Here is a 57,671-nt window from a genome sequence, read left to right on the forward strand (position 1 = left end):
CTGTTGCCGAGGAGGACCCCGGTGTAACCCGCAACCATGAGCCCGCCAAGGGCGGTCGCCAAGTGAGCCGGTTTGGCAGATGCACGGTCTCCCTGCAGGAGGGCTAAGGTCGCCACCATGCCGGTCCCGGCAAGGGACCACGAGCCTACGCTCATGGGCGAAGACGGCCGAAAAACGCGCAGCATGTTCAGAAAACGGCTCATCCTGCCGAGGTCATAGGTCAATAGGGCAGGACCGACGGTGGTTCCGAGAAAGGCTAGGACACGGCACCAGGCCGCCAAGCGGCGTAGCGGCCTCTTTCCATGCAGCGCCGCAGCTAGGACGGCCCCACCGCCCGCCACGCCCCCCACATAGAAATACGCCGGGACGGACCAGATCCAGACCGGCTCCTTCAGAAGCGCCAGCCCATAGTAGTCACCTGCCTGGGCCGGCAACGACGGCACCTCGTGCCAGAGCGGCACGACACCGCCGGCATCTGGTTCCGCCTGTTTCAAGCGCTGCCCGGCGGCCTCGCCCGTCAACACCGCGTATTCCTCACCCATCTCCCTTCCCGTCGTTTCCTTTCGCGCATGGATCATCTCTTTTCTCCTCCCGCCCGCGATGCGGCTACCGCCACCGCGACCATCCCCGCGAGCCCCAGCGCCATGGCTCCCCATGAGCCTCCTACTCCCCTGGTCGGCACCGAGGGCGCCGGAGGGAGGTTGTAAGCCTCGGGACGGTCCAACAGCAGAAAGAAGGCATGCAGCCCTTCCGTTCCCGGCTGGTCTTCATCATTCATCCCATAGAGATAAGCCTCGGTGACTCCGCGCCGGTGCAACTCCTCCAGCCTCTTCTTCGCCTTTTCCTTTAACTCTTCGAGGGGACCGAAGGTGATGGAATCGGTCGGACAGGTCTTGGCGCAGGCCGGCTCCATACCCTCCTTCTGTCGGTCGTAGCAGAGCGTGCATTTCCAGGCACGGCCGTCGTCCTCGCGCCGGTTGATGACCACGAAGGGACAGCAGACCACGCAGTATCCGCATCCGTTGCAGACGTCGGGCTGGACGTAGACGCTGCCGAACTCGGTCCGCACGATGGCGCCGGTCGGGCAGGCTTCGAGACATCCTGCGCGTTCGCAGTGCTTGCAGACGTCAGACATGAGAAGCCAGGAAAATGGTCGCGCCGTGCTCTGCCCGGAAAGGGAAACGCCGCGTTCCACAAAGGCGACGTGGCGCCAGGTGGTCGCTTCGAGATGAATGGTGTTGTCGTAGGAACGGCCGCTGAAAAAGTCGCCGTCGGCAGGAAGTTGGTTCCACTGCTTGCAGGCAACCTCACATGCCTTGCAGCCGATGCAGACGCTCGTATCGGTGAAGAATCCCGTAATTGTCGTGGTCATGCTTCCTCCGTGAGTTCCGTCTTTCCCGCATGCAGGCCGTGCTTGCCGGCAGGTTTCTCCCGCACTTCCGGCTGGTCGCGCTCAGGCCCTTCAACCTCGCGGTCGACCAAAGGCCCGGATGCTGCCGCTCGCCTTTTGCGCGATCTTCTCCCAGCCACGATCTGTACGGAAAATGCCTTGGATTCCTCGATGCTCACGTTCGGGTCTGCGACGAAGGCCGTCAGCTCGTTCGCCGCGTCACCGGTGGAACGGCCGATCCAACTCCAGTGATAGGGGATGCCGACGGTATGGAGCGTCCTCCCCTGCTGGACGAAAGAATGCATCCGCTCGGTCACGAGCACCCGCGCCTCGATCTCACCCCGCACCGTGCTGACCGTCGCCCATCCGCCGTTTTCCAGCCCGCGCAGCGCTGCCAGTTCCGGCGAAACCTCGACGAACATCTCCGGCTGAAGCTCGCAAAGCCATGGTACCCAACGGGTCATGCCCCCGGCGGTATGGTGCTCGGTCAGTCGATACGTGGTTGCGATGAAGGGGTAGTCGGTGTCACCCCAGGCCTTGTGATAGGGATTTTCCTTCCGGATCCACTCCATGCGCGCCGGGTTGCACTGCTGTCCGTAGAGCGGGTTCTTGAGCACCGACTCCTCGGGCTCGTAATGCGTCGGCAGGGGTCCGTCCAGAAGACCGTTCGGGTCGTAGAGCCAGGCCTTTCCCTCGGCCTGCATGATGAAGGGGTCGATGCCGGAGAGGGTGTCTATCCCCTTCGCCTCCGGTCCGGGGCGGTAATCGGGGGAGCGGTCTACGATGAAATCAGGGTTATCGACGCCGGTCCACTTCTTCTCTCCCGCGTCCCACCAGACGTACTTCTTGCGCTCCGACCAAGGCCGTCCCTGCGGGTCCGCCGAGGCACGGTTGTAGAGAAGGCGACGGTTCGCGGGCCAGGCCCAGCCCCATTCCGGCGCCACCCAGCTCTGCTCGCTAGCAGGTTTGCGGCGCGCCGCCTGGTTCGTCCCGTCCTTGTAGCACCCGCAGTAGATCCAGCAGCCACAGACGGTGCCGCCGTCGTTTTTGAGTTCTTTGTAGCCGGAGAGACTCTTCTTGTCGCCGAGCGTGTAACCGCCGATTTCTGCAAGTACCTCTTCGGCGTCCGGCTCCTCTATCGCACCGATGCTGCGGTAATCCCAGGTGAGGTCCCTGATCGCACGGTCTTTCGGCGCGCTGGACGCGCGATACAGCTCTTTGAGGCGCCTCCCCAGGTGCCAGGCGAAATGGAGTTCGGAGCGGCAGTCGCCCGGGGGCTCCACAGCCTTGTGGTGCCACTGCAAAAGACGCTGTGTATTCGTGAAGCTGCCGTCCTTTTCCGTGTGGGCCGCGCAGGGGAAAAAGAAGACTTCGGTCCCGATATCCTCGGTGCGTACCTGGCCTGACACGACCTCGGGTGCGTTGTGCCAGAACTCGGCCGTCTCCGTCGGTGCGAAGTCACGCACCACGAGCCACTTGAGGTTGCGAAGCCCCTTGCGCTGCAGTGCGCAGTTCATCGAGCCTACCGCCGGGTTTTCACCCATGACGAAATACCCCTGGATGAGCGCGTCTGCCATCGCGGCTACCGTCACCATGTGGGAGTGGTCGCCGGTTATGTGCGGCAGATAGTCGTAGCACCAGTCGTTCTGCAGGGTAGCGGCAGGCCCGTACCATGCTTTCAGGAGCGAAACCATGTATTTCGGGAACTCGCTCCACCAGCCTGAAGCGGACTCGTTGTACTCGATGTACTTCTGGAGGTCGGTGTCGTAGGAAGCCTTCGGCATGGGAAGGTACCCAGGGAGCATGTTGTAGAGGGTCGGGATATCCGTTGAGCCCTGGATCGAAGCGTGTCCTCGCAAGGCCATGATGCCGCCGCCGGGCCTGCCGATATTGCCCAAAAGAAGCTGTACTATCGCCGCGGTACGGATGTACTGCACCCCTACCGAGTGCTGCGTCCAACCGACCGCGTAGCAGAACGCACCGGTGCGCTCCGGTCCGGAATTCTCGCAAAGGGCGCGAGCCACCTTCTCGAAGAGCTCACGCGGCACACCGCACGCCTCCTCGACCATCTCCGGCGTGTAACGCGAGTAATGCCTCTTTATGATCTGGAAAACGCAGAGCGGGTCGGTCAGCGTGTAATCGTGTTGTTCGGCGCTCACGATGGCGCCGCGTTCCGCCCTTGGTTCGCCGGAAAACATCTCCCGGTGCCCCGCAGCCGGAGTGACGTCCAAACCGCGGTATTGCCAGGAGGAGGGGTCATACTGCCCTTTTTCGTGGTCCCAACCGCTGAATAGACCGTCCAGGTCTTCCGTGTCTTTGTAGTCTTCGGAGACGAGAGCTGCCGCGTTCGTGTAGTTGACTACGTACTCCTTGAACCAGAGGTCGTTGCTGATGATGTAGTTGACGAGGGCGCCGAGAAAAGCGATGTCGCTGCCGGGGCGAATGGGTACGTGGATGTCGGCAACGGCGCTGGTGCGGGTGAAACGGGGATCGACGTGGATGATGGTGGCCCCGCGACGTTTGGCCTCCATGACCCAGCGGAACCCGACGGGGTGGCACTCGGCCATGTTGGAGCCCTGGATTACGATGCAGTCTGAGTTCTGCAGGTCCTGCTGGAAGGTGGTGGCCCCTCCCCTGCCGAACGATATCCCCAGACCGGGGACGGTGGAGGAATGTCATATGCGGGCCTGGTTCTCGACTTGGACGATCCCGAGCGCGGTGAAGAGCTTTTTGATCAGGTAGTTCTCTTCATTATCGAGGGTCGCGCCGCCAAGATGCGCAATGCCGAGCGTGCGCCTGAGCGGATGACCCTTTTCGTGCTGCTCCTCCCATGTCTCGTCCCGCGCCTTTTTGACCCGTTCGGCGACCATGTCCATCGCCTTATCAAGGGGGATCTTTTCCCATTTCCTGCCGTAAGGTCGGCGGTAAAGGACGCTCATAGTGCGGTGCGTCCCGGTGACCAACTGCATGGTCGCAGAACCTTTCGGACAGAGGCATCCCTGGGAAATGGGCGAGTCGTAATCCCCCTCGATGTCCATGATCCTGCCGTCTTTGACGTACACCTTTTGGCCACACCCGACACCGCAAAACGGGCAGACCGAATCCACCACCTTGTCCGCTTCGACGACACGAGGCCTGAGTGTGCGCGTCCTCTCTGTCATGGCGCTTTCCCCAAGCCCAGCCAGGTCCCCAGTCGAAAGCTGCTTCAGTGCCGGCCATCTCAACGCCCATCCGTTTTTTGCCATCGCCAGACTCCTTGACTACCGTCGTAAAAAACATTAGACGGATTTAACATCTATGCCGACGATGTCAATGAACATAAAAAAACACCTGAAGGCAATGAAGCCGACAGGTGTTTTGATTACGTCTTTTGAGCAGCAGCTAACTACTTGAAAGTGGCAAGGATGTACTTGGCTATGGCCTTAGCCTCGGCATCGGGCACCGCCTTGGCGTCGAACTTGGTCATGCCAGGACCGGGGTTGCGCATCTTGGCAACGATGTCCTTCTCGGACTTGACGCCGTTCTCGGCAAGGGACTTCTTGCTGAGCGTCTTTTTCGGGTTGATGATGTTGCCACCTTTCGGGTGACAGGCGGCACAGTGCTGATCGAATTTCGCCTTCGCGTCCACCTTCTCTGCAGCAAAGGCGGGAGCGACCATCACAGACATAGACATTACGGCGACAACTGCAACGATAGTTTTCTTCATATGATTCCTCCTTGGATGTTTTCCTGCACCCCACAGTTCACAGCGGTCAAGGCTGTGACTGTAGGGCGGCAAAAGCGGAATCAATGCTAGTCTAGATTTTCCTGTTGTCAATTACCCTGGAGGCTTTGCCTTCGGCCCTAGGGATGCTGTTCGGCTCGACCAGTTTCACCACGGCGCCGACGCCGAGTACCGAGTCGATCTTCTTCTCGACCTTGTCGAGGAAGGCCTTCTGCATCTTCATCTCGTCGAAGAAGATGTTTTCGGTCACCTCGATGCGGATCTCCAGGGTATCGAGCGCCCCCTTGCGGTCGACGACCAGCTGGTAGTGCGGCTGGCACCCTTCGATGGCGAACAGTACGTCCTCGATCTGCGACGGATACACGTTCACCCCCTTGATGATGAGCATGTCGTCGGAGCGCCCCATGGTCTTTTTCATGCGCACGAAGGTCCTGCCGCAGTCGCACTTCGCGTAATCGAGCGAGGTGATGTCGCGGGTCCGGTAGCGTACCATCGGGAACGCTTCCTTGGTGAGCGAGGTGAGCACGAGCTCGCCGGTGCTCCCCGGGGGGAGCACCGCGCCGGTATCGGGATCGATGATCTCGGCGATGAAGTGGTCCTCCGAGATGTGCATGCCGCGCTTGCAGAGGCACTCGCCGGCCACACCCGGGCCGATGACCTCGGATAGACCGTAGTTATCGGTGGCCGTGATGCCGAGACGCTCCTCGATCTCGCGGCGCATCGACTCGGACCAGGGCTCCCCGCCGAAGAGGCCGACCTTGAGGGTGAGGCTTTTCGGGTCGACCCCCATCTTTTCCATGCGCTCGGCGATGGTCACCGCGTAGCTCGGCGTGGAGACGAGCGCGGTGGTGCGGTAGTCCTGCATGATCATGATCTGCTTCTCGGTGTTGCCGGCACCCATCGGGATGACCGAGGCGCCGATCATCTCCGAGCCGTAGTGCAGGCCGAAGGCACCGGTGAAGAGGCCGTAGCCGAAGGCTATCTGGACCACATCGTCGCTGCTTACGCCCGCCGCGGTCATGAATCGTGATACCAGGCCGGACCACACCTTGAGGTCGTGTTTCGTGTACCCAACGACGGTCGGCTTGCCGGTGGTGCCGCTCGAGGAATGGATGCGCACGACCTCGCGCAAAGGCACCGCGAACATGCCGTACGGGTAGTTCAGGCGCAGGTCCTCTTTGGTGGTGAAAGGGAGTTTCGAAAGGTCGGCGAGGGAGCGTACATCCTCGGGGACGATCCCCATCTCCTTGAACCTGTTGCGGTAGCAGGTGACGTTCTTGTAGACGCGGTTCAGAGTAGCCTGGAGTCGTTCCAGTTGAAGCTGCTCGATTTCTTCCCGCGGCATGCACTCGTAATCGGGATCCCAAATCTGCATGTAAAACCTCTCTTCAATTACAGTATCAACGCTCCCAAATTTCCTTCTTATCACGGCCAAGGTAGGCGCGTTGGACATCCTTGTTTTCCAGTAACTCGGATGCCTTTCCTTCAAGAATCACTTTACCCGTCTCGAGGACGTAACCGCGGTCGGCGACCTTCAGGGCGGCACGCGCGTTCTGCTCTACGAGCAGGATGGTGGTTCCCTCCTCGGCTCTCAGACGTTCGATGACCTTGAAGATGTCCTGCACGACCAGGGGTGCGAGCCCCATGGACGGCTCGTCCAGCAGAAGAAGCCTAGGGCGCGCCATCAGTGCCCGGCCTATGGCGAGCATTTGCTGTTCGCCGCCGGAAAGGGTCCCGGCCGCCTGGCGCCTGCGCTCCTTGAGCCTCGGGAACATCAGGAACATCTTCTCCAGGTCCGCGGCGATCTCCCCCTTCTCTCTCCTCGTGCGAAAACGAAGATAAGCGCCGAGCTCGAGGTTCTCCTCGACGGTGAGCGGGTTGAAAACCTGGCGCCCCTCAGGCACCTGTGAAAGCCCAAGCGAAACGATGCGGTCCGCGGTATGCCCCACGACATCCCTTCCCTCCAGCGCGATCTCGCCGCTCGCGGTCGGGATGATGCCGGAAAGGGTGTTGAGGAGCGTCGTCTTCCCCGCACCGTTGGCGCCGATCAGGGTGACTATCTCACCCGGTTTCAGGTGCAGCGACACGTTCTTAAGGGCGTGCACCTTGCCGTAGTAGGCGTTTATGTTCTTGATCTTTAGCATCTCTGTCCTCGCCTACTCTTCCCCGAGGTAAGCCGTGATGACCGCCGGGTTGTCCTGGATCTCGCGCGGCGTCCCTTGCGCCAGCATGGTCCCCAGGTTCAGCACGACGAGATGGTCGCAGATGTCCATGACGAGATCCATGTCGTGCTCGACCAGGGCCACGGTAACGCCCAAGTCGCGGATACGCTTGATCAAATCGCCCAGGTCTGCGGTCTCGCCGCTGTTGAGCCCCGCAGCCGGTTCGTCCATGAGCAAGAGCTTCGGCTCAAGCGCCATGGCGCGTGCGATCTCCAGCAAACGCCCCTTGCCGAACGAGAGCGTTCCCGCCTGCACGTCGGCCAGTTCGGGGATGCCGACGAACTCGAGCAACTCCAGAGCCCGTTCGCGGATGCGGCGTTCCTCCCTCATCTGCCAGGGCATCCTGAAGGAACAGGCGAATAGACCGGAGCCGCTTTGCGTGTGCAGCCCGACCATCACGTTCTCGAGGACAGTCATCTTCCCGAAGAGTTCGATGTTCTGGAAAGTCCGCACGAGACCAAGGCGCGCACGTCCTTCCGGCGGGAGTTTGGAGATGTCTTTCCCCCCGAAAACCACCGCACCACACGAAGGAGGATAGATCCCGGTGGCAACGTTGAAAAGGGTGGTCTTGCCGGCGCCGTTAGGGCCGATGATACCGGTGATGGCACCCTTCCCTACCTCGAAACTGATTCCGTCGAGAGCGGTGAGCCCGCCGAACCTCTTGCCTATGCCGCTAAGGCTAAGCATTGCCCACCTCCGTGCCTTTCTTCGTCGGCATGATGAGCCTGAAAAGCGCAGGGATTCCTTCGACCAGCCCGCCCGGCATGTAGATGGTCATGGTCACGAGCAGCAGACCGTACACGATGATGTCGTAATCCTGGAAGGTGCGCAGCATCTCCGGGAGCAGGGTCAGCAGAAGCGCCCCAAGGATGGAGCCGTAGACGCTCCCGAGGCCGCCGATGACCACCATGGTGAGGATCTCGACGGAAAAGCTGAACCCAAAGGACGTAGGCGAGATGAAGGTCATGACATGGCAGTAAAGGCTCCCCATGATGGCGGACATGACCGCTGAGAGCGTGAAGACCTGTACCTTCATGAGCCTTGCGTTCACGCCCATGACGCGCGCAGCCACCTCGGAATCGTGAATCGCCCTGAGCGCCCTGCCGAAGCGCGAATTAACCAGGTTCAGCGAGAGAAGGATCATGCCGAGCGCGAAGCACCATACGAGGTAGTAGTTCTTGAGGTCCGAGTCGAAGGTGAGCGTGCCGATGGCGAGGTTCGGGATACCGGAAAGCCCGGAGGGGCCGCCGGTGAGGTCAACGGTCTCGTTGAAGGCGATGTTTGCGATGACGCCGACGCCGAGCGTGGCCATGGCGAGGTAGTGCCCCTTCAGGCGCAGTACCGGAAAACCAAGGGCGAAGGCGAAAACGGCAACGGACAGGGCGACCACGACCATCGCCACCCATGGATTGAAGCCGAACTGTGTGGTGAGCACCCCCGAGCCGTAGGCCCCAAGACCGAAGAAGGCTGCCTGCCCGAGCGAGATCTGCCCGGCGTAACCGAGCAGGAGGTTTAGCCCGAGCGCCAGTACGCCGTTGATCCCGACGAAGATGAGGACGTTGGTGAGGTATCCGCCCGACAACGGCAGCGGGAGAAGCAGCACCACAAGGGCGAAAACGATGAATTTAATTCTGTCGGATCTCAAAGTAAAACCTTGTCATTCAGCGTCGTTGTAAAGCGGGAATCGCTCCCGAAGAGAGCGTTACACCCGCTCGGTTTCGCCCTTCTTGAAAAGCCCCTGCGGACGGATGAAGAGGATCAGGAGCAGGATAAAAAACGCGATGGCGTCTTTGTAGCCCGAAGAAATGAGCCCTGCACCGAGGGACTCCAGGGTACCGAGAATCAGCCCGCCAAGCACCGTCCCGAGACCGCTTCCCATACCTCCCATGATCGCGGCGCAAAACCCCTTGAGGCCTAGCATCACCCCGACGTCGTACGCGGTCATGGTGAGCGGCGCGATGATGACGCCCGCCAGAGAGCCGACCGCGGCGCTGATCACGAAGGAAAAGAGCACCATGCGCCCGACACTGATGCCGACGAGGTTTGCGGCGCGGCGGTTGAAGGAGCAGGCGCGCATCGCCTTGCCGCTGATGGTGTGGTTGAAGAAAAGGCGGCAGCCCACGATAACCATCACGGTGACGCCGAAGATCCAGAGATGCTGCGGCAAAAGCGTCGCTCCCGCGACGGTGATGGGGTCGGTCCCGGAAAAGGCGGGTAGCGCCTGGGTGTCTTTTCCCCAAAGGAGCATGACAACGCCGCGGATCAGGATGCTCATGCCGATGGTGATGATGATGAGAGCAAGCGGCGTCGCGTTCTTGAGCGGCCGGATCGCCAGCCGCTCGAAGAGAATGCCTATAACGGTGGTCACCGCGACGGCGACCACGATGGCCGCCGCAAGCGGCAATTGCAGCACGTTCAGCGAAAAGATGGTCAGCACCCCGCCCAGCATGACGAACTCACCCTGGGCGAAGTTGATGATCCCTGTCGAGTTGAAGATGATGGCGAAGCTGAGTCCGATCAGGGCATAGATGGAACCGGTGGCGAGCCCCGATATGACAAACTGCGTTACCTGGTTTAGAAGCTCCATGGATCCTCTTTACTTGACCAAAACCCAGTCTTTCTTCCGTACCTCTACCAGGGTGAAGGCGTCCTTGGTAAGCCCGGCGTGATCCTTGGCCGAGTAGCTGAACACGCCGCCGATACCGGCGAAGTTGCGGGTCGCTTCCAGCGCGTTGCGGATTCCGGCAGGGGTGTCGCCACCCCTCTCGATGGCACCTTTCAGAAGCATCATGGCGTCCCATGCGTGCCCGCCGAAGTGGTCGCCTTCTGCCCTGTAGTGGTTCTGGTAGTCCTTGATGAAGGCGAGGAGAGATCCCTTCTGCTTGTCGCTCTTAGGCAGGAGGTCTGCGACGAGGACTTTCCCGGAAGGAAGCCTGATACCCTCAGCCGCGTCGCCGGCAAGCTCGATGAACTTCTTAGAGGATACGCCGTGGCTCATGTAGAGCGGGATGGCAAGCCCGAGCTGCTTCGCGTTCCTGGCGATGACCGCGGGACCGGGATTGGTGCCCCAGCAGATGATGGCGTCGGGCTTGGCCGACTTGATCTTGGTGAGCTGCGGCGTCATGTCGGTATCTTTCGGACCGTAGGTGTCATCGGAGACGATCTGGATACCGAAATGCTTGGCCAGCGCCTTAAGCTGCTCGCGCCCGGAGGAGCCGAAGGAGTCGGAGACGGTAAGGATGGCGACCTTGCTCTTTTTCTCCTTCTTCAGCTGCTCATAGATGCGCGCGACGGCGAGGGTGTCGTTCTGGGCGGTCTTAAAGACCCACTTCTTCACCGGTTCGGTAATCTTGATGCCGGCCGAGCAGGAGATGAGCGGCACCTGCGCCTTTTCGACGACCGGGATGACCGCCATGGTGTCGCCGGTGGTGCTCGGGCCGATGATGGCGACGACCTGGTCGTTCTTCACCAGCTTGTTGGCGAGCTGAACCGCCTTGGTGGCGTCCCCGCCCGTGTCGTAGGTGATCAGTTCGAGCTTGCGCCCCTTCACGCCGCCGGCCTTGTTGATCTCGTCGACCACCATCTGGGCAGTGTTGCGCTCGGGCTCACCGAGAAACGACGCCGGGCCGGTCACGGCGAAGAGCGCACCGATCTTGATCGGAGGAGCAGCCAGGGCGGCGGTGGACATACAAAACAACGCAAGCGAAGCGAAAGCAGTCGAGACCAGTTTTTTCACGGATCATCCCTCCCCTTAGGTGCGGCAAAGCCGCGATCTTATTTCACGATTACCCAGTCACCCTTGACGATACGCACCATCTCGAAAGCACCGAGGTCGAGCCCGTTGTGGTCGGCCGGGGTCATCTTGAAGATGCCCGACACCCCGACCAGGCGACCGTTTTTCTCGATGCCGTCGCGTATCTGCGCGGGGGTGGTCGCACCCTTTTTCACAGCGGCCAGGATGAGCTGGAAGCCGTCATAGGCATAGCCGCCGAAAGTAGAGGCCTCGACGCCGTAGCTCTTCTTGTATGAGGTGTTGTAGTCCTTGAGCAGTTTCGCCTGCGGGTCGCTGCTTTTCAGCAGGTCGAAGACGGCGAGCTTGCCTGCCGGGAGCATGATCCCTTCGGACGCCTGCGGAGTTGCCAGCTCGATGTACTTCTTCGAAGCAACGCCGTGGCTCTGGTAGACCTGGGTTTTGATGCCGAGTTGCTGGATGTTCCTGGTGATGATGGCGGGGCCGGGGTTCGTTCCCCAGCAGATGATGGCGTCCGGCTTGGCCGCCTTGATCTTGGTGAGCTGCGGCGTCATGTCGGTGTCCTTAGGCGAGTACACCTCGTCGGCCACGATCTTGAAGCCGCGCTTGGCCGCCATCTGCTTCAGCTGCTCGCGTCCGGAAGAGCCGAAGGAATCGGAAACGGTGATGAGCGCGATGTTTTTCTGCTTCAGCTTTTCAGCCTGGATGAGGATCTTTTCGGCCGCGACGTGATCGTTTGCCGGGGTCTTGAAGACCCATTTCTTCACCGGATCGGTGATCTTGATCCCGGCGGCGCAGGAGATGAGCGGTACCTGCTCCTTTTCCGCGATGGGGATGACCGCCATGGACTCGCCGGTTGTGCTGGGGCCTACGATGGCGACGACCTTGTCGTTTTTGATCAGCTTGTTGGCGAGCTGCACCGCCTTGGTGGCATCGCCGCCGGTATCGTAGACGACGACCTCGACCTTGGAGCCGTTGATGCCGCCTTTGGCGTTGAGTTCGTTGGCAAGAAGCTCAAGGGTTTTCTTTTCAGGTTCACCGAGGAAGGAGGCGGGGCCGGTGACGGCGAAGAGTCCGCCGATCTTGATGGTGCCGGCGGCAAAGGCCGCGGTGGCGGTGGTCAGAAGCAGCATGGTGATACTGATTACAGCAAGCATCTTTCTCATCTGTTGCCCCCCTCTTCTTGGTTAACCACATTGAATATGAACAGGTTGTACGAGATCTGTTAACGAAACGGTTCAGGCTGCGGAATAAATTCCTCAGCCGTGATAAAACGCCTCATGTCGATCCGCCGGGACGGTCCATGCTCCTCCCCCTCCAGGGGAGGGAGTTCAAACTACATGCTGTACAGCCTATTCCCCGGCAGCACGTTGAAGTTCTTGGAGGTCAACGTGGTGATCGCCTTTTGCGTCTCGTCGAAGCGGAAGATCATCACCGCGTTTTCGCCGCAGCGCTCGACGAACGCGTACATGTACTCGACGTTGATACCGTCTGCGTCAAGCACCTGGAGGATGTCGGCGAGCCCGCCGGGACGGTCCGGGATCTCGACCGCTACGACCTCGGTCTTGCTGACCGTGAAGCCGCGCTCCTTCAGCACGGTCCTCGCCTTCTCCGTGTCGTTCACAATGAGGCGTAAAATCCCGAAGTCGGAGGTGTCCGCCAGGGAAAGGGTGCGGATGTTCACCCCGGCATCGCCGAGGATGCGGGTCACTTCCGCCAGACGTCCGAACTTGTTTTCGATGAATATGGAGATCTGTTCTACGTGCATGACTTGTCCCCCCTTAGGCCTTGTTCCTGTTGTCGATGACGCGCTTTGCCTTTCCTTCGCTGCGGGTGATGCTCTTCGGTTCCACGAGCCTTACGCGGCAGGTGACGCCGAGCATCTCCTTGATCTGCTTCTCGATTTTCGCCGAGAGCGCCTGCAGATGCTTGATCTCGTCGGAGAAGAGGTTCTCGCCCACTTCAACCTGCACCTCGAGGGTATCCAGGTTGTCCTTTCTTTCCACGATAAGGACGTAGTGCGGCTCGACCCCTTCGACACCCATGAGGATAGCCTCGATCTGCGACGGGAACACGTTGACGCCGCGGATGATGAGCATGTCGTCGCTTCTGCCGCTCATGCGCGCGATGCGGGCATGGGTCCTGCCGCAGACGCACGGCTCGTAGGTGATGGAGGTGATATCGCGGGTCCGGTAGCGGATGAGCGGGATCCCCTCCTTGGTGATGGTGGTGATGACCAGTTCGCCCATCTGTCCCTCGGGAAGCACCTCGCAGGTTTCCGGGTTGATGATCTCGGGAATGAAGTGGTCCTCCCAGATGTGAAGACCCTTCTTCGCCTGGCAGCACTCGATGGCGACTCCCGGTCCCATGATCTCGGATAGACCGTAGATGTCAACGGCGGAGAGGTTCAGCTTCCCTTCGATATCCCGGCGCATCTCCTCGGACCAGGGCTCGGCCCCGAAGATGCCGACCCTCAGTTTCAGGTCGCGGAAGTCGATACCCTCCTCTTTTGCGGCCTCGGCCATGAAAAGCGAGTAGGAAGGGGTGCAGGTGAGGACGGTGGAGCCGAAGTCCTGCATGATCATAATCTGCTTCTTCGTGTTGCCGCCGGACATCGGGATGACCGAGGCACCCAGCCGCTCGGCGCCGTAGTGCGCGCCCAGGCCGCCGGTGAAGAGGCCGTAACCGTAGGAGTTGTGGATGATGTCGCCCTTGTGCACCCCTGCCGCCATGAAGGAGCGCGCCATGAGTTCGCTCCAGGTCTCGATGTCCTTCTTCGTGTAGCCGACGACGGTCGGTTTTCCCGTGGTGCCGGAGGAAGCGTGGATGCGGACGATGTCCTCCATGGGGACCGCGAACAGGTTGTACGGGTAGGAGTCCCGCATGTCCTGCTTGTAGGTGAAGGGGAGCCGCTGCAGATCCTTGAGCGACTGGATCGAATCCGCGGTGACGCCAGCCTTGGCGAGCGCCTCCTTGTAGAAGGGAACCGACTTCTCGACGCGTGCCACCATCGCCTTCAGCCTTTTGAGCTGCAGTGCCTCGAGCGCCTCCCTAGGCAGCGTTTCAAACTCCTCGTTGAAGAACATGACTGACTCCTTGAATCTGACTGACTGCCGAACCTAAAGCCAAAGCTCTAACGCAAAGACGCAAAGCCGCAAAGAAAACCAACAAAAAAACATTAAGGCTTCAGGTTTATACCAGTCTTACCTTCGCGTCTTTGCGCCTTGGCGTCTTTGCGTTGAGGCCTTTTGCCTTTGACCTACTTAAGCCCGCGCCCCATCTGGAACGCCTTCAAGTTCACCTCGAGCGCCTTTTTCGGCACCATCTTCTCGATCGCCTCGATCCAGTACTTCTCCTCGATGTCGAGACGCTTCGATACGGCACCCAGCAGCACGGTGTTAGCGGCGCGCGCGTTGCCCGCCTGTATGGCGAGATTCTGGCCGTCGACGAGCAGGCAGTCCGGGCAGACCTCCTGGATCTTGAGTGCCATGCCAGCCGGGTACTCATCCTGCCCGATCAGCACCGAGGGCGGCGCGATGCAGAGATCGTTCACCACCACGGTGCCGCCCGGCTTCAAAAGGGAAAGGTGACGGTAGCTCTCCATCAGCTCGAAGCCGAAGAGGATGTCGCCGTCCCCTTCCGGCACCATCGGGGAGAAGACCTCCTTGCCGTAACGCACATGCGACACAACGGAGCCGCCGCGCTGGGACATGCCGTGGATCTCGCTCTTCTTTACGTCGAAGCCCGCGAGCATGAAGGTCTCGGAAAGGATCTCGGCGGCGAGCAGGATGCCCTGGCCACCAACGCCCACCAGGACGATATTGGTTACCTTGTCGCTCATTTTGCCTCCTTGATCGCAGAGAACTTGCACAGCTGGCTGCAGACGTCGCATCCGTTGCACAGAAGCGGATCGATGTGTGCCTTACCCTTCTTACCGCTCGACGGGATCCACTCGATGGCGGGGCAACCGATCTTCAAACAGGCGCGGCAACCAGCGCAGGCGTCGTCGACGACTTGCAGCGGTGCGCCCGGCTTGAACACCCCTTCCCTCTTGATGAGGACGCAGGGCTTGTCAGTGATGATCACCGAGGTCTCGGGGCGCTCCATCTCTTCGGCGATGGCGGTACGGCACTCGTCCAGGTCGAGCGGGTTGATGGTGCGCACGTTCTTCACGCCGATCGCCTTGCACAGCAGTTCGAAGTTCACCTCGTTGGTGGGATCGTTCATCAGGGTGTGGCCGGAGCCGGGGTTTTCCTGGCGCCCGGTCATGGCGGTGATCCTGTTGTCCAGGATGATGACCGTCGCGGCCCCCTTGTTGTAGACCATGTCCATGAGGCCGTTGATGCCGGTGTGCAGGAAGGTCGAATCGCCGATCACGGCAACCACCTTCTTCCTCTCCTCGGGGGAGAGCACCTTGGCAGCACCCGTCGCCATGCCGATGGAGGCGCCCATGCATACGCAGGTGTCCATGGCGGAGAGAGGCGGCATGAAGCCCAGTGTGTAGCAGCCGATGTCGCCGGAGACGTAGGCGTTCAGTTGCTTCAGGGTGTAGAAAACGCCGCGGTGCGGGCACCCCGGACACATGTTGGGAGGACGTCCGGGAAGTTTCTCGACGGTGCTAGGCGCGTTCTCTGGGAGACCGAAGGCCTTCCTCACCCTTCCCGGGGTAAGCTCGCCGCAGATCGGGATGATTTCCTTGCCGATGACCGGTATGCCGATCGCCTTGACCTGCTCCTCGATGAACGGATCCAGTTCCTCCACGACGTAGAGCTTGTCAACCTTCGAAGCGAACTCGCGGATCAGATCGAAAGGAAGCGGGTGCACCATGCCGAGCTTCAAAACGGAAGCCTCGGGAAGCGCCTCGCGCACGTGCTGGTAGCTGATCCCGGCGGTGATCACCCCCATCTTGGTGCCGCGCATCTCGACGCGGTTGATGGGGAGAGAGACGCCGTCCTTGGAAAGCTGCAGGATGCGATCCTCGACCACGTAATGACGGCCGCGCGCGTTCCCCGGAAGCATGACGAACTTGGCCGGGTTCCTTTCGAGCTTCGGTTCCTTGACGGCGCCGATGCGCTCGCCAAAGGTCACCACGGACTTACTGTGCGAGATGCGGGTGGTGGTTCTCAGCATCACCGGGGTGTCGTACTTCTCGGAGATCTCGTAGGCGAGCCGGGTGAAGTCGAGGCATTCCTGGGAATCGGAAGGCTCCAGCATCGGGATTTTAACGAACTTGGCGTAGTTGCGGCTGTCCTGCTCGTCCTGGGAGGAATGCAGTTCGGGGTCGTCTGCGCAGACAAGCACCAAGCCGCCGTTAACGCCGGTGTAAGAGAGCGTGAACAGGGGGTCGGCAGCGACGTTGACGCCGACGTGTTTCATGGTGACCAAAGACCTGGCCCCAACGAAAGAAGCGCCAATGCCGACCTCGAGAGCGACTTTCTCGTTGGTGGCCCAAGAAGAGTCGATCTCCTTGTAGCGGACGGTGTTTTCAAGTATCTCGGTGGAAGGGGTGCCCGGGTAAGCGCAGGCGACTTTCACCCCTGCCTCATAGGCACCTCTGGCAATGGCTTCGTTGCCGGATAGTATTTCCTTCATAGATAGACGGTCCTCTTTATTAATGTGAGAGTCGGCGAAATATACTAGAGTATTGGCCGCGCTGTCAACTGCTTTATAGGAACGTGTTAATCGCTAAAATAAGTATTTATGATGAGTTAGATGCCAGCAGAGTCGTTCTTTGAACCATGTTAAAAAGATTTATGACATACTAAAGAAGGCATGTTTACTGTCATAATTAACATCGTTTTGACATGCTCAAACCCGAAGGTGAAATAACAACTTTTATGTGGTCGCAACAGAGTTTCAATTACCCATTGATATCAACTCGCCACGAAGCGCTGGACGAGCCCAAGCGTCCCCCCCCTTTGCGAAGGGGGGCCAGGGGGGATTTGCCTTGATATCCAAAGCAATCAGCTCCAATGGCGCATAGTTGAGAATCTTCACCCCGAGCACATCAATGTTCAGCTTGTGCTCGCAGAGAATCAGGTATAATTTGCGGGTCTTTGGGAAGGATTAAAGGAGGTTCGACGTGGGACTCATCATCAAGTGGTTGTTAAACGGCGTAGCGATTGTCATCACCGCCTATCTTCTGCCGGGCGTTAGCCTTACCGGCTTCGGTGCAGCACTCATCACGGCACTGGTTCTGGGGCTTATCAATACCTTCATCAAGCCGGTACTGATGCTGCTCACCCTCCCCTTGAATATCCTCACTCTGGGGCTGCTAACTTTCGTCATCAACGCCTTGCTCATCATGCTGACCAGCGCGTTGGTGAGCGGTTTCTCGGTGCACGGCTTCGGGTGGGCGCTGCTGTTCAGCCTGGTGCTCTCCATCGTGAGCTACATCCTGAACGTCATCGTCCTCTAGATCGGCTCTCCGATGAGCAGGCGGTTTTTCGGGGTGATGTCACCGGGGATGGTCTGGGTGTAGACCCGGTACCCCTGTGAGCGGAGCCAGGCCGCACGCGTGACGTCGATGGCGAGCGGGCCGTCGAGCCACCCTTTCAGGCTGCCGTCATCACAAGTCAGCAGGTCGTGACAGCACGGAAGCACCGCCACCCGGCAGCGCGCAGCAGCGGCACGCCGCAGCACGAGATCGGTCAGGGCGCCGCAGGCGTGGGCCGAAACGACCAAGTCACTGGAATTCAGCTCTACTTCATTGAGATCCTGCCGCAGGATTTGAAAGCGGGCGGCAGCTGCGGGCCAGTCGGCGGCCACCTCGGCGGCCAGGCGCGCCGCGCTCTCCGGAATGCGAAGGTCGACGGCAACCGCAGACGATATATCGCGATCGAGGATCAGCAGCACCTGCGCCAACAGGCCGTGTCCCGCGGCGAGGTCCACGACCCGTCCGCCACGGAAGCGCCTGTGCACCCTTCGCGCCACCTCCCATGCCTCGTAAAGCTCCTTGCGCGGCAGGCACCCCGCCCGGCACACCGCGCGGGCAATGCGATCAAAAAGGATGTCCCCCGCGAAGTGCGGCAGCATGTGATGGGTGAGACGGTTCTTCGAAGATCGGTCCATCTGCCTTCCTTTACTCCCCTCGCCCGTCGGGAGAGGGGGCGGGGGTGAGGGCTTCGCAATCGGCAATGTCGTCAATCAAGGCAACACCCTCACCCGCCTTCCAGGCACCCTCTTCCCAGAGGGAGAGGGAACGGGGGCGCAGTCGGCGAAGGGCAAAGGTGAGCGTGTCGCACCATCTATCTGAGAAAGAGACCAGCGGAGGCTCCAATGGCGCCAGGCAGAATCCGCATCGGCACCTGCTCCTGGACGGAAAGTAGTCTCATCGAAAGCGGCGCCTTCTATCCGCACGGGGCCGGGACGCCCAAGGCTCGACTAAAGTACTACTCCCACCGCTTCGACACCGTTGAAATCGAAAGCTCCTACTACCAGATCCCCACCATCGAGATGGCCAACGCCTGGGTCAGCCGCACCCCGCCGAACTTTCTCTTTCATGCCAAAGCATTCGGCGCCCTCACCGGCCACAACATCGACCCCAGGAGACTCCCCGCACATTTGCGACGGATGCTGCCCGCAGCCGACCAGGAGAAGGAGGAACTGCACCTTGCCGAGCCCGAATTGCTGAAGGGGGTGGCCCAGGCGATGCTCGAAGCTTTGGTGCCGCTTAGGGAAGCCAGAAAGATGGGGTTCGTCATCTTCCAGTTCCCACCGTGGTTTGGCTTCAGCAAGGCGAACCTCGCCTACCTGGGGTACTGCAGGGAATTGATGACCGGGATACCTATTGCAGTGGAGTTCAGACATGGCAGTTGGTTCACCACGCACCACCGCGACCAGGTCTTCGCATTTCTCCGTGAGCACAAGATAACCTACATTACCTGCGATGAGCCCCAGTACGGCAACCTCACCACCGCCCCTTTTCATCCAGAAGCGACCACCGGCATCGCCTATCTGAGGCTACACGGCAGAAGCGGCGACTCCTGGCACGGCGGCCCGCCCACCGACGAGTACCTGTACCCGGAGCAAGAGTTGGAGGAGATCGCGCAGCACGCCTTGCGCCTGAGCGAGACGTCCCGAACGACCTTCATCATGTTCAACAACTGCCGCTGCGGCTACGCCGCCCAAAATGCCCTGCGCATGCGAGACCGCTACCTCCGCAACTGTGACTAAACGAGGAAGTTTTTTCGGGCACGGGAAATGTAGAATAACCGCATCAACGAAGTGCTGCACGAGCCCTGACGTCCCCCCCCCTTTGCGAAGGGGGGACAGGGGGGATTTGCCTGAGTAGGAGCCCCGTAGTCGAAAGCGTCCCCCAGTTTAAAACCTATTCCTTCCCCGCCTCCAGCAAATCATTCACCACGACCCCCGCCATAGTAAGCCCGAAGATGGAAGGAATAAAGGAGACACTCCCAAGGATCACCCGCCGGTGCTCGCAGGAAAACTTCTGGTCATCCTTGTTCGGGCAGATGCAGTTCCCCTTGCAGCCGCCGTCCTTTCCCACCTGCTCGCGGTATTCCTCCGTCGAGAAGACCACCTTCACGCCGCTCTCGATCCCCTGCTTCTTCAACAGTTTCCGTACCGAGCGTGCCATGCGGCACTTGTGCGTCTGTGAGATGTCGGCGACCCCAATCTTGGTCGGATCGAGCTTCGCGGCCGCTCCCATGCTGGAGATGATCGGAATGTTCCTCTCGCGGCAGGTGCGGATCAGGTGCAGCTTGCTGGTGATATGGTCGATGGCGTCGACCACGTAATCGTAGCCGTCACCCAACAGAAACTCGCTGTTCTCGGCTGAATAGAAGTCCTGGTACGGGACGATCTCCGCCTGCGGGTTGATCAGGCGCATCCTTTCCGCCATGACCATGGCCTTGGCCTTGCCAACGGTGCCGTCCATGGCGTGAAGCTGCCGGTTCACGTTTGTGAGGCAGATCTCGTCGAAGTCGACGATGACCAGGCGCCCGACGCCCGCCCGCACGAGGGCTTCGGCGGCGTAGCTCCCTACCCCGCCCAGTCCGAAGATGGCGACGGTTGCATTTTTGAGGGTGTTGAGTCCAGCAGGTCCAATGAGGAGTTCAGTACGGGAGAAGCGGTGCAGATGTGACATGTTTCCTTTGCCTTAAACGCTATAGCGGTGATGGTGACGGCAAAGTATCGCACAGGTAGGACGTATCTTGGAAGTGAAAGTTTAACCGGCGGCTCAACAACTATCAGCGTCTCGGCAGAGGGTTTCCCGACTCCGTCCGTATCCGTTCGAAGTTTTCTTCCTGGGCAACCTTCTCGTCATAGGTGAAGAAGATGGCGTAGTTGCTCCCTACACCGTGAGGATCGAGCTGGATCCCCTTCTCTTCCCACCTTTTAAAGAGTTGGAGGTTCTCCTCGAAGTTGCAGATCAAGTCGCCGATGGTCCGAGCCCCGACTGCAGTGAACTTGATCTGGTGAACATGCTCGTAGCGCATCCTTTGCATAGACGCCTCCCGGCCTGCATTAGCACCCGCCAAATTCTAGCGTGCTTCAGCCGGGAGGCAATCCATTCCGGACGCATTTGCTATTTCATCTTTTCGTAGAGCGGATCGGCCTGGGTTTCGCTGACCTGCACCCCTTCACGCTCTAGGATTTCCCCGGTCACCCGCCACAGTTGCGTGATCGCGTTGTTGTAATCAACCAGCGCCTGGATCTGGCTCCCCTTCGCGGCCACGAGGTCGTTTTCCACGTCGAACACGTCTTTTGTAGTGGCAAGGCCGACATCGTGGCGTTTCTGGAAGGCACGCAGCCGGTCCTCGGCGTACGCCTTGCCCCGCGCGGTCACCTCGAGCTGTTTGAAGTTTGTGGCAACGAGTCTTATCGCTGCCTTCACATCGCGGTTCACACCCGACTCAAGGTTCTCCAGCTGGGTCCGGGACTGCTCCAGGGCGAGCTTCTTCCTGATGTAGTCGTTTGTCGCGGCGCGGTTACCCAGTGGATACGTGAACTGCACGCCGACTCCCCAGGTAGGCTCGTCGATGGTCGCGGTCTTCTCCAGTCCGCTCAGGAAACCGCGGTCGAAGCCGCCGGTCCCGACCGTCGCGTTCAGGGTCAGATCGGGCAGCGTCTGGTTTTTCGCCACGCGCTGCTGCAGATCGTTGATCCTGATGACGTCGCGTTGGGTCGCAAGCTCCGGGCGGCTCGCCATGGCGCGGGCAAGGGCCTGGTCCTCGGCGACCGTGTAATCGTTGCGGAATGGCTCGTCGGCGAGCACGATCTCGCTGCCCTCGGGAAGCTGCAGCTCGACGCGCAACACGTCCATCTGGTCGCGCACCGCGCGCTCCGCGTCGATGACCTCCTTCTCGCGGGTCGCCACCTGGAATTCCGAGTTCAACAGTTCGTACGCAGGCAGGACCCCCGCCTTCACCCTTCCCCGGTCGTCCTGGAGGATGCGCTGCGCGAGCGCGAGCGAGGTCTTGCGCACCTCGAGGATCTCGCGCAGGTTGTACAGCTTGAAATAGTCGTTGCGCACCTGGACGATGGTATCGCTCAGACGGGTCCTGAATGCGTTCAGGGTCTCCGACTTCGTGAAGCGCGAAACGTTGATGGCAAGCTCGGTGTTCTCGCGACCAAACCCTTTGAGCAGCGGCTGCTGCAGGGTCAGGTCGAGCGCGGTCGAGTAGTAACGCGTAGAGTTGTTCACCCAGCCGCTCGTTACCGTCGCGCCGAGGAGGGTGCCGGTCGGAAGCAGCTGGCTCACCCCTGCGTTAACCGTCACCTGGTCGATCGCCTGCGGCCGGAAGGTCAGGGTGTTGGTGCTATTCGAGCGCTGGTAGTTTGCACCGAGCGTGAGCAGCGGGTCGTAGATGCCGAGGTTGCGCCGGATATCTGCCTCAGCCATCGCCGGGTTGTAGAGCTCCACCTTGAGGTCGAGGTTCTTCTCGAACGCCATGGTGATGGCGTCCTGCAGTTTGAGGTTGACGGTGGGCTGTGCCGAGGCGGTGACTGCTGTACCGAGCACGAGAGTGAGGACACAGGCAACCGCGGTATTTTGGGTTCTCTTCATAGGCGCGATCCTTTCGATCAGCATTGTTGCGGGATTACTCGTATCTCAGGGCATCGATCGGGTTCAGCGACGCGGCCTTGCGCGCCGGATAGAAACCGAAGAAGACCCCCACCCCGGCCGAGAAGCCGAAGGCGATGATGATGGTGTTGACCGAAATCAGGGTGGGCCACCCGATGAGGCTCGCCACGATACGTGCGCCCGCTACGCCTAGCAGCATGCCGATGATCCCGCCGCAGGTGGTCAGAAGCACCGCCTCGGTCAGAAACTGCAGCATGATGTCGCGTTTTTTGGCGCCGATGGCGATGCGGATGCCGATCTCCCTGGTCCTCTCGGTGACGGAAACAAGCATGATGTTCATGATGCCGATCCCCCCCACCACGAGCGAAATGGAGGCGACGGCCCCCAGCAGGATCGACATGACCTTCGAGGACTGCTCGGTGACGGCGAGGAGCTCGGAGAGGTTCCTTATCGTGTAGTCCACTTCGCGGTTCGGACCGATGCGGTGGCGCTGGTTTAGGAGCTCGGTGACCTCTTCCTCTGCCTTGTCGAGCACGTCGGCGTCCTTAGCCTGCACCATGATCGAGCCGACCACGTTGGGGAACTGGCTGCCTAAAAGCTTCCTCTGTGCGGTCCTGAGCGGAACATAGATCACGTCGTCCTGGTCCTGCCCCTGGGGGGATTGCCCCTTGCGGCCGAGAATCCCGACCACGGTGAAGGGAATCTTCTTGATCCTGATGATCTTCCCCATGGGGTCCGTGCCGCCGAAGAGATTATCAACGACGGTCTGCCCGATCAAGCAGTTCTTGGTGGCGCCGTCCACGTCGGATTGGGTGATGTTTCGTCCGGCCACGATGGTCCAGTCGCGCACATGCACCATGTCTGGGGTGACGCCGAAGAGCACGGTGGACCAGTTCTGGTTGCCGTACACCACCTGGCCCGAGCCGCGCACGCTTGGAGCTACAGCCCCGACCGACGGGCATTCCGCCTTTATGGCCCGGGCATCGTCGTAGGTGAGCGTCTGGGTGCCGCCGGCACCGGAACGCATGCCGCCACTCGTCACCGAGCCGGGCAGCACCAAAAGGAGGTTTGAGCCGATGCTGGATATCTGGTCGGAGATCATCTTGCTCGCGCCGGAGCCGATGGCGACCATGGCGATCACCGCGCCGATGCCGATGATGATCCCCAGCATGGTGAGCAGCGCGCGCATCTTGTTCACCCGCAGCGCGCGCAGGGCTATGAGGAGGCTTTGCCACAAGGTCGTCATCGTTTATCCACCTCGGCAGACGGGACAGCGGTTTTTGCCTGGAACTGTTCGTCGGAGATGATCAGGCCGTCACGGAAGATGATGTGCCGGCTGGTGAACTCGGCCACGTCGGGCTCGTGCGTCACCATGATGATGGTGATCCCCTGCCGGTTCAGCTCCTGAAAAATGGCCATGATCTCGATGGTGGTCCTGGAATCGAGGTTGCCGGTCGGCTCGTCCGCCAGTATGATCGACGGGCGGTTCACCAGGGCGCGGGCGATGGCCACGCGCTGCTGCTGTCCGCCGGAGAGCTGGTTCGAGTAATGCCCTTCACGGCTTGCGAGCCCCACCTTCTCCAGTGCCTCGAGGGCGCGGGCCTTGCGCTCCGCCGCAGGGATCTGGGCATAAACAAGGGGCAATTCGACGTTCTGGCGCGCCGTGGTTCGGGCCAGCAGGTTGAATCCCTGGAAGACGAAGCCGAGCTTCTTGTTGCGCACCTCGGCGAGCGCATCGGCCGAGAGCTCACCCACGTTCACGCCGTCCAGCAGGTAACTGCCGCTGGTCGGTACATCCAGGCACCCCAGGATGTTCATGCAGGTGGACTTGCCGCTCCCGGAGGCCCCCATGATGGAGACGAACTCGCCGCGATTCACGGTGAAGGAGACCCCCTTCATCGCCTCTACACGCTCTTCCCCCATCGTGTATATCTTCACTACGTCGTTGAGCCGAACCACTTCGTCCATTTAGAACCTCGGCCCCATCGGCGACCCCATGCCGCCCTTCTTCTTGTCCTGGCCCACCTGCTCGATGATGACGTCGTCCCCTTCTTTCAGGTTCCCACTCACCACCTCGACCATGCCGCCATCCGAGAGACCAGTGCTTATGGATACCGGAACCGCTTTTCCTTCTTTGAGAACGTAGACGGTCTGCCCGCGGTCCTTCCCGCCGGGTTTTCCTCCGGGGCCGGTACCCGCACCGGAACCGCCGCCCGTACCGGTCATGCTCCCAGGGCCCGTCTTCCCTTTGGCGGCCTTATCCTTGCCTGATTTCGGCTTGAAGCGTAGAGCGGCAGCCGGGACCTTGAGCAGGTTGTCCTTTCTCTCCGTCTCGATGGAAACGTTGGCCGTCATGCCAGGCTTCAACTTTAGGTCCTTGTTGTCGACGGCGATCACGGTCACGTAGGTGACGACGTTCTGCGTCACCACCGGGGCGTTGCGGATCTGCACCACCGTCCCTTCAAACTGCTGGTCCGAATAGGCGTCCACGGTAAAGGTAGCCTTCTGCCCCACCTTCAGCTTGCTGATGTCGGACTCGTCGACGCTCGTGTCGATCTGCATCTTGGTCAGGTCCTGTGCGATGGTGAAAAGGGTCGGCGTCTGGAAGGACGCGGCGACGGTCTGGCCGACGTCGACGTTTCTCGACACGACGATGCCGTCCACAGGCGACCTGATCGTCGAGTAGTTCAGGTTCGTTTCAGCCTGCTTCAGGGCCCCACGGGTCTGCAGCACCGCGGCTTCCGCCGCTCTGACGCCGGCGACCGCCGCATCATACGCGGTCTGTGCGGAGTCCATGTCGCTCTGTGCTACGATCCCTTCCTTCAAAAGCTCCTTATTGCGCGCCATGGTCCGTTTGGTATCGGTCACGGTGACGCGCGCCTTGGCGAGGTTGGCCTCGGCGTTAAGCGCGTTGCCACGCGCCTGCTGGACCGCCGAATTGAAGAGCGCCGGGTCGATCTGTGCGATCGGCTGCCCCTTTTTCACCTGGGAGTTGAAGTCGACGTAAAGCTTCGCGATGGTGCCGGAAACCTGGGTGCCAACCTGGACGGTGACCACGGCGTTCAGTGTGCCCGTCGCCGAGACGGATGAGGCGATGGCGCCCCGCTCGACCTTTTGCGTCTTGTACTCGACCTTGGGAGGCTGTTTGAAGTAGAAGAAACCGGCCGTTACCAGAACGGAAAGAATTATGACGGCGCCTATGATTCTTTTCACTGATCCACCTCATTCATGATCATTATCCCTGCAATAGCAACTGAGCCTCGGCTTCGAGGTCAACTGCCCAGTACGGTAAATGCTAAATGTGCAAGAAAGATGAAATGGTTGCATCATTTTCTCAATCCTGCGGCCAAACCAGCACTTTAAACATCCTGCAACAGAGGGTCAACAAAAATTACCTTCCCCTCACCGAACATCCTTGCTTTCGAGGTTATCGCAAGACGTCAACCGGTCGACTCGTCAGAACCGAGGTTCGCGGCAACAGATGCGTCGGAGGATTTGACAGGGCTAATCGTTCCTATACAATTGGGCCGTGTTTTTGCTGGCCGGTAAATCCAACAAAAGGAGACTTAATATGGCGGCGTTCACGGCGAAAGACTTCTCGGAACTGATAGGTATGCCCGGGTTTAGCGAGGCGCTCCTCAACAACCACTTCACGCTGTACCAAGGGTACGTCAAAAACAGCAACACCCTGGACGAGCAGCTCATCCAGCTGCGCAAGGAAGGCAAGGGAACCGATCCGATGTTTGCAGAGATGAAGCGGCGTTTCGGCTGGGAATTCAACGGCATGAGGCTGCACGAGCTCTACTTTGAGAACCTGGGCGGGAACACGCCCATCAACCAGGACGGCAGGCTGGCCGCGCGGCTGCACCAGGACTTCGGCAGTTTTGATGAGTGGGTACAGGACTTCAAATCGGTGGGCGCAATGCGCGGCATCGGGTGGGCGATCCTGTATCAGGACGTGACCAACGGCAGGCTTTTGAACTTCTGGATCAACGAGCATGACACCGGCCATCCTGCCGGCTGCGTCCCCATCCTTGTCATGGATGTCTTCGAGCACGCCTTCATGACCGACTACGGGCTGAAGCGCGCCGACTACATCAACTCCTTCTTCCAGAACATCGAATGGACCAAGACGGAGGAAAGGCTGCAGATGTAGATTCGACTGTCGTTATCCGAAAAGAAAGGGGACTGGCTCCGCAGGTGCCTGTCCCCTTTTTCTTTCGTAGGACGCTTAGCCGTAAAAGTGCTGTAACCCACACCAGAAGCGTTAACGCATTTCCCCGGCTTGCCAAGTGGCGCCCCAGTCCGTCGAACGTGCGAAACTCATTCCGGCGGCGGCCACAACCAATCCCTCTCCATTAGCACAGAGCGCGCTGATCCGTTCCTTGGGGGCGGTAAAGAGGGCCGCTATCGACCAAGTCTCTCCCCGATCGGTGGATCGAATGATACTGTTGTCGACGGCCGTGATCACTACCCCCCTGTCCGTGAAGATCATCGGCGTGGGATCGTAATTAAAGTCGGCGGAGGCATAGCTTGGAACACCGTTGTCGCGCCATGTGCCGCCGCCGTCATCGGAGATGAGGATATTGCCGAATCTTGTCATGGCGACGACCCGGCCTCTGGAGTCCGCTGCGATAGAGATGATGCGGCCAAAGCAGTCGAGCCCGCGCGACCATTTCCAGCTCGCTCCGTCGTCGACCGAATAGAAGACTACGGTTTGCCCGTAATTCCTGTCTTGGCTGTTGTAAGCCAACAGCGAGCCGGCGGGGGTTCGGTACAGTCTCATCGACTGCAGAAAGAATCCATAGGGAGAAACGGCTTCCTGCCAGTTCGCCCCGGCATCCGCCGACCAGTACACCCAGTCCTTAGGTTGCTCTCCGAAAAGATGATCCTTGGCATGGCCGAAGAAGGCCAAGTGTCCCATGCCATCTGATACGATCGGCGAGGCGAACCTGACATCCGGCAAAAGAAGCCGCTGTTCCCATTGGGCGCCGCAATCTGTCGACCGCAACAGGTAAAGCCCCTCGGGGCCTGCTTCGGCGGCGACCAGCGTCCCCATCTCGCCAGCAACCGCTACATCCGGAATTATGCTGTAGCTGCCACTGGGGTTGACGAAAGGCGCTTTACGCTGCGTTTCGTCCCAAGTGCGGCCGCCATCCTTAGAGCACCACCACCGGCTGCCTTCAGGAACGCTGGTGTACCCACCCGCACACAGGGCAGGAACGTTGCCGCAGGGGAATGGTCTAAGCGAAAGCAGCATGTTACTCGGGACAGGAGTGAAAGCGGCTTGCTGCCACGTTGCTCCGCGGTCTTCTGAAAAAAACGCGAAGCTCGATGGAGCGAATCCCCTACCGTGCAGCCCCAGCGCCACTAAGGTGTCATTGCTGTCACAATAGATATCGCTGATAAGCTTGGCCGGGGGCAACTTGCCGCAGCTACAGCATAAAATAACCATCAAAACGGCGACTGTTATGCATGAAAGAATTCTTCGCATGTCATTGCTCCAAGAGCAATTAAAGTCTATCTGCTGTGGAGTTCACTTGTAACTGCGACAAGTCTTTCAGTGTAGTTTACATTCGAAAAAGCAGCATGCCAGTTATCGCTTGCGGCGGTCTTGCAGCATCTTCGCGATCTCCTCTTCGCCGAGAGGGGCCTGCCCCTTCACTCGCAAGCTCTCAGCCTGATAGGCTCCGCCGGATCAAGACCGGCAGGCAGTGCAGTAAGGATCCAAGGTGCCGTCAATGCGGCAGCCGCACGATGCACAGGCGTTATCCCACTCCGGGTGCCCCGCCACTTCCGCCCTCCTCTTTGCCTCCAACCTTTTCACCTCGGCTTCCATCTCCTCGTTGTATTGAGTTTCAAACATCATCAAGCTCCTTAAGCGCGGCGTCTAAATTGAATGGGTTCAATCCTGGGAAACGTATATCAACTTCCTCGTATCAAAGCCTAATGCGGCAGCCTTCGCAACCAGACGTTCTTTTATAGCATTTTCTATCCGGGGCGTTCTGGAAAGAATCCATAGATACCCCCTGTCAGGACCGCAGACGAGGGAATATTGGTAGTTGTCATGGTCCAGGTCGAATATGACATAGGAACCGTAAAACGGTCCGAAGAAGGAAACCTTCAGATAACCCTGGTCCTGCGCCTTAACAAAATAGGCCTTGCCTGTGGCTTCTTTCCAACGTTTTTCCTTCTCTGAATAGCCTCGATTGACGACCTTCAGACCGCCGTCCTCCCGAAGGCTGTAATCCGCGCTAACCCGGGTCAACCCTCTTTCAAAGGAGTGATCAAGCCGTGCTATTTCGTACCACCTGCCGAGGTAGTTCTGGACCTTGAAATCGTGAACCGGTTCCACCCGATCCGGTATTCCAACACAGCCGGTAAACAGCAGTGTTAACAATAACGATATTTTCTTTATGTCTTGTGTGATTGGCATAAGTCCCTACTCAGGCGGTGGTCACCGTTGTCACCACCCTGACGTGCAATGCCTTTTTCATAGTGGCGAAGATGGCGGAGAGATTTTCCATGGTGGGGTTACCGCTAACCGAGAGCATACGATGCAGGCTCTTTGTCGGTTTTTGCACCTCACAGGCCAACTGCTCAAATCCAACTGTGGCATTGATCAGGTCACGGAGGATCAACTTCGCAGTGGCGGAGTCACCATCGAGCAACAAATCGATAGCCTCATGCAATAGCGCCTTGGCAAAATCAGGGTCCTCTTCGACCCTTTTCTTTACGGTTTCTTTGAAATCCCGAGTTAACGCCATATTATTTCCTCCTATTACGCGCCAGATACTCTTTCCATAACAGAAGGCAACGCTCAATGTCCTTTTGTTGCCCTCTTTTGGTGCCGCCACCCAAGAGAATTATCAGCCTGTCGCCTTCGCGCCCGCAGTAAACGCGGTATCCAGGCCCCCAGTCAATGCGATACTCACCAATGCCTCGAAGCCACCTCACATTGGAGAGATTGCCTTGCTCCATTCTCAGTTTAGCGACAGAAAGCTTGGCCGCTGCCTCAGCGTATCCTGGCTCAGGAACCACTCCTCGTACGGGCTCGTTCCATCTTTGCGTAGATATTCTTCGACACGGAATCCACCCATAAAGTAACCTATGTGTTACCGTCTTACAAGGATTTTAGAATCCTCAAGATGTTAACACTCAAGTGGATGGATCGCTGAAGATACAAAAAAAACGGCTTAGCCCTCAAGGGGCCAAGCCATGTCTTGTTTTGTGGTGCCGGAGGTCGGGGGCAAGTGCTCACCGTAAGCTTTTGACTTTTTTGCGTGACTGTCACGGCAACTCTCGCCCTTCAGTGTCCAAAGATGTCATTTTTTGCCTCAGGTTCTGGATCGTGTAAGGCTTGGCCACCGCGCCTCGGAACCCGTAGGCAAGATATTCTGCCATTATGGGGTCGTTGGAGTATCCGCTTGATACGATCAAGTTGGCGTCTGCATCCACGGCGAGAATCCTCTCCGCAGCCTCCTTCCCACCCATTCCCCCCGGTATGGTGAGGTCCATGATCACTGCCGCGAAAGGTGTACCCGCCCGGAAGGCGTCTTCGTACAATTGGACTGCCTCGGCGCCCCCGGCGCAGGTGGTTACCCGGTAGCCCAACTCCACCAGCATCAAGGCCGCCAAATCCCTGATCATGGCCTCATCGTCCATCACGAGAACCACTCCTCCCCCATGCTGATAGCCAGCCGCTTGGGTGGCAGCCTCGGCTGCATGGGCCTGATACGTCTCCCCGATAGAAGGGAGGTGAATGGTGAAGGTGGTTCCCCTACCGAGAGCGGAGGCGACGCCGACATGTCCGCCATGCCTTGTTATTATTGAATGGACGGAAGCCAGCCCCAGTCCGTTTCCTCCCGCTTTGGTGGTGAAGTAAGGATCGAAAATCTTGGCCATCACCTCTTCGGTCATGCCGCACCCCTGGTCGGCCACCGTCAACCTGACGTAGCTTCCTGAAGCGAGGCCTAAATCGTTGTCACCGGCAAGGCTCTCGTTACGGGCGGTCACCGCCAGCGTACCGCCACCTGGCATGGCCTGCGAAGCGTTGATAACTATGTTATGCAGGACCTGGCACATCTGGCCCTCGTCGGCGTCGATCGCATGGATCAGCTCGGGGATATCGATCATCCCCTTCACGTTGGACCCGCTCAAGCCGAGCTCCACCGATTCGTTGACGATGGTAGGCAGGGAAACCACCTTCCTTACCGGCTCCCCTCCACGGGCGAAAGTGAGCAACTGGCGAGCGAGCTCAGTGGCCCGCACCGAGGCCTTTTCCGCCTCCTCCAGCGCCTTGGACGATTTATGGCCCGGATCCAGGAAAAGCTGCGCAATAGAGACGTTACCCATGACGCCGGTCAGAATGTTGTTGAAGTCGTGTGCTATGCCGCCGGCAAGGAGGCCAAGCGATTCTAGTTTTTCTATCCGTAACCGTTCCAGTTGGTGCTTCTTGAGATCAGTCACATCCCGGTAGGACCAGAAGCGACCCACGATCTCGTCACCAATCTTCAAGGGCTGGGTGTAGCGGTCGAAATGGCGTCCATCGACGAGGGCCAGCTGGTCCTGGCCTGAAGCTTCCGGGCGGGCGTAGAGCCCATGCACTTTGGCCAGGAACTCGTCAGCCTTGAGTATCCGGGAGGCGATGAAGGGGTGAATGGGGTCACTCACGCCGGTGACCAGTAGTTCCTCCGGGACATCCCAGAGTTCGGCGAACTTCCGGTTCCAGCGCACGATCTCCATGTTACGGTTGACGACCAGGATCCCATCGGGAGTGGATTCGAGGGCGGCGCTGGTCAGCGAGGTGGCATAGGAGAGGAGTTCCTCCGCCCGTTTTCTCTCGGTTATGTCCTGGGCGATGCCTGTGGTTCCTACCACCCTTTCCAGTTCGTCGAAGAGGGGGGTCTTGAAGGTGGAATGCCATCTGGCCCCAGCCGGGGTCACAATTTGCTCCTCCACGTGCTTGGTCTTTCCAGATGCGCAGACTTCACGGTCATCCGCCACGTAATCGGCGGCCATATCCGCGGGGAAGAGGTCGAAGTCAGTTTTACCAAGGCACTCCTCCACCGTTCGACCGGCGGATCTCGCGTACTTTTCGTTGATCATCTCCAGCCTGCCATCGGTGTTCTTCAGCCAGGCCATCATCGGCAGATTGTCCAAAATGGCCCGCTGGCGCAGCAATAGCCTCGCGTTGGCCAATTCGGCCGCCTTCTGTTTTTCGACCTCCCGTGCCAAATCATCGTTTACCCGCTTAAGCTTTTCATTCGCCTCCGAGAGTTGGCCGGTCCGTTCGGCAACCAGCGCCTCAAGTTGCCGGTTGCGATCTTGCAGATCCTTGAGCGGATAGATCTCCCCCTCGTCGGCGATTCCGAATGAGATAGAGATGCTGCTATGGGAGATCTTCCAGCCGGGCTCCTCCTTTCGGAATATGAGCACGAGGCGGGCAATTTTATTCGACAGTATGTGCTCTTCGATGGGAAGATGAATGACGAAGGTGCTACTGGTCACCGCGATGGTTTCGGCCAGCAACTGGATCGAGAGATCCTTCAGTTCGATGTGTATGGGGTCCTTGACCTGAGCGAAGTCCTGACGGGTGACCGCGACCCATGCCTCACGATCCTTCACGAGATAATCGCCGCTACCGGTTATGCCCGAGAAATCGTCACTGAACCAGGCCGTCAGCAGATCGTCGCGAGTCGAGTACATCCGAATGTAGTTATCGAACAGTTCCCGGATTTCCTGGTAGCTTGAGGCGTCCATGAAAGTGATCCCTTCCCATTATTAAAACGTTGACGGTTGGAATAGCCGGGGTGCAGAAACACAGTGGAGGTTTGCCATACTAATTGTCTGAGACACTATACCAGTAACTAAATGGATTTCATGTCAGAATAAGGAAAGTCTGAGGGGACGCGTCTAAGGGTATGGTTGGCTTTCACTCTCTCAGTGATAGCTGAAGTGATTGTAGCTAAAGGTCAGGATGATCGACTGAAACACAAAAAAAACGGCTTAGCCCTCAATGGGCCAAGCCGTCGTCTTTTTGTATGGTGCCGGAGGTCGGGGTCGAACCGACACGGGGTTGCCCCCGCTGGATTTTGAGTCCAGTGCGTCTACCAATTTCACCACTCCGGCATTTATGAAGCGGTTTCTAATATCTCTTGCGAAAAGAGACCAACCTTATATCAGTAAAAAGAAGACTGGTCAAGTCACTTTGCCAGCAATACCAACTTCTTTTGCTTTCCCTATCCCTCAAAGGGTGTTGAGATACTCAACGGCATCGTCTGCTGAGAGAGGCTTGCTGAAAAGATATCCCTGTATGATGTCGCAGCCGTGTTTCACCAGGAACTCCAGTTGTGCCGCGGTTTCCACCCCTTCCGCGACCACTTTTTTACCCAGAGAATGCGACATGGCGATGGTCGCCGACGCAATCGCCGCATCATCCGGGTCTATCTCGATATCCTTCACGAAGGAACGATCTATCTTCAGCTTGTCGACCGGGAAGAGTTTCAAATAGCTCAGCGATGAATACCCGGTGCCAAAATCATCGATGGCTAGGTCTATCCCCATGCTCTTCAGGACGCCGAGGATCCTGATACTTTCCACCGGACGCTCCATAGTCATACTCTCGGTCACTTCCAGTTCGATCATGCCCGGCTCGACCTCGTACCGCGCCATGATGGTGGCAAGCATCTCGGGAAGGTCCGGCTGCTGCAGTTGCCGCGCAGAAAGGTTGACGCTGATCTTCTCGAACGGCACACCGGCTTTCTTCCATTTCGCAGCCTGCTCGCATGCCATCTCGAAGACATGCCGGCCGATCTCGAGGATGAGGCCGGTTTCCTCGGCGATGGAGATGAAGCGCTCGGGGGAAACAAGTCCCGCCTCCGGGCTCAGCCAGCGCACGAGCGCCTCGAAGCCGACGACCTTACCGGTGGCCGCCTCCACCTGCGGCTGGTAATGCAGCACGAACTCGTCATTGGTGATGGCACTGCGCAGGTTGTTCTCCATGGCAAGTCTCTGCCGCGCGGCGGTGTGCATCTCACGGGTAAACATCTGGTAGGTGTTCCTGCCGGCCGCCTTGGCATGGTACATGGCGATGTCGGCGTTCTTGAAAAGCTCGGAGACCGAGGTGCCGTCGTGCGGGAAGACGCTGATGCCGATGCTTGGGCTCGTGTACACCGTGTTGTTGTCCAGGAAGTAAGGCGCGGAGACCGTCTGCAGGATCTTCTCGGCGAGATGCGCAGGCTCGATCTGGGACCGTATCTGCGGCTGCACCACGACGAACTCGTCGCCGCCGAAACGGGCAACGATGTCTTCCGCGCGCAAGGAGCTCTTGAGCCTTGCGGCCACCTCCTTGAGCAACAGGTCGCCTACATGGTGGCCCAGCGTATCGTTGATGGTCTTAAAGCGGTCCAGGTCTACGAAGAAGACGGCCAGTTGGTGCGTGCCGCGCTTCGCCTGTTCGAGGGCCTGTGAGAGCCTCTCCACCAGGGTGTGCCGGTTCGGAAGCGAGGTGAGCGTATCGGTGTGGGCAAGCTGCTCGATGCGCCGCTCCGCCTCTTTGCGCTGCGTTATGTCGGAGAAGGATGCGAAGTAGTTGGTGATCAGGTTGCCCCGCCCGCGGATCGCTGTGATGGTGAGCCATTTGTGATAAAGGGTGCCGTCCTTGCGCTTGTCCCAGATCTCTCCCTGCCAGTAGTTGGTCTCCAGGATGGAACGCCACATGGTGTCATAGAAGGTCTTGTCCTCCACCCCGGATTTCAGGATCCTCGGGTTCTTGCCGAGAGCCTCATCCCGTACATATCCCGTGAACTGCTCAAACGCCCTGTTGGTCTCGATGATGCGGTTCTCGCTGTCGGTTATAACGATCGCCTCACCGCTTTCATTGAAAATCTTCGCCAGCAGCTTTATCCGTCTCTGCGCCTTCATCTGGTCAGAGGTGTCGCGGATGCACTCGATGGCGCCAATGACCTCGCCCTTACTGTCGCGCAGCACGCAGGCGGAGGAGGTGAGGTAGGCGGCATCGTTACCACGCCCGAGAGCGAAGCACTCGCCGTGTACTATGTCGCCGTTACGGGCGAACCCTTCGTAGTTCTGTTCCTCCACCTCGACGTTGGGGTTAAGAACGAGGTCGACCAGCATCGGCCGCCGCTGACCATAGAAAGGAAGAGCATACTCGAAGTCGCCCTTACCCATCATGGTCTCGGACGGAACGCCGGTGAGTCTCGCGAGTTCCCGGCTCCAGACCAGCACGCGCCCTTCCCTGTCGATGATGAGGGTCGCGTCGGGCATGAAGTCGATGATGTTCAGCAGGTACCGGTGGGAGTTACGCAGTTCGCTCTCGAGGTTCTTTCGCTCGGTTACCTCGGTCTCGAGCTGCAGGTTCTTCTCGCGCACCTGGGCCTCGCGGTCGCAGCGCTCGACTTCGAGAACCATGGTGCGCCGGGTGATGAACCCGATGGCGGTAATCCCCAGAAACCAGAGAGCCGCGTAACTCACCAGGACCCCTTGCGTCTGCGCCCGCGCCGCCGCATAGAACGGCTCAAGCGGAATGGAGACGTCTGTCCCCCCGCGAAGCTCTCCCACCTTGATGCCGGTCCAGGCGTGGCATTTAAGGCATGATTGCTCCATGATCATGGGCTGCATCATGCGCAGGTGCGGCTTCCCATCGATGGCGACGAGACCGTGGTAATCCTCACGAGTCCCCTCAACGATGAACAAGGCGGTCTGCTCCCAGGCGTCCGGGGCGTCCACCGGGTTCAGGTACAGCCGCGAGGTGATCCTGGTCCGCACACCGTAGAGTTGCGGTGCCTCCCCGGTTATCTCGTTCATGATCATGGCGGGATTTTTCAGGGTCAGCCCGTGCCCTTCCGTGCTCTTTATGTCGCGGTCGGGGACGTGGTTTAAAAAGGGGCTGGGGGTGACGAGCGGCCCTTGCAGCAGGTACATGTTGCCGCGCTTGGAGGCCCACTTCCTGAATGCCAGGTCTTTCGCGAGGGAAATCTTGGCCTCGGTCTCCGCGAGCTGGAGCGCCTGCCGACGCGCCTGATGCGCCGTCCAGGTCGCCGCACTCGCTATGAGGATGGTCCATACAACGGCGGTAACCATCCCCCTGATTTTGATGACGTTGGCGTTGCTGGTTCTGAAGAAGAGTATTTGTTGCAGTTGGTTCACCTCAGCCTGTCTCCCGGGTGTTAAGAGTGTTCGGCCGGCAACATGAGAAAGGGTCTGTGGACGACTACTGTTTCACATGGTGGGAATTTGTAGGACCGATGCTAAGCTTGCCAGTCAAAACTATCGCACTACCACGACGCATGCAACCGGCACGTTACCTACTCTTATCGGCAACTCTGGCTGTAACTGTATAGGGAGAATCGAAGCAGCTGGTTCGGAACCCCGCAAAAGCATGTTTGGAGGGGCGGTATTCTTATATAACTTCGAAAAATAGGACGTTGCGTGCATGCCACAACATACAGGGTTCCTAACGAGGAGTTCCAGCGTGAAGCCGCCACCAGAGCGGCTGAACAAGTAATTCTTTTTTGCAACCAGTGGAAAATTATCTATTGACACCCCATGCGCCGTTTGCTATAAACATGGCTCCTTAGATGGGGCTGTAGCTCAGTTGGGAGAGCGCTTGAATGGCATTCAAGAGGTCCGCGGTTCGATCCCGCGTAGCTCCACCATCATTTACAAAGGACCTAGGACTCTCCTAGGTCCTTTTTTCGTTTCAGGACCGTTCGGTCAACACCTCCCATCCCACAAGCTGCAATCATTTCTTTCGCTCGTCTTGGCCTGCGTGCCCCGTATCGCCCTCACCAGTCCGGTAACCCGTCATCTCCAGATAACCTGAACCGTTCGGGCTTCCCTGTAGTCCCTTGATCGCCACGGCCCCTTCCCAATAGCGGAAGCCTGTTCTGAGTTCCTGGTCCGGAAGCCTCGGCACGACCTCCAGTGCGAGGTGCGCCGAGGGAACCCGTAATCTCCAGAGTGCAGGATAGCGCGCACCGCTTTCCGGGCTGGTCCACCAGGATGCGACTTCAAGCCGCACATCTTCCCGCTTAAGCGTCCTGGTGCCGCCATTGGCCGCCACAAGCGTGCCGCCGGAGAAAGGATCGCTGCTGCCGTCGCGGCGCCTTAACTGGTAAAACATAAGGTCCCGGCCGTCATCAAGGTGCAGGGCGAACCAGTCCCACCCTACCTGTCCCGATTCAAGCGCCGAGGTGCTCCACTCCCGGTCCAGCCAGGAAAGCCCGTTCACCGTGAAGCGCTCCCCGCCTACGCGGATGACGCCGGCAGTAGACAGTCTCGGGACCGAGTAGTAATACGAGGCGTTGCCCGGGGAGGCGCTCTTCCTGCTGAGCCCCCCTTCCCCGTTCAAGATCTCATGTTTAACGGCGGTGAGATCGAGGTCTATGGCCATGTCGCGGTCCGCGGCGCTAAGGCGCACGCCCCACGGGCCCGCCTTGAATTGCCGTGCGCTCCAGTCCTCCAGATGCACGGCAAAGGGGTCACCGGCGGCACCGGCAAGCCCGAGCGCGGCACGACTGAAGCGCTCGGCAAAATGAAAGCGTTTCCCGTTGACGTCGGTGACCGCAAAGTGGGCCATGAAAACGTCGTCGGCACCCCAGGCTGATTCCCTTTTTGCGGCATGTGGGGTGAGGGCGGTGGAGAAAAAGGTGAGCTGGTAACCGAAACGGCGTCCGTCGGCTCCGGTCAGGTTGCCGGTGAAGTACCACCACTCGTTTCGAAAGCCCGGATGCGGCCCGTGGTCCGCCGGGAACGTGAAGCGCCGCGGTTTCTCAGCTCTTAAGTAACCGGGATCGGCACTCCCCCCGAGCGCCTGGCTCACGCTGAGCCCACCTTCCTCAAGAGCGCCCCTGGTCCGATTCTGGAACTGACGAAGGACAAGAAGCGCCACAAGCACGAGGAGAGCGGCGCAAAAGGCGCCCTTCCACCAGACCTTGAATCTTCCGGCGTCACGGCGCATGTCAGTCCTCCTCCTTGAGTGCAAGCGCGGGAGAAGTGCGCGCGATCCTTAAGGATGGGTAGATGCCGGCGATAAGAGCGGCGCTCAGGGATAGCAGTAGCGCTTCCGCGAGTTCGCCAGGCGTCACGGCGAACTGCATGGTCCATCCGAAGGAACGCAGGTTAATCACGTAGATGAGCACCAGCGCCTCTATGATCCCAAGCGGCAACGATAAAACACCGGCGATGGTGCCGATGATGGCGGTTTCGCCGCAAATCACCCCCCAGACCTGCCCCGGAGTGAGCCCCACCGCACGCATCACGGCCAGCTCCCTCGCCCGCTCCACCTGCATCGCCATGAGGGCCGAGAGTATCCCCACGAAGGCGACCAGCATGGTGAGCATGCGCAAGACGCCCGTGATGGCGAAGGTGCGGTCGAAAATCTCCACTGTCGCCCGGCGGAGCTCGCCGTTGGAGATCACGGTCACCTCCTCCCCCCGTACCTGTTCAAGCACAATGGTCCGCAGCTGCTCCGGTTGCATCCCGTTCAACGCGGTAAAGGACATGCCGTCCACGCTTTCGTCATTGAAGTTATCCACGTAGGCGCGCCGGCTCATGATGACGATGCCCGCATCGCTTCCGTAATCGTAGATGATGCCGGCGATCGGAAAGCGCTTCGGACCGCGGGCGGTGCGCAGGGTGACGCTGTCTCCGGGTCCCACGTGATGACGGTAGCTGTAGGGCTCGGAAACGAGCACCGTCTCCCCGCGGCTGTAGCGCCCCCATATCTGTGCAGGGTCCCCTTTCTTGAAGGGATAGCGCGCGAAGGTGCGCTCCGGCGCATCGACCGAGAAGATCTCGGTGCCCCCTTGCGCCCCCTCGATCAGTACGCGCCGCGATAGGGTCACCTGGGCCTTGTCCCTAAGCGACAGGAGGCGGCGCACCAATGCGGGATCAAGCGGTGGGCGGTAACGCCCGCCGCCGCGGTCGGTGGAGGTGAGGTAGATATCGGCCTGCAGCCAATCTTGCAACCAGTTTTGCACGGTGAGGCGGAAGCCCCCCACCATGATGCCGACGCCAATACCGGCCGCGACCGCCACAACCAGCGCTGCCGTCGCAACCCCGGTTCGGGAAAGAGAAGCCGCCACGCCGCGTGCAGCCATCCTGCCGATAGAGCCGAGAAAGGGGGTGACGACAGGGAGAAGCAGCGAGGTGATGAGCAGTACGGCGGCGGGAACGAGCAGTGTGTACCCGATGATGAGGACGAAGAGCCCGGCGAAGCCGCCGACGATACCCCCACGCTCGAAAAGAAGAAGAGCACCGCCGACGAGGAGCAAAAAGGCCCCGAAGGCGGCCGCACGCGGCACCCTTTTTCTTTGACGCGACTCGACCACGGAACGGGAAAGCACGGCGCGCGGCGGCGCGGAAGTCGCTTCCAGCGCTGCCGGGACGGCCGCGGCAAGCGTTGCGACCACGCCAAGCAGGGCGCCCTTGACGAGCGTGCCTGGCAGAAGCGGCGCACCGCGCACCTCGGTAACGAAGTAGAGGTCGTTGATGGTCCTGGTGACGAGCCTCGTGAGCTCCGAGCCGAGCAGAAAACCGGCGAAGAGGCCGACCAGAGTACCGGCGACGCCTATGATAAGCGCCTCCACGCAGATCATGGTGAAGACCTCGGCGCGGCTCACGCCCAAGGCCCGCAGCATCCCGATCAGGCGCCGCCTGCGGATCACCGAGAAGGTCATCGTGTTGTAGATCAGGAACATCCCGACGACAAGGGCGAGGAGGCTCATCGCGGTCAAGTTGAGCCGGAAGGCACGCGTCAGCCGGTCCAGGGCACCGGCCTTCGCACCGGCGGGGACGATCCCCGCCCCGGCCGGGAGCACGGAGCGCACCTGCCCGAGGACCAGCTCGCCCCCCTCCCCTTCCGGAACCACCAGGTCGATGCGGGTGAGGCGTCCCACTTGCCCCAAAAGTTCCTGGGCGGTGGCGATGTCGCAGACCAGCACCGAGGCGAGCGCTGCGCGACTCACCCTATCGGGAGGCTCCAGGAACCCGGCGAGGTGGAGCTCCCGCCTAACCCCGGCGACCGCGGCAGGAACGCTGGCGCCGCGCGTCAGGTGGTGTTGCGCAGCGGTCTCGCGCAGCATGAGCACCGCGCCGGGCCTCGTCATCAGGTCCGTGAGGACGCCTTTGTCGGTGAAGCGCGAGGAGAAGGAGCGGATGGGCGGTTCAAAAAAGGGATCGATACCGATTAGTTGGAAGGTGACGCCGGAGAGCTGCAGGTGACCGGTCACGACAGGAGCCGCACCGCGCAAACGAAGCTCGACGCGGATGCGACGGTAGAGCTCCTCGGGAAGCCCGGTCGGGCCGCCGACGATCTGGTGCGTCGCCCGCCCGGCGACGGTCTCGGCGGCGATGCGGAAGGCGCGCTGGGCGGACTCGTTGGCGCGATCCACCGCGGTGACTACGGCGACGCCGAGGGCGACCCCGAGCACGGCGAGGACGGCAAGCCAGGGGTGCCGCATGACGTTGCGCATCCCGGCACGCCAAAGGATCATGACCGGGCCCCTGCCTCTACCTCTACCAGTACCCCGTTTCTGATGGTGAGCACGCGGTCGGCAAGTGAGGCCACCTCGCCGCTGTGCGTCACAAGGACGAGCGTGGTGCCGGACGGCCTGAGCAGACGCTGGAAAAGGTCGAGCACCTGACGCCCCGTGTCCGCGTCCAGGTTTCCAGTCGGTTCATCCGCAAGCACCAGTTTCGGCTCGTGCACGAGGGCACGGGCCACGGCGACGCGCTGCTGCTCTCCGCCGGAGAGACGATCCGGGAAGGCGCCCGCGCGGTCGGCAAGGCCTACGGCGTCAAGGAGCTCGCGGGCACGGGTCCTGTGCAAATCGGTGAGCTGACCGGAAAGTTCAAGGGGAAGGAGGATGTTCTCAAGCACGGTGAGGGTCGGGATCAGGTTGTAGAACTGGAAAACGAAGCCGATATGGTAGCGGCGAAAAAGGGTGCGTTCCCGCTCGCTCATGCGGTTCAGCGCACGCCCCTCGATCAGGACCTCGCCGCGGTCGGGGAGATCGATGCCGCTTAAGAGGTTTAAGAGGGTGGATTTCCCGGAACCGCTCCGCCCCAGTAGAAACACCCACTCGCCAGGCGTGATGGCGAGCGCGGCGTCGCGAAAGACCACGCGCTCACGGTCCCCCTCGACGAAGCTCTTGCCGATCCCCTGCAGTTCAACAATCGGTTCCGCCATCACACCCATCCCCGGGACCGCATCGAAGCATGCCGCGTCGCTCCCGCCTCAGTTCCCCTCTTTGGACTGAAGGGCCTCCTGCTGGGCCCGCTCCAGGCGCTTGTTGTTGAGGTAAGCCGGTTTGTCGATCTCTTTCAACTGACGGGGGTATTTCGCGGTCAGGTCGTACCAGCGGCTGAGGCGCTGTTCGAAGCGTTCCTTCTCGGGATACTTCAGGGTTTCCAGGTAGGTCTGCAGCGCGAGGTAGTAGCGCATGGTGTTTCTTTCCACCGCGCCGCGCACCCCCTCGATGTATTCCTGCTTCCCGTCTTGTCCCACCATGGTGAAGCCGACCTTGTCGCGCCCGAGTGTCGCGAAGTAGGTCTTAATCGCCATGCGCGCCATGGTGCCGTGACTGTAGGTATAGCTGAAATGAAGAAAGGTCCCCTGCCCGTCCAGCGGAACGGCCTGAACCCCGATCCGGTGGTCCTTCGTTCCGAGCGGCCCCTCGTCCCCCACGAGGTTCAGTTCGAGGTACTGGGGCTGGCTCGCCGCGACTTTGAAGGCAAGCTTCAGCGGATAGGCGTCGGAGGGGGGCTGGAAGTACTTGCGCCCGCTGTAGAGGGTGAGCTGGGCACTCTGCTTTACCTTGCGGTAAATGCACGCCTTGATGTTGATGTGCAGCGGAGTGATCTCGCACCAGGCGGAGGGAGACTGCAGCGCGTCGCGCACCGTCTCGAAGGGGAAATGGAAGACGCCGTACATGTCCACCCGAACCGAATCATGTCCCTCTTTCGACTCGAGGAAGATGGGTGCGCCAAACTGGTTCTTGTCTAGCTTCGACTTGATCTCGCCGTACTTGGCGAGGAGCGCGCGCTCCCCGGTCTGCTCCGTGTCCGCAGCGAAACAGGTGCCGCACAGGAAAGCAACGACAAACAAGACGACGGCGACGAGGCAAACCCGTTGAAAACGACCGGCGCTACCCATGTGTCCCCCCCCTTTGTCGGTCCCCACCAGCGCCCGCATCACGGAATCCCCCCCTGGTCGGCCGTTTCCACTCCGGAAACCGCGTCGTCCCACATGGAGAAAAGAACGGCGAAGATGACCGGCCCGACTATCAGCCCCAAAAGCCCCATGCTGACCACCCCGCAGAGGGCTCCGAGGACGACGGCCAGCGTCGAGATGTCGCTGGAGGCGCCTATGGCGAGGGGGCGAATGGCGTTGTCGGCAAAACCGACGAAGAGAATGCACCAGGCCGCGAGAAGCGCCGCCGCGAGATAGGAGCCCCCGAGCGCTATGAAGGCCGCCACAGGAACCCAGATGACCCCGGTGCCGACCACGGGAACCAGTGCGGCGATCGCGGTGAGAGTTCCGAAAAAGATCGGTGCGGGAACACCGGCCACCCAGTACCCCACCCCGGCAAGCACCCCTTGCGAGGCACAGGTCAGGACCGTGCCGACAACCACTGCGGTGGTGATGGAGCGGACCTCGCCGGCAAATTGCTGCGCCTTACGGGGATCAGGGGCGAGCCTGCCGATGCAGATGGAAACGAACCGGTCGCCGTCGCGGTAGACGAAGAAGAGGATGAACAGGGCGATGAGCAGGGTACCGAGGAAGCTCATCATGTTGCGCGCGAGATCTCCGGCAAGTCCCAGGATGATGCCGGAGCTGCTGGCGGCGACCTTCCCCCCGATGGCGGCCAGGTCGACACCGAAGCGGTCGACAAGAGCCATGATCTTCTGGGCGAAGGGGAATTGGCCTAGGGCGGTGCTCCCGCTCCTCGCGATAGTGCCGAAAAGCTGCTCCGCCTGCTGGTACCAGTCCGGGGCGTGGACGGCGGCGGTCACCACAAGTGCGGTAACGGGGAGTACGAAACAGACCGCGACCGCGAGCACCATGAGTCCCGCTGAGCGCCCTTCGCGCCCGTTTAAGAGGCGCAGCAGCCTATGGTAGTGAGGCATGGTGGCGATGCCTATGATGAGTGCCCAGGCGATGGGCTTCAAGACAGGAACGGTGAGCAGCACGATGAGAACGACGGCGCCAGCCGTGGCTAACGCCGCGAGGATGCTTAGGTAAGTTTTTCTATCCATCGGTCTCCCTTTGAAGGTGCAGGTAGTGTCGGGACTGCGAGGAAAATCGGGAAACGCCGCGTGGACGTTCGCGCCGCTGGCAGGTGTGCCTGCCGGTGGCGCGTCATCGAACGGGCCTCAGCGCGTGGTTTCTATTTTTCGTCCCTTCTCGTCGGTAGGTGCCGTCGGGCGCTGCACCCCTTCAGGCTGCACCGACTGCTCCGTCTGGAAGGAAGGACGCTCGTTACGCTCGTTGCCGAGGGCAGGCGCCTCTTCGGTCACTTTCCAGTTTTTCCCCACTGGCACCGAGAGTTCCTTCGGCTGTGCTACCTGGTTTGCGGGTGCCTGCTTTGTTTCATAGAGGGCGCAGGCGGGAAGTGAGGAAAGAAGTAGCGCTAGGATGATAAGGCGTGCGTGTGTCATGACGGGACTCCTAAAAGATGTGCTGCCGTTCAAGCTGAATCAGGTTGCCTGGAAGCGTTCGGTCTGCTTTCTTTGCATCATCCATGTGTCAGTAAGCATAGCAAGGGAGAGAAATAATTAAAAGTTTGTTTTTGAACGTACCGACAAATCCAGCAGCATGAGCGGCAAATCCAGCCGATTCCCACGTCAAAAGACACACCGAAGTTTCAATGAGCAGTGAAGGCAAAAAGGAACGCTCAATTATGGCAAAGAACCGGCCACGGTCAACACGGAGGGATCACATCGCCCTGAAATCTGCCAGCGGCTGCACAGTCATGCCGGTCAGATCCGGGCGCAGCGCCCCCTCCTCGACCGGCGCGTTCAACTGCGGTTCATCGAAGACGATGCGCGCCTCGGCGCCGGAAGCATCCCGGATGGTGATGGTTTCAGGGAAGGCGATCCCCTCCACCGCCTGGTAACCCTCGTAGCGCGCCTCGCTTCCTGAAGCGGAGACCTTTTTCTCGAGCATCCCTGTTTGGTCGAAATAATAGGTCGTCCCGGCGTCGGTCATGGTGTATCGCGGAGGAGCAGGAAGTAGCACGGGAGACGGAGCCATCACCCACCTGAGGAGCTGGATGCTCTTCAGAGCGCTCGATTCCGGCAGTTCGGAGAGGGCTCCCGTGTAGGCCAGCTGGCGGGAAGGGACCACGCAGGTGAAGCGGTCGTTGCCGCCGAAGGCCTCGAGAATGGTCTGCCCGAAGGGGGAAAGGATAGCCAAATGGTAGAGGTCGGGAGCCTGGTAGATGAGATACCCGCGCCCCGCGCTGCTGCGCCCTGCCGAAGAGGCGCTGATGCTGACCGACGACTGCAGCGTCTCTACATTACGCCCCGGGACCAGTCCCGTGAGCGGTTTTCGAGGTGCCGCACAGCCGAAAAGCTGCACGGCGAGCAGTGAAAGAAGGAAGATACGTCCAAGCGTCCGGCGGTACACGATGTTCACGATAAATCGCTCCAGTATTCCTCCCCCCGTTGCAAGGTTACTCCAGGAATTCCAGAAGAACCATGTCCCTGGCGCCACGAAGCAGCGAACTGCCCCAAGCGTCCCCCCCTTTGCGAAGGGGGGACAGGGGGGATTTGCAGTTTGATAATGCGTCAAACCTCTGAAAAACAGCAAAGGCAAAAGGTGCTGATACGATCCGCGTCAGCCGCCCCCTCACCCAACCTCCGGCGGTTCCGCGCGCGCCATATCCTCAGCCACGAACCTCCCGCATATGAAACAGAAAACGCCGGCCAGCGCCATGACCATCGGCGTGGTCAAAAGCGCGTTTCTAAGCCCCCATAGATCGGAGAACCAGCCGAGGATTGACGGCGACACCGCGTCTCCCAGGGCATGGATGAAGAAGATGTTCACCGCGAAGGCCATGGCGCGCACCGCGGGGTTCGTCACGTTGATGATCACCGTGTTGAGCGGTCCGGTGTTCAGAAAGAGGAAAAACTCGGCGACGAAGATAGCCGCCATGCAGGCGGGGACGCCCGGCGCCATTATGGCCCAGGCGGCAAAGGGGGCGCCGATGAAGAACCCCCAGCCGGAAACAAGCAGGTACCCCTTGCTGCTTTTCTTCTGCCAGCGGTCACCGAGGACCCCGCCGACGAGGGTGCCGAGAATGCCGGCCACCACGGTCGTCGCACCGAACATCAGGTTCGCCTTCTCAACGTTTAACGCGTGGGTGCGGAACAAAAAGGTCGGGATCCACTGGGCGAGCCCGCCTATGGCGAAGGTCATCGCCGCCATGGCCAGGGTGTTTGTGACAAAAGAGCGGTTGTGGAAGAGCTGCAGGTAGGCGCCGATTCCCTTTTCAGTCTCCGTCGTATCCGGATCGACGCGGCGCTCCGGGGCGCGCAGAAACCAAAGCGGCAAAGCGACCAAAAGCCCCGGAAGACCGACCATGAGAAAGGCGTAGTGCCAGCCGAAGCGCTGCCCCAACACGCCACCCATGAGGTAACCGAGGGCGCTCCCAACCGGGATGGCGACATAGAACCAGGAAAGGACGCTGCCGCGCTTCTCCTTCTCGAAAAAGTCCGCAATGAGCCCGGGGGAGACCGTTCCGAAGCTCGCCTCCCCTACCCCGACGGTGGCGCGGGCCGCGAGTAGCGAACGATACCCGGGGGCGAAACCGGCGAGGATGGTGGCGAAGCTCCAGATGATCAAACCGGTCGAGGCGAGGCGCACCCGGTTCCAGTGGTCGCCAAGCCAGCCGAAGACAGGCGCGATCAGCATATAGCTCAGCATGAAGGCGCTGCCGAGAAAACCAAGCTCGGTGTCGCTTATGCCGAAGTCGGCCTTGATCAGCGGGAACACGGCGAAAAGGACTTGCCGGTCGATGTAGTTGAGCAGGTTCACCGCAAGGAGAAGCCCCAGGGCATAGCGGCGATAGGCAGGGGATATGGCTACCTTCATCAAGAAAAACCTCCGTCACATCATTGCATCAAAGTTCAGCCACAGCCTGCTGGGCGCGGACCACGATCTCGGCGGGCTCCTCGAAACGGAAATGGAGCGGTTTGCCGAAGGTGACCGTTACCGTGCCGCGCTGGGGCAGGCTCGCCTGGTGCGGCGGAAGGATCTTGTCAGTGCCGATGATTTTCACCGGGAGTATCGGGATGCCGAGCTCCTTCGCGATGATCCCGAGGCCCAACTGGAAATCCTTCATGGTACCGTCCTGTGAGTGCCCTCCCTCCGGGAAGATCAGGGTGTTCAGACCGCTGTCGGTCAGTTTCCCCATGTATTTCACCGCACCGGAGAAGCCGCCGGTCTGGGGCAGCGGGAAAAGGTTCAAAAACAGGGTGCCGTACTGGTAGGCAAGCCGCCGCCAGACACGTTCAAAGCCACGGTAATCGTCGAAGAAGAACTCCTCCCAGGCCGCTGTCGCGGTGCGGTAGCGGATCTCCCGAGGGAGCGCGAACATGAGCGAGGGCTGGTCGAAGTAGCCCAGGTGGTTGGCGACGATGATCACCGGACCGTCGAGCCTGGTCAGGTTCTCCGCACCACGCACCTGAAGCTTCGCGAAGAGGCGGTAGAGCGGGTAGTTTATCAGGGCGTCCCCGATCATGCGCAGCGCGCGGACCGGTGCGGAGTTGGTCCAGAAACGGTAGTGGCCGCGATGCTCTCCCTTCTCGCGACGGGAAATGATGCGGCGCAACTCTGAGACTCGGGTCTGCGGTCCGATCTGGGAGTCCTCTATGTCGAGACGGAACTCCTGCTCCAGGTAGTTAACCAGTTCCAGACGTCCGATCGAGGTCAGGCCAAGGTCCGCGACCAGCAGGGACTCCTCCTTGATCTGATCCGGATCGGCGCCGGTCACCTTGGCGAGAAGGTTCACGAGGTGATCCCGGCTCGCACCGCCCCCCCCCTCGGCAGCACCTTTTTTCACGTGCTCCTTGACCTGGAATTTCCTGATCTTGAGCGTGGTCGTCTTCGGGAACTCCGGCTCGTTCCAGATGGTGTACCCGGTGATCTGGTGCAGCGAATCGAGCTTGGCGTTCGCTTCGGCTAAGATCTCCTCGGGCCTTTTCCCGCTGTCGTCGAGCAGCAAAACGGCGTGCACCTCCTCGCCGGAACCACGGTCCAGGCCGATGACGCAAGATTCCTTTACCCCCGGAACCTTGTTAAGCACCCCCTCCAGTTCGTCCGGATAGACGTTCACCCCGCCGCCGGTGACGATGAGCTCTTTCTCCCTCCCCTTGATGGTGAGCCAGCCGTCCGGGGTGATCTCGCCCAAGTCGCCGGTTTTGAACCATCCATCTGCGGTGAAGGCGGCGCGGGTCGCGTCTTCATTCTGGTAATACCCTGGGAAGACGTTGTCGCCTTTTACCACGACCTCCTTGCCGTCCAGTCGAAGCTCAACGCCCGGCAAAGGCGGCCCCACGGAACCTGCCACCTGGCGGTCGATGGTGTTGACGCAAAGAACCGGTGAGCACTCGGATAGCCCGTATCCCTCGAGGACGGTGAAGCCCATGGCATCCCAGAAGCGGAATACGTCGGGATCAAGCGGAGCTCCGCCGGAAACGAAGACGGTGAAGTTACTGCCGAACTTCTTGTGCACCGGGAAGAAAAGCATTTTCCGGGCGCCTTTGGAGAGCGGCTGTGCCTTCCCGGCGAGCCAGGAGAAAACGCCGTCCAGTTTCTTCTCGGCTAGCTCGCGCTCGATGGAGCTCTTCAGAAGCTGCATCAGGCGCGGCACCGACATGATGACGTAGACGTCCTCCTCGCCTAGCGCCTCCATGATGGCGGAAGGCTTCAGCGTGCGCGGGTAGATCACCGTGGCGCCCCGGTAAAGCGGCGTGAAAAATCCCCCCATCTGCTCGAACATGTGCGAGAGGGGCAAAAGCGAGAGAAACGAGAAGTCGGGGGTGATGATGGGGACCCCCTCGTTTATCTGCACCATGTTGGCGACCAGGTTCCTGTGGGTCAGGATGACCCCCTTCGGATTCCCGGTGGTACCGGAGGTGTATATCAGTTGCGCGATATCGTCGGGGTCGGGATGCACGGCATCAGCATACGGTGCTACCTCCTGCAGAAGGTACTGGAGATCCTCGAGAAACAGTGCATCCGGAACGTCGAGGCGCTCGGGCTTGAAGCGACTTTGCAATACGAGCGTAGCCTTAGTGAGCCCCAGGATCGACTCGGCGCGCGCCCGGTCCGACATGAAGTCGACGGGAACGGCGATGGCACCAAGCATGATGATGCCCCAGTAGGCGACGCCCCACCAGGAAGAGTTGGGGCCCCAAAGCAGCACCCGGTCGCCCGGGGCAACGCCGCGCTGCGCCAGCAGGTTCGCCATCCGTAGCGAGAGATCGGACAGTTCCCGGTAGGAAACGGTGAAGCGGCGCACACCGGTTCGGTTGATGAGAGCCGTCTTGTCGCCGAGTGGTGCGAAGCTATGAAAGAGATCTACCAGAGTCCTCATATCCGACTCCTCCGTAGGCAACAGCATTTCCTGAACTGGGACGAACAGGGTGGCGCTCATTGCGCCGCTACAGCTGATACGGTGCTCATAGTTCGTCCAGAAGCATTGTCACATGCTGAGTGCACTTTGGCAACATCCGGCAGAATGGCAAGCGAGTGTAACTGAACAAGGCTAGAATGCCAATCCGAAACGTCTTGCTGCTATTTCCCCTTTGCGAAGGTTCATCCGGGAATTCCGGGGAAGAAGCGATCCAGGAAATCAGTGTCCTTCTTACTGAGAACGGTGATCTCGCGTTCCCCCCTTTGCGAAGGGGGGATTTGCCTGTGTCCACCCCACAAAAAAGCCGCCCCATCACAGGACAGGGCGGCTCATTGTGAACCTGCACAGAGGGCCTACTTCTGCAGAATAGACCCCTTTTCTATCTGGTTCTTGCGAATCTCGTACTCTCTCCTGTCGATCCTTCCCGCCTTGTAGTCGTCTTCAAGCTGCTTCATCTGCCGATGCGCGCTGTACTCGTATGCACCGACCCCGACCGCGGCCCCACCCAGGGCACCGCCGACCGCACTCCCCCCCCTGGTCTCACACCCGGAGGCGAGAGCCAAGGACATTGCCGTAACGACCAGAAGTAACTTTTTCATGGTGGACTCCTTTGTTCGGTGAATTGGAGCTAATGCCCAGTCCAGCTTACCACCATGATTAGTTTTTTCACATCTTTTCAGGTGATCCGTTTTCTGATCCGGCAGGAGGAAGCGTCGAGGATGGCTCCCCCCGGAAGGTCCAATAGAGAAAAACGAGGGAAGGGATCAATATCAACGCACCGAAAGGCAGAATCGCTAGGTAAGCCACCAGTGATGAAAGGGGTGCCGCCGCGGCCTCGAGAGACATCTCGCCCACGATGAGATCCGGAGCCAGCGCGGCGGCAAACCCCGTCACGGTGAGGACGACGGTGGCTCCCGCGCAAAGCTGCGCTACCTTGAAGCGGCGCCATAGCAACAAAAGCTGCGTTCCCACTCCGGCAAATACGGCAAGCACGACGAAAAGCATGGGCCATGATTCAAGAAGCCTTTGGCTGAAGCGGGGGGCGTAACGCAGGGAGAGCGGAATCATCAAGGCAGTGGCGACGCCCAGTGCGACACCCGCCGCGATAGCGGCGTCCCTGAAATCGTCCTGAAGTGGCGGTGCCACCCGCACGGTCATGTAGACAGGGGCGAGATAGGCGCATATAGCAAGCCCGATCACCCCGCCCATGATGGTGAACGGAGTGAGCCAAACTGCGGTACCCGTCGCCGTGATGCCGTAATTGATGGTGATGGTGCCGGCAGCAGTGGCGGAAACAGCCATCCCCAAAGTGAAGGGGGTAAGCACGCTGGCGATTTCGAAGACTGTCGCGCTAAGCGGGACCTCCCGCCCGGTCTCCCGGCCGTAATGGCGAAAGGCGAAGGCCGCCCCCCGGAAGTTTATGCCGATCAGGGCGAGCACGAGTGGCGGCATGAGCGCGATGAACAGTGCGGCAAATCCTGATGGGAACGCGGTGAAGAGCGTCACCACGATGAAGATGAGCCACACGTGGTTCGTCTCCCATACGGGACCTATCGCGTTGAAAAGCGCCTCGCGCTGCTCACGCCTACGGGGACCGAAGGCGAGCGCAGTCCAAATCCCCCCGCCGAAATCTGCACCTCCAAACAGGGTGTATAAGATGAGGGCGACCACCAGAACCAGCGCGGCGAGGGTTACCGGATCAGCCATGTGTCACCTCCCCGCCCGTATCTTCATGCTTTCGCTCCAGCAACAACCTCATGATCCCAACGGTAAGGGCAAGGTAGACGAAGAGGAAGGTGGCGAACACCAGTAAGAGCCCGTCGTTCGGGGTGACCGCCTGCGAGGTGCGCAGGTATCCCATAACTACCCACGGCTGCCTACCGAATTCGGTGACCATCCAGCCGCTTTCAAGCGCGATGATGCCGAAGGGGGCGGCAAAAGCGATGCATTTTAGCTGGGCACGTCCGGGCTCCGTCTCTTTCTTTCTCCAGCGCGGCCACCAGTAGCAGATCAGGGCGAGCGCCATGACGAAGAACGAGCCAACCATCAGGTCGAAAAACGGATGCACGAGGCGGGGGTCCGGGGTCGTCCCCTGCGGGAAGGCGTCGAGTCCCTGCACAACGGCATCTGGGTCGTGGTGTGCGAGAATGCTCAACAGCTTCGGGATCTTGATCCCGTAGGACACCGTTCCCGTTTCCGGATCGGGCCACCCACCGATGATGAGCGGAGCAGCCGCCGAGGTCTTGAAGTGCGCCTCCATGGCGGCCAGTTTCGCGGTCTGGTGCTCCGCTACGGCATCAGCAGCCCAGTCGCCGGTGACCAGCATGAGCGGGGCAGCCACCAGGGCGACGGCAAGAGAAAGGGAGAGTGCTTTTTTTCCATCCGCCTCTCCCCTCCCCTTCAACAGCGCCACCGCGTAAAATCCGGCAACGGCAAAGGCGGTCGCAACGTAAGCGGCCAGGGTGCCATGGACAGCCTGGTGCAGCCAGGCCTGGTTGAAGAAGGCGCGCATCGGCTGGACGTTTGCCGGGGCGCCGTCGATCATCTGGAATCCGGCAGGGGTGTTCATCCAACCGTTGGCGCTGATGACGAAAACAGCCGATACCGCCGAGGCGAGTGTAAGGGGGATGGTGCAAAGAAACAGCGCGCGCCTGGAAAGCCGCTCTTCTCCGTAGATATACAGGGCGAGAAAGATCGCCTCGGTGAAGAAGGCGAACCCCTCCATGGAGAATGCCAGCCCGATCATCGGTCCGCTGAAGGCCATGAACTGCGGCCAGAGAAGTCCGAGTTCGAAAGAGAGGATGGTCCCGGAAACCGCGCCGATGGCGAAGAGCACTCCGGCGGGTCTGATCCAGCGTCTGGCGAGGAGATGCCACGTATCGTCGACGGTTTTAAGCGCCAGCCCCTCGGCCAGCATGAGCATAAGCGGCAGGCCGATACCGATGGTCGCATAAACGATGTGGAAGGCGAGCGAAGCGCCCATAAGGGCGCGAGCAGCAAGCAGGTTGTCCATAGGCTTCCTCGTGAGGCAATGGCGTTGATATCGGTCGTGCGCCCTTCCATCCTTACGAAGCGGCGCTCGTCACCATATTTTTTTAAAGCCATCTAAGTTTGGGGATTCAAAGAGGTTTGTCAAGCAACTGCGGGACGCGGAGCATCAGCGTTGACAGGGGATTCTTGCGGAGCAGGGAAAGAATGCTAAGGTTAGGCCGTTCCAACAAAATCAACCATTTCAAGAAGGAGGTCGGTAATGGCCCACAACAACAACATTCCGCATCCGGAGATGGTAGCGAAGTCGGAGGAGGTGCGTCAGGGATTCACGACCGAGGTTCGTGACTACCTGGTGTCACTCCTCCTGACCCCTGAAAGTTACGATGTGTTGCATGAACGTTTCGAGAAGAGCGTCACAGGCTTTTACAAAGGAGACCCGGAGAAGGTAAAGGAGTGCGAAGAGGCTCGTCGCGATTTGGAGCAAGCAATCTCGGTTATCCAGGGAGTCCGTAAAGCTTTAAGTGTCGTTGACCCCAGCGTATATGAAAAGCCAGAGGATTCACATCAAAAATCCTCGACCGCCGGTGCGGCATTGGCTGCGGCCAAAGATCTGAGGATATTTTACGACAAAGGTGGGCAGCCCTACTGCTCATTTACCAAGCTGCCAGGTTCAAAGGGCCACGAGATATGGTTCTGTACAGGAGAACCAGGCGTAGAAGCTAATTGGAGTCTGTTGATGTGGTCTACTACCTGCCAAAAGATGTATCTCAAGGGATTAAACAGAACGCGGACCAACTATTTGAAGCTAAGGTGTAAAAGAGGCAATGAGGTAGGGCCTTGGTCGAACATGATCATCTTACCACCCGTGTGACAACTTCCTGCACGCCCCTCCTCCGCTCGGAGGGGGCGTGCAGGCATCACCTTCAAGTCGGAAGCACCCATCACCTTGGTTACGTCAACCTCTCAAACCAATTGGTAGATCACAACCTCCTGTCGACATCCATGAACTTGTTTCAGACCGTCATTTCTGAAACGGATTCGTCATTAACGGATTCGTCATTTCTGAAATGGATTCGTCATTTCTGAAAATGGATCCGTCGTTTCTGAAACGGATTCGTCATTTCTGAAAATAGATCCGTCGTTTCTGAAACGGATTCGTCATTTCTGAAAATGGATCCGTCGTTTCTGAAACGGATTCGTCATTTCTGAAAATGAATCCGTCGTTTCTGAAAACGGATTCGTCGTTTCTGAATCACATGCATCGCTCCCCGATCAGCAGTATTAGATATCAGGACCAGGACGTGGGAGACTGCAGGCGTGCGGCCAGAGCAGACAGGTGGCGGCCATCCGTACCGCAGCACCCGCCAAGGATCTTGAGCCCGAGCTCCGTGCCCATGGCGGCCACCGATGCCCCAAATGCCTCCGGGGCCTCTTCCACGAGAGAAGTGCTGTTGTCCAGGTCTTCCGGGCTGAGAGCTGCGGTATTTGCGAGAAGGCCGATGATGCGCCGGCGAACGTCCGCAGACGAATTGGTTTCGTGGAGTAACGCAGCTCTGGCAAAGGTGACATGTGTGCAATTGATCATGAACGCGAGCGGTTTGGGGTCGGCTACGGCGTCGATTGCAGCGATGGCCTCCTTAAGCGGCGTTCCATCGAGAAGGGTGCCGGTCGGTCGGACCACGAAACTCACTATGTAGGGTTTTCCTGTCTTCGCCAAGGACAAGGCAAGGCCAGTTGCTTCACTCAGAGCGGGCAGCGTAGCTGCCAAGAGAAAGTCCACCTTCGTCGCCGCGAGCTTTTCCGCCTGCCACGCATGATATTCCGCCGCCTGGTTTACCGGGAGAGCCTCATCAGGACGGTAGGCGTCACCTTTACAACTCATCAACCCGCAGATGAGAATCTTGTCGGCGTATCCCTGGTAGCTCTGTCTCAAGCCTTCCAGAAAGGCCGCGTTGTCGCCGTTAAGGTCGGTGCCCTCAAGGCCTGCCGCGGCGATCCGTTCCCTGCTCGCCCGCCATGTCGGAGTAGACATGAGGAGAGGCAGTCCGGCTTGGCAGCCGATGTCGAGGTACTCCCGGCAAATCCCCTCCAGCGCCCTCCGCTTTTCATCATCGTAGATGAAAGCCGAGTTCACGACAAAGGGATCGAGCTCAACGCCCTCCATGCGGCGCAGACGCTCGATTACGGCCCCCTCACCAAGAATGAACGGGTATCGACTCAGAATGGTGTCGATGGTGTTCATCGTCTCTCTCCCTTCTCCCGAATTCGAATCTGCTCATCACTGGTAGGCGGGCTCAACATTCGAACGATCCAATTCTGCTCAAAAGTCCAAAAGTCTGGGATGATCCCGCCTTTCCCGGCCTGCCTTTTTCGGCGGCCTGGTCGAGCCGAAAGTTGAACATCCGTTTCTTTTGTTTTTAAGATGCGGTTTTTTTCGTGACCTCAATCAATGCTGTGATGAAAGCAGAATCATCGAATAAAAGCTTCATTCCATTAGCCAATGCCTTATCTAAGGCCAATCGAGCATTTTCACCTGTCATGAGTTGAATGTTTGGCTCGATTCCTTGCGTTACTATTTGACGTGAATAAAGAATATTTCCATTCTTCCTCATGCCCGAGGAACTCAAGCACGTCTGCACTAGGCAACTGGCAAAGTCGCGATTTCAAGGTGCCTCATAGATTAGAAAGTGAAACGATTCCAGGAACTAATTCAGGAACGACGCCATAGGCGCAGATGCAGTTCTTGTCTTTTCCGAGGATCGTCAGAAGGATGGGTTTTCCCGCATACTTCTCTTTTACAGGCTGTTGTATAAATTTCACTTTCTTGCCTACGTATGGCCGCAGATCGTAACCGTCTTTTCCACAAGCGTTCACTGTCAGTTTCCATGGAAAGACGTTGAGCGGGGGTAAGATCATGGTTGTAACCGTTGGTGTTCCAACAGGATGCAAGCCACTTCTTTTTATTGAATCTTTGATTGACTCGGAAGCAAAAGTTTTTGTAGCAAAGCAATATAAAGACAGTAAAAAAACCGACAGAATCCTAACAACACGTTTGTTTCTCGCCATAATAAAAGCTCTCCTTGCTGAGGACTGGGCGGAAACGAGGTAACTCAAGGAACCCAAGCACGCCCCCTCTAGCCCATGCGCGGCAGGTGTTAGTCCACGTCGATGCTGGATCGCTCTTATCCGCTGAATTTCTGTCTCATCGTTCGCACGACATAGAACGTAGCGAGACCCAACAACATCGGCGCCAGGAGCCTTAGGACGTCGGTAAACTCTGTGCTGTCTAAGAGCATCTTTACAGGTTCTTTCACATTGTATCTTGCCATCTCCCAGAGAACTAGCACTGGTAGGATTACCTTCAAGAGGAGCAGGACTAAAAAAGTCCCAATAAATCTGATAGGTGTGACTAATACTGCGATAGCAATCCCTATTACTACAAAAAACCAGTCCCAATAAAGACTACCACCGACTAATACAGGCACTACACCACCTAATATTGCCACCAAAGCGTAACCACCAATGGACTTATTCCAGTTCTGCTCCTTGTTCTTTCCGAAAATGGAATCAAACAACGGAGGCAGAAATATACAAAGCACAATAATGGTCAGACTTGCGTACACTGCTATCATTTTATTCCATTGCCAATGGTTGGTGGGTGAGCGGCGGCGGAGCCGTCCGTCTCTAACCGTTGCGTTGTTATTGTTACCCATTCGGTAATGCCGCCTGTTTGCTCACCAAGGCGGTGAGATCAACTCCCGACAGTGACAGCAAAGGACAGCAAAGGGACGTTGTTAATATTTTCATTTTTGCTCTACTTACGCCACCAAATGTAAATATATTAACAACGCCCCCCCTGCCTTCTGTTGAAGCAACCAATTCCTCTCCCAAACAGGGGGGCGGTTTTTATTCTTGCTCTGTTTACTTCTTCTTGGCCTAAATATTTGTTCGATCGTCAAAGATCAATCAAGAATAAAGACCTGATAATCATCTAAAGGCACCTCCTGGCATAACAAGAGGCGAACAAACTTCCTGATATGCTGTTACAGAGACGCCAATCTCGTAACCTCAGGAGGTGCCAAATGAAACTGTACTCTGGTATCGATCTACATTCAACAAGCGAGTTGTCGTCGAATCCACGTATAACTGGTACTGGCTGGTGGACGGCCTGATGCCTTTTGGCTGGCAGAGATGCTGCGACTTGACATTCTTCCAGAGGGCTACATTTATCCGAAGGAAGAGCGTCCGATCCGAGACCTGCTCAGGAAACGGCGCCACCTCGTAGCTTTGAGGACTTCGATGCTCATAAGCCTTCAGAACATCATTACCCGCAATTGCGGAATCACGATGAAAAGTCGGGATATCAAGCGGATTCGTGAGGACCGTGTCTCTCCGCTTTTGGCCGGCAATGAGGATCTTGCTCTTGCAGGCAAAGTCAGCAAGGAGTCAATCGACTTCTTGACTCGGCAGATCCGCAGCATCGAAACTTTCGTCGACAGGAAGCTTGAGCTCAACGATGGATATCAAGAGCTACTTTCAGTTCCTGGCATCGGGAAGATTCTCGGGTTAACCATCATGCTCGAGACAGGTCCTGTTGAGCGATTCCAAAACGTTGGCAACTACGCCTCATACTGTCGCCTTGTCTCCTCACGCTGGACTAGCAATGATAAGACAAAGGGCAAGGGTAACAAGAAAAACGGCAATAAGTATCTCTCCTGGGCGTTCAGCGAAGCAGCAGACCCCGTTTAGCCCATTCGAACGATCCAATCCTGCTCAAAGCCCAAAAGTCTGGCCTGCCCCCGCTTTTCCCCGCCTGCCTTTTTCGGCGGCCTGGTAAGGCCAAAAGTTGAATACCCGTTTCTTTTGTTTTTAAGATGCGGTTTTTTTCGAAACCTCAATCAATGCTGTGATGAAAGCAGAATCATCGAATAAAAGTTTCATTCCATTAGCTAATGCCTTATCTAAGGCCAATCGAGCATTTTCACCCGTCATGAGTTGGATGTTTGGTTCGATTCCTTGCGTTACTATTTGACGTGAATAAAGAATGTTTCCATTCTTGTTTTTCACTAAAATGCTCATGTTCAGATCGGCAACGGAGTCTCCAGCAAAGAAGCCTGATTTGTGATCATTCCAGAACCTAGTCAAATCAGCAGTTATCGATACAAGTGCTTGGCTACCGACCTTAAATCCACGCGATTGTAACTCTTGTTCAATGGCCCTTCTGAGAGTTATGGCTACGTCCTCATTTGCGAGAATGGGCGCCATCTCCATTCCAAATCCATTCTTTTTGCAACTGACTTTGTTGCTTTTGTCTTGTCGCTGATCATTGATATTGACGTCTACTACGACATCTTTCGCACCTTGGATCTCAGACACACCAACCTGAGGGACGTAAGACAGATTAATCTTATCTGTTGTCAATGCGCAACCGGACAGCCAGGCAGATACAACAAGCAACAAAATCATTTTTTTCATTTTCTCTCCTCTTTCACTTCTAATAGTAGTTACACTCACTCAAAACAGTTTTCTCGTTTTAGGTACATGGGGGGCAGGTCTTTACTCTTGCTCCACTTACTCCTTCTTGGCCGAAATTATTGTCCTGATCGTCAAAGATTAATCAAGAATAAAAACCTGACCCTCACACCCGTATGGAGGCCGCAAAGCGAAGCCCTCTAACCAAGTTCTGTGCCACAAATTTGGCAGCTGATTTCATCACCAGTCATCTTAGCGCCACACCTTACACAATTCGTTTGGGTGATGACACTTTATGGAGCAGTACCGCACCACAAAAAGGGGACACGTATAAGAATATAAGTTTTGAGACTGTCATCTGCAGAGCCCTTAGCGCGTTCACCGTAGTCCCTCCACTTATAGGCCCCCTGCTCTTCTGTTGTTCTATCTCTTACCCTTTTGGCAATGCCGCCTGCTTGTTCACCAGCGCGGCGAGATCGACTCCCGGCAACACCCGGCTCAACTGGCCCATCAAACCGTCGCCTGCATTCCCGCCGCCGGTTACTAGGACGTCGGGGACGATCTTGATCTTTCCTTCCTGGATGGCGGCGGCTACCAACTCGACGATCTTGATCTGCTTGATGGCTTCTTCGCCGATGGCTTCCTGCTGCTTGTTGTAGGCCTGGGCGGTGGCTTCACCGATGGCGGCAATCTTGGACGCCTCGCCGTCGCCTATCGCCTTCAACCGCTTCCCTTCACCGGCCCCTTCCAGCGCCTTGGACTCGGCGTTGCCTTCGGCCAAGGTGATCATCTCGGCTTTCTTCTGGGTGGCGACCTTCACGGCAATCTCGGAGGCCACCAGGGTGGGCTGCTGGTCGGCGGTGGCGCGCATCTTCTCCATCTCGGTGCGCTCCGCCTGGGACTTCTGCTCCATCTTGTACATCTCCTGCTGCTGCTCGGCAATGATCCTCTTGGTCTGGGTCTGCATCAGATCTTCGGGAAGCTTGATCTGGCAGATCAGCACGGATACGCACTCGACGTGATACTTCTCCAGGTCGACCCGGGCCCTAGATTCCGCCTTGGCCTGCTCTTCGGAACGGCTCTGCAGGAAGTTCATCGCGGAGGCAGTGGAAGCCTGGTTGCGGAAGGAGGAGTCGATCATCGGGTGTATTACGTGTTGGATAAGGTTGTCGATTGAGCCGACCTTCGCCACCATGTACGGCGCCTGGTCCGGACGAACGCGGATGACCACCTTGACGGAGACCTGGATCGGGAAGCCGTCCTTGGAGATAACGGTCAACTGGTCGAAACGGGTGTCTTCCTGATCATCCCAGTCTATGGTGATGTTGGTGGTGTCGATGATGTACGCCATGAAGGCGCGACGGTTGAGGTAGTAGCGTCCCGGTCCGGCCACTTCCTCCTGGATGC

51 protein-coding genes and 2 tRNA genes (2 of these 53 running past the window's edge) are annotated in these 57,671 nt (G+C 58.9%); 6 read left to right on the forward strand and 47 right to left on the reverse strand.

What is annotated here, in order from left to right; translation table 11 throughout:
- From nrfD to iorA, 15 genes are all read right to left on the reverse strand, one after another.
- Positions 1–578: the 5' portion of an NrfD/PsrC family molybdoenzyme membrane anchor subunit gene (nrfD, locus tag E8K79_RS02400; protein WP_162604585.1), read on the reverse strand. 448 nt of this gene lie to the left of the window's left edge; 578 of the gene's 1,026 nt are visible here — the first part of the coding sequence; the start codon lies at positions 576–578; its stop codon lies beyond the left edge, outside the window.
- Entirely contained in the window at positions 575–1,372 is a 798-nt protein-coding gene (locus E8K79_RS02405) for a 4Fe-4S dicluster domain-containing protein (protein WP_136513324.1), read from the reverse strand. Before E8K79_RS02405 ends, nrfD begins: the two co-directional genes overlap by 4 nt.
- Positions 1,369–4,635: a formate dehydrogenase gene (gene fdh / locus E8K79_RS02410; protein ID WP_136513325.1), complete on the reverse strand. Its 3,267-nt coding sequence runs from the start codon at positions 4,633–4,635 to the stop codon at positions 1,369–1,371. Before fdh ends, E8K79_RS02405 begins: the two co-directional genes overlap by 4 nt.
- Positions 4,636–4,775: 140 nt before the next feature.
- Positions 4,776–5,096 (reverse strand): c-type cytochrome, encoded by a 321-nt coding sequence (locus E8K79_RS02415; protein ID WP_136513326.1) that lies wholly within the window; start codon positions 5,094–5,096, stop codon positions 4,776–4,778.
- 91 nt (positions 5,097–5,187) lie between these two features.
- The gene (locus E8K79_RS02420) at positions 5,188–6,489 is read right to left on the reverse strand and encodes a phenylacetate--CoA ligase family protein (protein WP_136513327.1); all 1,302 of its coding nucleotides are present in this window, start codon (positions 6,487–6,489) and stop codon (positions 5,188–5,190) included.
- A 25-nt stretch (positions 6,490–6,514) separates the two neighbouring features.
- Positions 6,515–7,258, reverse strand: a complete 744-nt coding sequence (locus tag E8K79_RS02425) for an ABC transporter ATP-binding protein (protein ID WP_135869938.1) — start codon at positions 7,256–7,258, stop codon at positions 6,515–6,517.
- Between the two features lie 12 nt (positions 7,259–7,270).
- Positions 7,271–8,023: an ABC transporter ATP-binding protein gene (locus E8K79_RS02430; protein ID WP_136513328.1), complete on the reverse strand. Its 753-nt coding sequence runs from the start codon at positions 8,021–8,023 to the stop codon at positions 7,271–7,273.
- The gene (locus tag E8K79_RS02435) at positions 8,016–8,981 is read right to left on the reverse strand and encodes a branched-chain amino acid ABC transporter permease (RefSeq protein ID WP_136513329.1); all 966 of its coding nucleotides are present in this window, start codon (positions 8,979–8,981) and stop codon (positions 8,016–8,018) included. Before E8K79_RS02435 ends, E8K79_RS02430 begins: the two co-directional genes overlap by 8 nt.
- Positions 8,982–9,038: 57 nt before the next feature.
- Positions 9,039–9,923 (reverse strand): branched-chain amino acid ABC transporter permease, encoded by an 885-nt coding sequence (locus tag E8K79_RS02440; protein ID WP_136513330.1) that lies wholly within the window; start codon positions 9,921–9,923, stop codon positions 9,039–9,041.
- A gap of 9 nt (positions 9,924–9,932) precedes the next feature.
- The gene (locus tag E8K79_RS02445; RefSeq protein ID WP_198419762.1) at positions 9,933–11,072 is read right to left on the reverse strand and encodes an ABC transporter substrate-binding protein; all 1,140 of its coding nucleotides are present in this window, start codon (positions 11,070–11,072) and stop codon (positions 9,933–9,935) included.
- A 38-nt stretch (positions 11,073–11,110) separates the two neighbouring features.
- Positions 11,111–12,253: an ABC transporter substrate-binding protein gene (locus tag E8K79_RS02450; protein ID WP_136513331.1), complete on the reverse strand. Its 1,143-nt coding sequence runs from the start codon at positions 12,251–12,253 to the stop codon at positions 11,111–11,113.
- A 170-nt stretch (positions 12,254–12,423) separates the two neighbouring features.
- Positions 12,424–12,855 (reverse strand): ACT domain-containing protein, encoded by a 432-nt coding sequence (locus E8K79_RS02455; protein WP_135869933.1) that lies wholly within the window; start codon positions 12,853–12,855, stop codon positions 12,424–12,426.
- Positions 12,856–12,868: 13 nt separating this feature from the next.
- On the reverse strand, positions 12,869–14,173 hold the full coding sequence (locus tag E8K79_RS02460) for a phenylacetate--CoA ligase family protein (protein ID WP_136513332.1): 1,305 nt from the start codon (positions 14,171–14,173) through the stop codon (positions 12,869–12,871).
- A gap of 173 nt (positions 14,174–14,346) precedes the next feature.
- Positions 14,347–14,928, reverse strand: coding sequence for an indolepyruvate oxidoreductase subunit beta (locus E8K79_RS02465; protein WP_135869931.1), 582 nt, complete (start codon positions 14,926–14,928; stop codon positions 14,347–14,349).
- Positions 14,925–16,679 carry an indolepyruvate ferredoxin oxidoreductase subunit alpha gene (gene iorA / locus E8K79_RS02470; protein ID WP_136513333.1) on the reverse strand — a complete coding sequence of 585 codons (1,755 nt, stop codon included), beginning with the start codon at positions 16,677–16,679 and terminating at the stop codon, positions 14,925–14,927. The genes E8K79_RS02465 and iorA overlap by 4 nt, the downstream gene beginning before the upstream one ends.
- A gap of 490 nt (positions 16,680–17,169) precedes the next feature.
- Between iorA and E8K79_RS02475 the strand changes: the two genes are divergently transcribed.
- A complete protein-coding gene (locus E8K79_RS02475; protein ID WP_136513334.1) occupies positions 17,170–17,505 on the forward strand; it encodes a phage holin family protein in 336 nt (111 codons plus the stop codon).
- Here the strand turns inward: E8K79_RS02475 and E8K79_RS02480 are convergent.
- Positions 17,502–18,158 (reverse strand): methyltransferase, encoded by a 657-nt coding sequence (locus tag E8K79_RS02480; RefSeq protein WP_136513335.1) that lies wholly within the window; start codon positions 18,156–18,158, stop codon positions 17,502–17,504. The genes E8K79_RS02475 and E8K79_RS02480 overlap by 4 nt on opposite strands.
- 207 nt (positions 18,159–18,365) lie before the next feature.
- Here E8K79_RS02480 and E8K79_RS02485 point away from each other — a divergent pair, with 207 nt between their 5' ends.
- Entirely contained in the window at positions 18,366–19,262 is an 897-nt protein-coding gene (locus E8K79_RS02485) for a DUF72 domain-containing protein (RefSeq protein WP_136513336.1), read from the forward strand.
- 154 nt (positions 19,263–19,416) lie between these two features.
- Here E8K79_RS02485 and E8K79_RS02490 read toward each other — a convergent pair whose 3' ends face one another.
- The 6 genes from E8K79_RS02490 to E8K79_RS02515 form a co-directional block, all read right to left on the reverse strand.
- Positions 19,417–20,193 (reverse strand): tRNA threonylcarbamoyladenosine dehydratase, encoded by a 777-nt coding sequence (locus E8K79_RS02490; protein WP_136513337.1) that lies wholly within the window; start codon positions 20,191–20,193, stop codon positions 19,417–19,419.
- A 103-nt stretch (positions 20,194–20,296) separates the two neighbouring features.
- A complete protein-coding gene (locus E8K79_RS02495) occupies positions 20,297–20,554 on the reverse strand; it encodes a hypothetical protein (protein WP_136513338.1) in 258 nt (85 codons plus the stop codon).
- A gap of 80 nt (positions 20,555–20,634) precedes the next feature.
- On the reverse strand, positions 20,635–22,116 hold the full coding sequence (locus E8K79_RS02500; RefSeq protein WP_136513339.1) for a TolC family protein: 1,482 nt from the start codon (positions 22,114–22,116) through the stop codon (positions 20,635–20,637).
- 34 nt (positions 22,117–22,150) lie between these two features.
- The gene (locus E8K79_RS02505) at positions 22,151–23,380 is read right to left on the reverse strand and encodes an ABC transporter permease (RefSeq protein WP_136513340.1); all 1,230 of its coding nucleotides are present in this window, start codon (positions 23,378–23,380) and stop codon (positions 22,151–22,153) included.
- Positions 23,377–24,102 carry an ABC transporter ATP-binding protein gene (locus E8K79_RS02510; protein ID WP_136513341.1) on the reverse strand — a complete coding sequence of 242 codons (726 nt, stop codon included), beginning with the start codon at positions 24,100–24,102 and terminating at the stop codon, positions 23,377–23,379. The genes E8K79_RS02505 and E8K79_RS02510 overlap by 4 nt, the downstream gene beginning before the upstream one ends.
- Complete coding sequence (locus E8K79_RS02515; RefSeq protein ID WP_136513342.1) at positions 24,103–25,347, reverse strand: efflux RND transporter periplasmic adaptor subunit; 1,245 nt, start codon at positions 25,345–25,347, stop codon at positions 24,103–24,105.
- A gap of 358 nt (positions 25,348–25,705) precedes the next feature.
- Between E8K79_RS02515 and E8K79_RS02520 the strand changes: the two genes are divergently transcribed.
- On the forward strand, positions 25,706–26,290 hold the full coding sequence (locus E8K79_RS02520; protein ID WP_136513343.1) for a superoxide dismutase: 585 nt from the start codon (positions 25,706–25,708) through the stop codon (positions 26,288–26,290).
- Positions 26,291–26,401: 111 nt separating this feature from the next.
- Here the strand turns inward: E8K79_RS02520 and E8K79_RS02525 are convergent, their stop codons facing one another.
- The 8 genes from E8K79_RS02525 to E8K79_RS02555 form a co-directional block, all read right to left on the reverse strand.
- The gene (locus E8K79_RS02525; protein WP_136513344.1) at positions 26,402–27,628 is read right to left on the reverse strand and encodes a sialidase family protein; all 1,227 of its coding nucleotides are present in this window, start codon (positions 27,626–27,628) and stop codon (positions 26,402–26,404) included.
- A 204-nt stretch (positions 27,629–27,832) separates the two neighbouring features.
- On the reverse strand, positions 27,833–28,000 hold the full coding sequence (locus tag E8K79_RS21210; protein ID WP_198419763.1) for a hypothetical protein: 168 nt from the start codon (positions 27,998–28,000) through the stop codon (positions 27,833–27,835).
- A gap of 39 nt (positions 28,001–28,039) precedes the next feature.
- Positions 28,040–28,570, reverse strand: coding sequence for a lipocalin family protein (locus E8K79_RS02530; protein ID WP_136513345.1), 531 nt, complete (start codon positions 28,568–28,570; stop codon positions 28,040–28,042).
- A 10-nt stretch (positions 28,571–28,580) separates the two neighbouring features.
- Positions 28,581–28,901 (reverse strand): helix-turn-helix domain-containing transcriptional regulator, encoded by a 321-nt coding sequence (locus tag E8K79_RS02535; RefSeq protein WP_136513346.1) that lies wholly within the window; start codon positions 28,899–28,901, stop codon positions 28,581–28,583.
- Position 28,902: 1 nt separating this feature from the next.
- Positions 28,903–29,115, reverse strand: a complete 213-nt coding sequence (locus tag E8K79_RS21770) for a type II toxin-antitoxin system RelE/ParE family toxin (RefSeq protein ID WP_246043744.1) — start codon at positions 29,113–29,115, stop codon at positions 28,903–28,905.
- 309 nt (positions 29,116–29,424) lie between these two features.
- Positions 29,425–31,896, reverse strand: coding sequence for a PAS domain-containing protein (locus E8K79_RS02545; protein WP_136513347.1), 2,472 nt, complete (start codon positions 31,894–31,896; stop codon positions 29,425–29,427).
- A 282-nt stretch (positions 31,897–32,178) separates the two neighbouring features.
- Positions 32,179–32,265 (reverse strand) — tRNA-Leu (locus E8K79_RS02550).
- A gap of 117 nt (positions 32,266–32,382) precedes the next feature.
- A complete protein-coding gene (locus tag E8K79_RS02555; RefSeq protein WP_136513348.1) occupies positions 32,383–35,304 on the reverse strand; it encodes an EAL domain-containing protein in 2,922 nt (973 codons plus the stop codon).
- A 433-nt stretch (positions 35,305–35,737) separates the two neighbouring features.
- On the opposite strand from E8K79_RS02555, the gene E8K79_RS02560 reads away from it, so the two are divergent.
- A tRNA-Ala gene (locus tag E8K79_RS02560) sits at positions 35,738–35,813 on the forward strand.
- Between the two features lie 86 nt (positions 35,814–35,899).
- Here E8K79_RS02560 and E8K79_RS02565 read toward each other — a convergent pair.
- The 12 genes from E8K79_RS02565 to E8K79_RS02620 form a co-directional block, all read right to left on the reverse strand.
- Entirely contained in the window at positions 35,900–37,117 is a 1,218-nt protein-coding gene (locus tag E8K79_RS02565; RefSeq protein ID WP_136513349.1) for a lipocalin-like domain-containing protein, read from the reverse strand.
- A gap of 1 nt (position 37,118) precedes the next feature.
- Positions 37,119–39,653, reverse strand: coding sequence for an ABC transporter permease (locus E8K79_RS02570; RefSeq protein ID WP_136513350.1), 2,535 nt, complete (start codon positions 39,651–39,653; stop codon positions 37,119–37,121).
- Complete coding sequence (locus tag E8K79_RS02575; RefSeq protein ID WP_136513351.1) at positions 39,650–40,348, reverse strand: ABC transporter ATP-binding protein; 699 nt, start codon at positions 40,346–40,348, stop codon at positions 39,650–39,652. Before E8K79_RS02575 ends, E8K79_RS02570 begins: the two co-directional genes overlap by 4 nt.
- 48 nt (positions 40,349–40,396) lie before the next feature.
- Positions 40,397–41,353, reverse strand: a complete 957-nt coding sequence (locus tag E8K79_RS02580) for a hypothetical protein (protein WP_246043745.1) — start codon at positions 41,351–41,353, stop codon at positions 40,397–40,399.
- Positions 41,353–42,417 carry an AI-2E family transporter gene (locus E8K79_RS02585; RefSeq protein WP_136513352.1) on the reverse strand — a complete coding sequence of 355 codons (1,065 nt, stop codon included), beginning with the start codon at positions 42,415–42,417 and terminating at the stop codon, positions 41,353–41,355. The genes E8K79_RS02580 and E8K79_RS02585 overlap by 1 nt, the downstream gene beginning before the upstream one ends.
- A 117-nt stretch (positions 42,418–42,534) precedes the next feature.
- Positions 42,535–42,819: a hypothetical protein gene (locus E8K79_RS02590; protein ID WP_136513353.1), complete on the reverse strand. Its 285-nt coding sequence runs from the start codon at positions 42,817–42,819 to the stop codon at positions 42,535–42,537.
- 277 nt (positions 42,820–43,096) lie between these two features.
- Entirely contained in the window at positions 43,097–43,798 is a 702-nt protein-coding gene (locus E8K79_RS02595) for an outer membrane lipoprotein LolB (RefSeq protein WP_246043676.1), read from the reverse strand.
- Positions 43,799–44,011: 213 nt separating this feature from the next.
- Positions 44,012–45,256, reverse strand: coding sequence for a spinster family MFS transporter (locus E8K79_RS02600; protein WP_136513354.1), 1,245 nt, complete (start codon positions 45,254–45,256; stop codon positions 44,012–44,014).
- Positions 45,257–45,284: 28 nt separating this feature from the next.
- Positions 45,285–47,762: an AMP-binding protein gene (locus E8K79_RS02605; protein ID WP_136513355.1), complete on the reverse strand. Its 2,478-nt coding sequence runs from the start codon at positions 47,760–47,762 to the stop codon at positions 45,285–45,287.
- 392 nt (positions 47,763–48,154) lie between these two features.
- Positions 48,155–48,400 (reverse strand): hypothetical protein, encoded by a 246-nt coding sequence (locus tag E8K79_RS02610; RefSeq protein ID WP_136513356.1) that lies wholly within the window; start codon positions 48,398–48,400, stop codon positions 48,155–48,157.
- A gap of 67 nt (positions 48,401–48,467) precedes the next feature.
- Positions 48,468–49,508: a cytochrome d ubiquinol oxidase subunit II gene (locus E8K79_RS02615; RefSeq protein WP_136513357.1), complete on the reverse strand. Its 1,041-nt coding sequence runs from the start codon at positions 49,506–49,508 to the stop codon at positions 48,468–48,470.
- Positions 49,501–50,814, reverse strand: coding sequence for a cytochrome ubiquinol oxidase subunit I (locus E8K79_RS02620; RefSeq protein ID WP_136513358.1), 1,314 nt, complete (start codon positions 50,812–50,814; stop codon positions 49,501–49,503). The genes E8K79_RS02615 and E8K79_RS02620 overlap by 8 nt, the downstream gene beginning before the upstream one ends.
- 237 nt (positions 50,815–51,051) lie before the next feature.
- On the opposite strand from E8K79_RS02620, the gene E8K79_RS02625 reads away from it, so the two are divergent.
- A complete protein-coding gene (locus E8K79_RS02625; protein ID WP_136513359.1) occupies positions 51,052–51,663 on the forward strand; it encodes a hypothetical protein in 612 nt (203 codons plus the stop codon).
- 417 nt (positions 51,664–52,080) lie between these two features.
- On the opposite strand, the gene E8K79_RS02630 is transcribed toward E8K79_RS02625, so the two are convergent.
- The 3 genes from E8K79_RS02630 to E8K79_RS02645 all read right to left on the reverse strand — a co-directional run bounded on the left by E8K79_RS02630 (position 52,081) and on the right by E8K79_RS02645 (position 54,424).
- Entirely contained in the window at positions 52,081–53,034 is a 954-nt protein-coding gene (locus E8K79_RS02630) for a homocysteine S-methyltransferase family protein (protein ID WP_136513360.1), read from the reverse strand.
- Positions 53,035–53,465: 431 nt separating this feature from the next.
- Positions 53,466–53,858, reverse strand: coding sequence for a hypothetical protein (locus E8K79_RS02640; protein ID WP_136513362.1), 393 nt, complete (start codon positions 53,856–53,858; stop codon positions 53,466–53,468).
- A 116-nt stretch (positions 53,859–53,974) separates the two neighbouring features.
- Entirely contained in the window at positions 53,975–54,424 is a 450-nt protein-coding gene (locus E8K79_RS02645; RefSeq protein ID WP_136513363.1) for a hypothetical protein, read from the reverse strand.
- Between the two features lie 559 nt (positions 54,425–54,983).
- Here E8K79_RS02645 and E8K79_RS02650 point away from each other — a divergent pair.
- Complete coding sequence (locus E8K79_RS02650) at positions 54,984–55,541, forward strand: transposase (RefSeq protein WP_198419764.1); 558 nt, start codon at positions 54,984–54,986, stop codon at positions 55,539–55,541.
- 120 nt (positions 55,542–55,661) lie between these two features.
- Here E8K79_RS02650 and E8K79_RS02655 read toward each other — a convergent pair whose 3' ends face one another.
- Both E8K79_RS02655 and E8K79_RS02660 read right to left on the reverse strand, forming a co-directional pair.
- Positions 55,662–56,267 carry a YajG family lipoprotein gene (locus E8K79_RS02655; RefSeq protein WP_136513364.1) on the reverse strand — a complete coding sequence of 202 codons (606 nt, stop codon included), beginning with the start codon at positions 56,265–56,267 and terminating at the stop codon, positions 55,662–55,664.
- Between the two features lie 427 nt (positions 56,268–56,694).
- A protein-coding gene (locus E8K79_RS02660; RefSeq protein WP_246043678.1) for an SPFH domain-containing protein crosses the window boundary here: on the reverse strand, positions 56,695–57,671 show its final stretch. The gene runs 1,531 nt beyond the window's last position; the window shows 977 of its 2,508 coding nt (coding positions 1,532–2,508); the start codon falls outside the window, past its right edge; it ends in the stop codon at positions 56,695–56,697.

The sequence above is a fragment of the Geomonas edaphica genome (genome assembly GCF_004917075.1).
Classification (GTDB): domain Bacteria; phylum Desulfobacterota; class Desulfuromonadia; order Geobacterales; family Geobacteraceae; genus Geomonas; species Geomonas edaphica.

Excerpts from the sequence above, each read along its gene's own strand:
- E8K79_RS02570 (WP_136513350.1), bottom strand. The coding sequence starts at position 39,653 with ATGATCCTTTGGCGTGCCGGGATGCGCAACGTCATGCGGCACCCCTGG.
- E8K79_RS21210 (WP_198419763.1), bottom strand. The coding sequence starts at position 28,000 with ATGTTTGAAACTCAATACAACGAGGAGATGGAAGCCGAGGTGAAAAGG.
- E8K79_RS21770 (WP_246043744.1), bottom strand. The coding sequence starts at position 29,115 with ATGGAGCAAGGCAATCTCTCCAATGTGAGGTGGCTTCGAGGCATTGGT.
- E8K79_RS02580 (WP_246043745.1), bottom strand. The coding sequence starts at position 41,353 with ATGCGGGCGCTGGTGGGGACCGACAAAGGGGGGGGACACATGGGTAGC.
- E8K79_RS02510 (WP_136513341.1), bottom strand. The coding sequence starts at position 24,102 with ATGGACGAAGTGGTTCGGCTCAACGACGTAGTGAAGATATACACGATG.
- E8K79_RS02440 (WP_136513330.1), bottom strand. The coding sequence starts at position 9,923 with ATGGAGCTTCTAAACCAGGTAACGCAGTTTGTCATATCGGGGCTCGCC.
- E8K79_RS02415 (WP_136513326.1), bottom strand. The coding sequence starts at position 5,096 with ATGAAGAAAACTATCGTTGCAGTTGTCGCCGTAATGTCTATGTCTGTG.
- iorA (WP_136513333.1), bottom strand. The coding sequence starts at position 16,679 with ATGAAGGAAATACTATCCGGCAACGAAGCCATTGCCAGAGGTGCCTAT.
- E8K79_RS02500 (WP_136513339.1), bottom strand. The coding sequence starts at position 22,116 with ATGAAGAGAACCCAAAATACCGCGGTTGCCTGTGTCCTCACTCTCGTG.
- E8K79_RS02505 (WP_136513340.1), bottom strand. The coding sequence starts at position 23,380 with ATGACGACCTTGTGGCAAAGCCTCCTCATAGCCCTGCGCGCGCTGCGG.
- E8K79_RS02575 (WP_136513351.1), bottom strand. The coding sequence starts at position 40,348 with ATGGCGGAACCGATTGTTGAACTGCAGGGGATCGGCAAGAGCTTCGTC.
- E8K79_RS02600 (WP_136513354.1), bottom strand. The coding sequence starts at position 45,256 with ATGAAGGTAGCCATATCCCCTGCCTATCGCCGCTATGCCCTGGGGCTT.
- E8K79_RS02630 (WP_136513360.1), bottom strand. The coding sequence starts at position 53,034 with ATGAACACCATCGACACCATTCTGAGTCGATACCCGTTCATTCTTGGT.
- E8K79_RS02620 (WP_136513358.1), bottom strand. The coding sequence starts at position 50,814 with ATGGACAACCTGCTTGCTGCTCGCGCCCTTATGGGCGCTTCGCTCGCC.
- E8K79_RS02610 (WP_136513356.1), bottom strand. The coding sequence starts at position 48,400 with ATGAAAAAGTTACTTCTGGTCGTTACGGCAATGTCCTTGGCTCTCGCC.
- E8K79_RS02605 (WP_136513355.1), bottom strand. The coding sequence starts at position 47,762 with ATGAGGACTCTGGTAGATCTCTTTCATAGCTTCGCACCACTCGGCGAC.
- E8K79_RS02535 (WP_136513346.1), bottom strand. The coding sequence starts at position 28,901 with ATGGCGTTAACTCGGGATTTCAAAGAAACCGTAAAGAAAAGGGTCGAA.
- E8K79_RS02485 (WP_136513336.1), top strand. The coding sequence starts at position 18,366 with ATGGCGCCAGGCAGAATCCGCATCGGCACCTGCTCCTGGACGGAAAGT.
- E8K79_RS02585 (WP_136513352.1), bottom strand. The coding sequence starts at position 42,417 with ATGGATAGAAAAACTTACCTAAGCATCCTCGCGGCGTTAGCCACGGCT.
- E8K79_RS02490 (WP_136513337.1), bottom strand. The coding sequence starts at position 20,193 with ATGTCACATCTGCACCGCTTCTCCCGTACTGAACTCCTCATTGGACCT.
- E8K79_RS02545 (WP_136513347.1), bottom strand. The coding sequence starts at position 31,896 with ATGGACGCCTCAAGCTACCAGGAAATCCGGGAACTGTTCGATAACTAC.
- E8K79_RS02405 (WP_136513324.1), bottom strand. The coding sequence starts at position 1,372 with ATGACCACGACAATTACGGGATTCTTCACCGATACGAGCGTCTGCATC.
- E8K79_RS02450 (WP_136513331.1), bottom strand. The coding sequence starts at position 12,253 with ATGAGAAAGATGCTTGCTGTAATCAGTATCACCATGCTGCTTCTGACC.
- E8K79_RS02460 (WP_136513332.1), bottom strand. The coding sequence starts at position 14,173 with ATGTTCTTCAACGAGGAGTTTGAAACGCTGCCTAGGGAGGCGCTCGAG.
- E8K79_RS02655 (WP_136513364.1), bottom strand. The coding sequence starts at position 56,267 with ATGAAAAAAATGATTTTGTTGCTTGTTGTATCTGCCTGGCTGTCCGGT.
- E8K79_RS02625 (WP_136513359.1), top strand. The coding sequence starts at position 51,052 with ATGGCCCACAACAACAACATTCCGCATCCGGAGATGGTAGCGAAGTCG.
- E8K79_RS02420 (WP_136513327.1), bottom strand. The coding sequence starts at position 6,489 with ATGCAGATTTGGGATCCCGATTACGAGTGCATGCCGCGGGAAGAAATC.
- E8K79_RS02640 (WP_136513362.1), bottom strand. The coding sequence starts at position 53,858 with ATGGCGAGAAACAAACGTGTTGTTAGGATTCTGTCGGTTTTTTTACTG.
- E8K79_RS02465 (WP_135869931.1), bottom strand. The coding sequence starts at position 14,928 with ATGAGCGACAAGGTAACCAATATCGTCCTGGTGGGCGTTGGTGGCCAG.
- E8K79_RS02480 (WP_136513335.1), bottom strand. The coding sequence starts at position 18,158 with ATGGACCGATCTTCGAAGAACCGTCTCACCCATCACATGCTGCCGCAC.
- E8K79_RS02590 (WP_136513353.1), bottom strand. The coding sequence starts at position 42,819 with ATGACACACGCACGCCTTATCATCCTAGCGCTACTTCTTTCCTCACTT.
- E8K79_RS02525 (WP_136513344.1), bottom strand. The coding sequence starts at position 27,628 with ATGCGAAGAATTCTTTCATGCATAACAGTCGCCGTTTTGATGGTTATT.
- E8K79_RS02495 (WP_136513338.1), bottom strand. The coding sequence starts at position 20,554 with ATGCAAAGGATGCGCTACGAGCATGTTCACCAGATCAAGTTCACTGCA.
- E8K79_RS02645 (WP_136513363.1), bottom strand. The coding sequence starts at position 54,424 with ATGATAGCAGTGTACGCAAGTCTGACCATTATTGTGCTTTGTATATTT.
- E8K79_RS02615 (WP_136513357.1), bottom strand. The coding sequence starts at position 49,508 with ATGGCTGATCCGGTAACCCTCGCCGCGCTGGTTCTGGTGGTCGCCCTC.
- E8K79_RS02565 (WP_136513349.1), bottom strand. The coding sequence starts at position 37,117 with ATGCGCCGTGACGCCGGAAGATTCAAGGTCTGGTGGAAGGGCGCCTTT.
- E8K79_RS02425 (WP_135869938.1), bottom strand. The coding sequence starts at position 7,258 with ATGCTAAAGATCAAGAACATAAACGCCTACTACGGCAAGGTGCACGCC.
- E8K79_RS02650 (WP_198419764.1), top strand. The coding sequence starts at position 54,984 with ATGCTGCGACTTGACATTCTTCCAGAGGGCTACATTTATCCGAAGGAA.
- E8K79_RS02430 (WP_136513328.1), bottom strand. The coding sequence starts at position 8,023 with ATGCTTAGCCTTAGCGGCATAGGCAAGAGGTTCGGCGGGCTCACCGCT.
- E8K79_RS02530 (WP_136513345.1), bottom strand. The coding sequence starts at position 28,570 with ATGCCAATCACACAAGACATAAAGAAAATATCGTTATTGTTAACACTG.
- E8K79_RS02455 (WP_135869933.1), bottom strand. The coding sequence starts at position 12,855 with ATGCACGTAGAACAGATCTCCATATTCATCGAAAACAAGTTCGGACGT.
- E8K79_RS02520 (WP_136513343.1), top strand. The coding sequence starts at position 25,706 with ATGGCGGCGTTCACGGCGAAAGACTTCTCGGAACTGATAGGTATGCCC.